The organism is Gilliamella sp. wkB308, from assembly GCF_001690185.1.
GTDB classification, from domain to species: domain Bacteria; phylum Pseudomonadota; class Gammaproteobacteria; order Enterobacterales; family Orbaceae; genus Gilliamella; species Gilliamella apicola_I.
In genome coordinates, this window is sequence record NZ_LZGN01000034.1 from 226,189 (window position 1) to 283,859 (window position 57,671).

Here is a 57,671-nt window from a genome sequence, read left to right on the forward strand (position 1 = left end):
TTAATGGCTCCTGCGCAATTGAATGGAATATGCAAATGACCTTGGTTTTTACTAATCCGGTTGAACGTGATCCTTTGCTATTTTTTAAAGATAAAGATTCACTCACGGCAATTGTTGATTCTGAACATCCAGAAACATTATTAAAACCCATTCGTGAGGCATTAAACGTTAACAAAACCTCGTCGAAAGTGATAGCTCAAGAGCCGGCGGAATTTGTTGATTTTAAAAATAACTTCTATTTATTGCCTATTTTACAAGGTGAAGAAGTCATGAACGGACAAGGGTTTTATGAGCGTATATTAGAAGTCGCCTCTGTCAGTAAACAAGATAAATTAGTGGCAACAACTCAGAACGTTAAGTCATCCACTACCACTCAAAAAACAGATGATAGCACTAATCAAGTTGCCCCTTTTAAAGCGGCAATTGTGTTTGTAATCGACTCAACCATTTCTATGGATCCGTATATTTCAAGAACCAAAGAGGCTGTTGAACGCGTTTATCAGCATATTGAAAAAGAGAATTTACAAGATCAAGTTAAATTTGGCTTGGTGTCATTTCGATCAAGTTTAACAGCATCAGATAAACTTGAATTTGTCACAAAAGTTTTTGCCGATCCAAACCAAGTGAAAAATCGTGAAGATTTTAAAAAACTCAGTGCATCACTTAAACAAGCTTCGGTATCGACGGCTTATTTTGCCGAAGATTCATTTGCAGGAGTAGCGCAAGCTTTAAATGATATTAATTGGAACAGTTTTGGTGCGCGTTATATGATTCTTATTACCGATGCAAGTGCAATTCCAGGGGATGATAAACTTTCAAGCACTGGTATGGATGCCCCCCAATTAAGGCTCGAAGCACAGCATAAAGGGGTTGCGATTTATGCATTACATTTAAAAACGGCAAGTGGCGAAAAAGATCACCAAATTGCTGCGACGCAGTATTCTGATTTAACTTACAATGATTTTATTCATAAATCACTTTACTACCCTGTTAATGCCGGTAATGTGAATGAGTTTGGTCAAAAAGTTGATTCGTTAGCCAAAGCCTTAGCCGAGCAAGTGAAACTCGCTTATAAAGGTGAAGCGTCAATAGGTAATGCGATTAATGCTAAAGATAGTAATGCTGATATGTTAAATGATGCATTATTATTGGGTAAAGCAATGCAGTTGGCTTATTTAGGTGAAACGAATGGGTCTAAAGCGCCTTCGGTCTTCAAAGCGTGGATTGCTGATAAAGATTTTATTAAACCGACTATTCCAACAGCTGAACCTCGAATTTTATTAACTAAATCTCAATTAAGTGATTTAAGCGATATTGTTAGTAAAATCGCCAATGCAGCAAATGACGGATTAATTTCTGCCGATGATATGTTTTCACAGTTGCGATCGGTTGCTGCTGCTATGGGGCAAGATCCAAGTAAATTAAAATCGAACGCAGTCACAAAAATTGCCGATTTGGGGTTACTTGGGGAATATTTGGATAATATCCCTTATAAAAGTGATGTAACCGGGTTGGATCAAGAGACGTGGAAAAGTATGAGTGGTCTTGAGCAGGAAAAATTTATTCGTAATTTAAATAGTAAAATTCGTTATTATCAGAAATGTAATGCGGATGTTGATCGTTGGATTTCATTAGCGGAAGGTAGTGATCCTCGTGAAAATGTTTATCCTATTCCTTTAGAGATGTTACCGTAAAACAGATGTTAACGATAAAAAAACTTGCCATCACGCGCTCAACCGGTAAATCTTTTTTTAGTGTTAACCTACCTGCGCTGACCGTTAAAGCGGGTGAGGTGGTTATTATTCGAGGTGATAGCGGATCAGGTAAAAGCACGTTACTTGAAATGATAGGTATGATCCTAAAGCCTGACCATATAGGTTGCTACAATCTTACTTTGGGTAATGATGACGTTGATATTGCTCAACTAATCCAACACGATAAACTGGATAAGTTAGCAGATATGCGTGCAAATTATTTAGGTTTTATGTTGCAAACCGGCGGATTATTACCTTTTTTAACGGTGCGTGATAATATCTTACTTTCACTCAATGTGTTACAAAAAAAACTTGATAAACATCGACTTGATTATTTAGTACAAAAGTTGAGTATTTCACACTTGCTAAGTAAATATCCTAAACAACTCTCGATTGGTGAAAGACAGCGAGCTTCTTTTATTCGTTCAATTATTCATAAACCTGCACTATTACTAGCTGATGAACCGACTTCAGCACTTGATCCTTATAATGCTAGTTTATTATTTGATTTGATTATTGAGCAAGCTCAGCAGGATAATATTGCTGCCTTGATTGTGACCCATGATTGGCAACGTATTGCTGATAAAGGAATATTTACTTTAACATCTCAAATTACCTCTTCCCATTCATCCGAATTTTTACCCTTACAAGATGAGGTATAAGCGATGATCAGATTATTATCTAAATGGCGGCTTATTACTCGGTTATCTTTGTCGGATTTATGGTACGACAAGAAGGTCTCATTTTGTATTATCGCATCGGTGATCTCGGTAATTACCCCACTTTTGCTACTCTTTAGCTTAAAATATGGTGTTGTTTCACAGCTTCGCCAGCAGTTACTTAATGATCCGCAAAATTTAGAAGTTAAAATTGTGGGTAATTTACAGTTAGATCAGTCAATGTTTGAATGGATTGCCCAGCAACCTGAAACCGCGTTTGTAATTCCGTTGACACGTTCTCTTAATACTCAAGCTGATTTAATGAAAGATAATCGTCATTTTGTTAATAATGCTGAAATTATTCCGACAGCTAAAGGGGATCCGATAACCCAAAGTTTACCGCTCCTGCATCATAAACAACAGATTTTAATATCTGCTTTAGCCGCAGAAAAAATGCAGGCAAATGTTGGTGATAAAGTAAAAATGGTCGTGACAAGGCAACTTGATGGCAAACTGGAAAAAGGTATAGTCGAGTTAGAGATCATCGGAGTGATTCCCGAAATTTATTATAGTCGAGCTGCTGCATTTGTGTCTTTAGCGCTTCTAATTGATATGGAACATTTTTATGACGGTTATCAAATAAATATTTTTCAATTAACCACAGGGCTTGTTAATCCACCAGAACATAACTCATTTGCCAGAGCACGTATTTATGCAAGGTCACTTGATGATGTAGCGCCTTTGTCTTATAAACTACGTCAACAAAATATTGAAACACGTACTCAAGCTAATGCTATAGAAAATATGCAAGCGATAGATCGGGTTCTCAATTTTATATTTAGTGTCATCGCAATAACGGCTGTATTAGGGTGTATTTTATCTTTTACAGGATCATTTTTATCTAATATTGAACGTAAACGTAAAGATATCGCTTTGATGCGATTACTTGGATTTAAATCTAAAGGAATTATGCTGTATTTAATGACTCAAGCCATGATGCTAAGTTGTTTGGCATTTATCATTTCTTGCCTACTTTTTTTATTTGGCAATTATGCCTTTAATTTTGTGTTAGGTAAAAATTTAGTTTCACATCCAGTAGTTAGCCAATTACAATTTTATCATTTTATAATCGCATTTTTACTTACTTTATTGATATCAGCTATTGTAGTAACGGTAGGAGGTCGACGTGCTGTTAAGATTCAGCCAGCAGAAAGCTTGCGCGAAGTATAATTATAAAAAATGGCATTATTGGGGACTAATCTTAAGTTTTATCCCTTTATGCAGTTATGCTGAGCCTTGGGATAATAAGTTTTATAATCCTAAACCTGCAAGTGATGATGTGATTTTGCCGATGCCTTGTGATGGGCGTCTGGTGATGAAAAAGGTATTTACGCCTACCAATAAACCACTTGAGGATGTAAAAGTGATTTTAGGCAGTAACCAAAAAGAGTTGGGCTTTGCTGAATACGCAACACCTAATTATATTTCTGGTAGCTTTTCAAATGAAAACGAAGAAAGGTATTATTTAATCGGTAAATATGAAATTACAGCTCTACAATATCAAGCGGTGATGAATGGTACTTGTCCAACGGCTAAAGTAAATTTGCTTTTCCCTGTTACCAATATTAGTTGGTTTGATGCTATAGCATTTAGTAATAAATATAACCAATGGTTACTGGAAAACCAATCTCAATTAAAAGCGATGCCAAAAGGCTATGTACGTTTGCCAACGAATACCGAATGGGAGTACGCGGCAAGGGGTGGCATGAAAGTCACTGAATCTGAATTTCGTGAAACAGTTTTTCCTATTACGGGTGGTTTGGAAAATTATGCTTGGTTTTCAGGGGCAAAGTCTGCCAATGGAAAATTACAACTTATTGGTCGGTTAGCACCTAATCCACTGGATCTTTATGATATTTTAGGTAATGCCAGTGAAATGATGTTTGATTCGTTTAGAATGAATAAATTAGATCGTTATCATGGTCAACAAGGAGGCATGATTATTCGTGGCGGTAGTTATTTAACGCCTGAATCTTCAATATCAACTGCCTTTCGTAGTGAAAAGCCTTACTATGATAATAAAGGTGCTTATCAAAGCAAAGATGTTGGATTTCGTTTAGTGTATACCACCGAAGTTATGCACTCTAAAGATTCGATTAAAGAATTAGAAAAACAGTGGAACGAACTAGGTAATGAAGTCGAATCGTCAAATGATAACAATGTGGTGAATGAACTGGAAAAAATTACTAAACAAGTTGAAGACGAAAAAACTAAAAAGGAGTTAAATCAACTTAATCTGCTGTTACGAAGTGCGAACCAGTCACGGGATGAGCAGCGAGATCGTTCCATTCAATCCGCCTTACAATTGGGGGCTTTTTTATGTGCAAATGTCTCTGATCTCAACGATAAATATGAATATAATAATAATTTATATAATACGATGATCAATGAAATTTGTGATGCTAGTGACTCAAGTGAGTTAGAGAGTACAGATATGTGTTCTAAAACAAAGCTAAATAATTTAAATCAAGTTGTCATTGATTCAAGAAATGCACGCAATTTTATATTAAAATATTATGCAGATACCATTGTTAGCACTGCATCAAATTACGAAAAAAATACAATTAATGAACAAGCTAAAGCAACACAATTTATTTTACAAAGTAGTGGAAAGGCAAATATGAGCGATTATTTAAAGCTCTATTTAAAACATATCAATCAATACATTGTATCGGGTAAAATAGAACAATCAGTTTGGTTACAAACCTGCAATGAAATAAAAGGAAGGAAATAATGAAAAAAATAGTCGTTATAATCACATTATGTTTATCTGTTGTCTTATCTGGATGTCAATCATCAGGGTGGAGAACTAAAGACGTTGATCCGGCATTAACCAATAGTAATACATCTCAATTTTTTAGTAAATCAGCTTGGCAATCGTGTGTCGTTGGTGCTGGATTTTCTGGACTTAGTTGTATTTTGGTTGGTGGAAAACCAGGTGTTTGTCTGGCTACGGCAGCAGTAGGGTGTGGTGTATTAATGGGTGCTAATTACTATCTTGATTCTAAGCGTGCTGAGTATGCAGATGAAGAAATGCGCATTGATGCTTATATTTATGATATTCAGCAAAATAATATGGAAGTACAAGCTGTTACTCAAAATGCGCAAGCTGTGTTGGATAAAAATTTAGCAACATTAAAAGTGTTAAATAATCAGATTGAAAATAAAACGTTGAGTAAAAGACAGGTTAAAAATGAGTTGAAGCAAATCGATGCAAATATTGCTTACTTAACTGACAAATTAGATCGTATGAAAGGCATTGAAAGTGATTGGGTTATGCTTTCTGCAAGGGAAAAACAATCAGGGATTAATATGTCAAAATTAGATAAACAAATTAATCAGCTTCATAAACAGATAGCGTTACTTGAAAAACAAATTAATGTGGTGAGTCAACAACGTTCAGCAGTACAGGTGAGTTAATGATGAAAAAAAGATACTTTATATTATTCAGCCCTATTTTGTTGTTAATGGGCTGTTCAACCACATCCGAACAGTGTGATCCAACGAATACGGATATCGGTTTTTTTGATAAGATAAGTTGTCATTATTCTGGCAACTATCAAGCCCGAATTGATCAAAAACAGCAAATTTTAGAAGATGAAAAAAAGGCAAATCAACAATTTAAAGCGATCTATGCCAATATAGAAAGACAGAAAAATGACACCGCCTTAAGTATTAAGCAAAAGCAAGCACAACAACAAAAATTGAAAGATGATTTAACGAGTTTGACCAACGAAATTAAAGAAAAAGCGAAAGATCGAGCAGACTTGCAAGCACAAGTCGATGATATTGAAAAACAACTTAAGCAAGTGAATAATTCAAATTCATCAGAAATTGAAAAGAAAGTTGAGTTAGATAAATTAAATAAAAAACTTCAACAATTACAGAAAGCTTTGAATATCTAAATTTGCGTATTCATTAAATCAATAGTTAGCAAAAGCGATGTTTAACATAAGGAAACAAATTAGCAATGCAACGTATAACCAGAATGTTATTTGATCCTAATGATTTAGATAAAATCTCGTTATTCGATCAATATAATTCAGTTTTACAATTGTTAAAGCCTAATGTTAGCGAACGTAGTTTTTCGATTTTAGCAATACCGAGATTAATTGAAGGCGATCATTATCTTGGTTGGTATACGCATCTTGAAGGTCAACCCGTTGCCATTGAAGATATTATTAATGAAGCAGATAAAAAGCAGATTGAAAAAACACTTCAAACACGTTTAAATGATATTGAAAATACTACCAAAATCAAATCATTAACGGAAGAACAACAAACGCTTCTTTCTGCTTGGTTACCGAGAATGAGAAGTTTAGGTAATGTGATTTATGTCATTAATAATGAACCTGTGATCGTTCATGATTTTGATGAGCCAATCCTTACTAATGAAGTGGCTCCAGCCCTTCCTGTCAAGACAACAAAATCATTTTGGCGTAGGTGGTGGTTTTTGACCTTAGCACTTGCTTTTGTCGGGTTACTTGGATATCTATATTATTTATATACAAAAGATAAAGCCCCCGTACCTATTGCTGAACTATTACCACCAACGACCTCGAACAATTCCACTTCTGAAGTAATTAGCTGTATTTCACAGGAAGAAATACAAAAAAACGAGCAAACCTCTAAAATGGTGATGATATTTGATAACTCCGCTTCGATGTACTTAACGCTTACTGAACCTCAAGCAGAAATTGAAAAATATTTGTCAAATGGGATTGATCGTCTTACTTTCGAAGAAGCCAAGCAATATGAAGAAAGAATGACCCGATTACCGAATCGACTATCGAGTAGTAAGCAGGTTGCGTTATCCAGTATTGATAAAATACAACCTAATATCAATATTGCTCTTGTCACGTTAAATAGTTGTCCTGTCGCAAAGGCATCTGCATTTTATCATTTTGATAATAGAGAAAAATTGAAGAATGAAATTAATCGTTTAACGCCATTAGAATACGATAGTGCGACTCCGTTATATAGTGGTGTAAAGCAAGCCAGTTCAATGCTTGATGGCGTAAATCATGATGATTATATTTTAATTATCAGTGATGGTGACGATAATTGTTCGGAAGATAATATTTGTACTTTAGCCAATGAAATTGCCAACCAACAACCACGTTTAAAAATAAATATAGTGGACATTGTGGGACAGCATAAGATTGATTGTTTAGCGGATAAAACGGGTGGAAAGGTTTATATTGCTAACAATGTCACCGAGCTTGTTGAACAGATGAATAAAGCGGTTTCTGATATGAATATCAGTAAACCTTTGTGTGAATAAGTAGCATTCGAATAGGATATTATTCAGTGATGATCTTTACTATTTGGATGTTCATGTTGAAGCTGAGGTAAAATTAGAATGATCAGTAAGGAAGTTAATTTATCATGCAGCGAATAACACGGCATTGTTTTGATAGCAGTGATTCACAAAAAATCAATTTATTAGAACAATATAATTCATTACTATCGTTATTAAAATCACATCTGACTGAGCGGACTTTTTCTGTCTTCGCCATTCCAAAATTGATAGAAGATGATCATTACATTGCATGGTCTACCAATCTGGAAGGACAACCCATATTATTAAGCGATATTAATAATGAACTATATCGACAAACGGTAACGACAACGTTACAAACACGTATTATAGATATTGAAAATACCGTTAAATTGATGTCGTTAACCCCTGAACAACAAACACTGATTTCATCTTGGATACCAAGAATTAAAAGTTTAGGTAATTCGATTTTTGTCATTAATGATGAGCCTGTTATTGTTCATACGTTTGACGATCCTGTTTTACCGCCTAAAGTACCCGAACCCAAGCTTCCAACCAAATCGACTTGGCGTTGGTGGTCTATATTCCTTTTAGCATTGCTATTACTGGCATTAATTGGTGGGCTTTGGTATATCTTTTATCCATTTAATAAAGATAGTGTGGATGAAGCAAGTCATGTTTCAGCACCAGTAATAACACCTGCTGATGAAGAGAAAAAACCTCAATTAGAGCCAGTTGATGTTCCTGTCCAACCTGAACCAGAAATCAAGCGAGATCCTAAACCTGTTGAGCACACAGAAACAATGGTTGAAGAGAAAAAACCGGAACCTGAAGAAAAGCCTAAACCAAAAGTTAAAAATCCTGCTAACTGTATTACTAAAGAAGAGTTGGTCAGTAATCCTAATCCTTCTAAAATGGTAATGGTATTTGATAATTCATTGTCAATGATAGTGACATTAGCAGAGTCACCTGCTGAGGTTGAGCAGTATTTTCAATATATGGGTTATGGTTTTCCACGTTATATGTCGGAACAAGACAAGCTAAACTACGAAAAACGGATGACTCGATTACCAAGCCGTTTATCAAGTAGCAAAAAGGTTGCTTTAACTAGCATTGATAAAATACAACAAAATATCAATATTTCACTAGTGACCCTAACGGGCTGTCCATCGGCCGAAGCTTCACCTTTTTATAGTTATAAAAATCGTGGAACATTGAAAAATAAAATTAATAAACTGACGCCAACCGCTGCCGGTGGTGGGGGAACACCACTTTATAATGGATTAGAAAAAGCCAGTAAGATGCTTGATGGGGTAAAACGAGATGATTATATTTTAATTATCAGTGATGGTGAAGATACCTGTACCCATAAAAATATCTGTACATTAGCTCATCATATTTCAGTTTCAAAACCGCGTTTAAAAATCAATATTGTCGATATTGCTGGTGAACATAAGATTGATTGTGTTGCAAATGCGACAGGGGGCAAGGTATATATAGCTCAGACACCAAAAGATATGATTAAACAGATGAATAAAGCCGTTTCAGATATGAAAATTAATCGCCCTGTATGCCAATAAAGAATAAGACAGATAAATATTTATCGTAGACTATTAGCGAGTATTAATAAAAAAAAACCAGACTATTTTAAGTCTGGTTTTTTATTCCAATTTGAGATAATTAAAAATCTAAGTTAGCTGCTTTAAGGGCATTTTCTTCGATAAATAATCGACGAGGTTCAACTTCATCACCCATTAGTGTGGTGAATAGTTGATCCGCTTCAATGGCATCTTTAATTGTCACTTGTAACATACGACGACTGGTTGGATCCATTGTGGTTTCCCATAATTGTTCTGGATTCATTTCTCCCAACCCTTTATAACGTTGAATAGTCAGACCACGGCGTGATTCTTTAATTAACCAATCAACGGCTTCTTCAAAAGAACTAACCGGTTGTTTTCGTTCTCCTCTTTGGATATAAGCACTCTCTTCTAAGAGTTCTCTTAACTGTTTACCCAAATGACAAATGTTACGATACTCATTACTGTGCATAAACACCTGATCTAATGCATAGTTATTATCTACCCCATGCGTTCTTACTTTAATGACAGGTACATAAAGTTGTGTTTTTTCATTATATTCAGCTGAATAACGGTAACTACTTCCATGTTGTTCTTTATTCGATAAATTGTCGACAATGGTTTTTGCCCAATTTTCGACTAATTGCTTATCTTTAAGTATATTTTCATCTAGTACATCATGGTAAACCAGTTCAGATAGTAAAGCTTTAGGGTAACGGCGTTCCATTTTCGCGATGAGTTTTTCAACTTTTTGATACTCAGCAATCAATCTTTCTAAGGCTTCGCCAGCCAGTGCAGGCGCATGATCGTTAACATGCAATGAGGCATCTTCAAGCGCTAATGCTATTTGGAATTGCGTCATCGCTTCATCATCTTTGATGTATTGTTCTTGTTTACCTTTTTTCACTTTATAGAGTGGTGGTTGCGCAATATAAACATAACCACGTTCGATAATTTCGGGCATTTGACGATAGAAAAAGGTTAATAGCAATGTTCGAATATGTGAACCGTCGACATCGGCATCGGTCATGATAATAATGCTGTGATATCGCATTTTATCTGGGTTATATTCATCACGACCAATTCCACAACCTAATGCAGTAATCAGTGTAGCGACTTCTTGTGAAGAAAGCATTTTATCAAAACGAGCTTTTTCAACATTCAAGATTTTACCTTTAAGCGGTAAAATAGCTTGGTTTTTGCGGTTTCGTCCCTGTTTTGCAGAACCGCCCGCAGAGTCCCCTTCCACTAAGTAAAGTTCAGATAAAGCAGGGTCTTTTTCCTGGCAATCAGCCAGTTTACCCGGCAAGCCACCTAAATCTAATGCACCTTTGCGCCGTGTCATTTCACGCGCTTTACGAGCGGCTTCACGTGCTCTTGCTGCATCAATAATTTTACCTACCACAATTTTTGCATCAGATGGATTTTCAAGCAGATATTCCGCTAATTTTTCACCCATTACTGATTCAACAGCCGATTTTACTTCTGACGAAACTAGCTTATCTTTAGTTTGAGATGAGAATTTTGGATCAGGTACTTTGACCGATACAACCGCGATGAGTCCTTCACGAGCATCATCACCGGTCGCACTAATCTTCGCTTTTTTGCTGTATCCTTCCGCTTCCATATAATTATTTAGGGTACGGGTCATGGCTCCACGAAAACCAGCTAAATGGGTACCGCCGTCTCGTTGAGGAATATTATTGGTGAAACAATAAATATTTTCTTGGTAACCGTCATTCCACTGTAAAGCGATTTCAACACCTATACCGTCTTTTTCCGTACTGAAATAAAAGATTTTTGGATGAATCGGGTTTTTATTTTTATTCAAGTATTCAACGAAAGCTTGTATCCCACCTTCGTAGTGGTAATGTTCGCTTTTACCGGTACGTTCATCAAGCAATCTGATTGAAACACCTGAATTTAAGAATGATAGCTCACGTAAGCGTTTAGCTAAAACTTCATAAACAAATTCAATATTAGTAAAGGTTTCTGGGCTTGGCCAAAAACGCACATAAGTACCCGACTCGCTAGTCTCGCCAATGATTTTTAACGGCTCTTGAGGGACACCTAAATGGTAAACTTGTTGGTGAATTTTTCCTTCACGATAAATGACCAATTCTAATTTATCAGATAGGGCATTAACGACGGAAACTCCCACACCGTGTAAACCACCAGATACTTTATATGAATTATCATCAAATTTTCCGCCAGCATGTAATACCGTCATAATGACTTCAGCTGCTGAAACTCCTTCTTCTTCATGGATACCGGTTGGAATACCACGACCATCGTCTCGTACTGAGACTGAATTATCAGGGTGAATGGTCACTTCAATGTGATGACAATAGCCGGCTAATGCTTCGTCAATGGCATTATCAACTACTTCAAAAACCATATGGTGAAGTCCTGTTCCATCATCAGTGTCACCAATATACATACCTGGACGTTTTCGGACAGCATCAAGTCCTTTAAGTACTTTAATGCTAGAAGAATCATAAGAATTTGACATGGATCTCTCGACTTGTTTGATTTATTTATATCATTCTGTATATTTAGGAAATTATACCAGATTTTATGTGAAAAATCTTATCATTTTCGTCAATCATATGGGTTACTTGGTCTTGGCTAACCGCCGTGATAAACACTTGTGAATTCGCCATTTTTAAGCGTTTAGCTAATAATGCTCGTTTATGATGATCTAATTCTGACGCAAAATCATCAATTAAATAGACACAAGGTTGTGTGCTTTGTTTTGAATAGTATTCACCTTGTGCAAGGCGTAGTGCACACATCAATAATTTTAATTGTCCCCGTGATAAGAAATCTTCAACAGGTATATTGTCAATACGCAAACGGATATCGGCTTTATGTGGGCCTAACGAAGTATAGTTGAGTAATCTATCTCGTTCATACTGTTTGTGTAATATGTCGCTATAATTAATGTTTTGTTCCCACCCTTGATAATATTGACAATTAAGCAGATATTCTGGCAAAAAGTCATGGCAGGTTTGTATGATTTCGGGAAAAATATGCTGTGAATACTCCGAGCGAATTTGACTTATTTTTTCAGCAATGGGAGCCAGCTCTTTATCCCAAGGCAACAATTGATTATAACTCGTGGATTGTTTTAATAAAGCATTACGTTGCTTAAATAACCGCTTTAAATTGTTCCATAAATGGATAAATTCAGGATAATGATGAAAACACCCCCAATCAATAAAAGCACGTCGATATTTAGGCCCACCAATAAGTAAATCAAATCCTTCTGGTGTAATTAATTGAATGGGTAAGAGTTTAGCAAGATCGGTTAGTCGAAATCCCTCATCACCATCAATTTTAATTCTATTATCATTATTACGTGCTTTGACTAATCCAATGGTTCGGGTTTGTTGATTAGATGATTCAATTTGGCTAAATAATGTCAATTCAGATTGTTCATGCTGAATAATACGATTGGATTGTATATGCCTAAATGCTCGTCCATGACCAAGCATATAAATAGCCTCAAGTAAGCTAGTTTTACCACTACCATTATCACCAACAATAAAGTTGAAATGGGGAGATAAACACAGCTCGGTATAAGATATATTACGAAAATGATGGATTTTGATCTGTGAAAGAATCATATAAGCTAAGTTATTCCGGCCTAAGCCGGAAAGGTTAAATTTGATTATAAGCGCATTGGCATGACAACATAAATGGCTGATTGATCATTAATATCTTCAATTTGTACACTTGATGTGGCATCAGTTAAAAGTAGTTGTACGCTATCGCACTTCAATGTATTTAATATATCTAATAAATAGGTCACATTAAAGCCAATTTCAAGTTCTGCTGAAGAATATTTTACATCAACCACTTCTTCTGCTTCTTCTTGTTCTGGGTTATTTGCTGTAATTTTTAATTGGTTGTTTTGAACATGAAGCCGGATACCGCGAAATTTTTCATTAGATAAAATGGCAACACGTGATAGTGAATTTCTAAACTCTTCACACGAAACTTCTAAAGGTTTATCAGGATTACGTGGCAATACTCGTTTGTAATCAGGGAATCTGCCGTCAATCAGTTTTGAGGTGAAGGTAAAATCGCCGAGATTCACTCGTAAGTTATTATTACCAATTTGTATATTGATAATATCGTCATTATCACTCACCAATTTTGCCAGTTCAATAACGCCTTTTCTTGGTAAAATCACCGAACAAGATGTTGCAATATTTTGACCAATCGGTTGCGAACAAAGAGCAAGTCGATGTCCATCGGTTGCAACAGATTTTAAAAGCCCATCTTCGATTTCGAATAACATACCATTAAGGTAGTATCTTACATCTTGGTTAGCCATCGAAAACTGGACGGCATCAATAAGACGTTTAATTGTTTTTTGTGGCACAGAAAGCTCGACATCGCTTTGCCAATTTTCTAAGTTAGGAAAATCACCGGCAGGTAGTGTAGATAAGGAAAATTTACTTCGACCAGATTGAATCATCAATCGATTATCATCAACAGTTATAGAGATCTGAGCATTGTTGGGTAAATTTCGACAAATATCAAGAAACTTTCTCGCTGGTACTGTGGTTGCACCGGGTTCGTTTGCTTCTGTAAGCGGGATATGAGCAATCATCTCTATTTCAAGATCGGTTCCCGTCATGGATAATGTACTATCACTTACTTGTAACAATAAATTGCCTAAAATTGGTAGTGTTGGACGACTACTTAAAGGCGCACTAACAAGTTGCAATGGTTTGATAAGTTTTTCTCGATCAATAATAAATTTCATAATGTTGATTCTTTTATTAAGTTGATAATGTTCGAATTAAATTGGAATAATCCTCTTTAATATCATTGCTTTCTTCTTTTAATTCAGCGATCTTTCTGCATGCATGTAAAACAGTCGTATGATCTCTTCCGCCAAAGCCATCACCAATTTCAGGAAGGCTTTTATTTGTTAATTCTTTTGCTAATGCCATGGCAACTTGCCGCGGTCTTGCAACAGAACGGGAACGACGTTTAGAAAGTAGATCCGATACTTTAATTTTATAATACTCTGCAACCGTTTTTTGGATATTATCAATAGTAATTAATTTTTCTTGTAAGGCAAGTAAATCTTTTAGCGCATCTTTAACAAAATCAATGGTGATTGCTTTACCTGTGAAATTTGCATTAGCAATTACCCGATTTAATGCGCCTTCTAGTTCTCGCACATTAGAACGTAATCGTTTAGCAATAAAAAAAGCGACCTCTTCAGGTAATTTTATATTATTTTCTTCGGCTTTTTTCATCAAAATTGCGACTCGTGTTTCAAGTTCTGGTGGTTCAATAGCAATCGTTAAGCCCCAGCCAAAACGTGATTTTAAGCGATCTTCAACGCCATCAATTTCTTTGGGATAGCGGTCTGAAGTTAAAATAATTTGTTGGTTACCTTCTAATAATGAATTAAAGGTATGAAAGAATTCTTCTTGTGATCGCTCTTTATTGGCAAAGAATTGGATATCATCAATAAGTAATGCATCAACAGAACGATAGTAAATTTTGAACTCTTCTATCGCATTATTTTGCAGTGCCTTTACCATATCTTGAACAAATCGTTCTGAATGCATATAAACCACTTTGGCATTACTTTTGACTTCCATGATTTGATTGCCTACAGCATGTAATAAATGGGTCTTACCTAAACCTGTTGAGCCGTACAAAAATAGTGGGTTATAAGCTTTTCCTGGATTTTGAGCAACTTGTTTGGCAGCAGCAACGGCGAGTTGGTTAGATTTACCTTCAACAAAGCTATTGAATGTATGTTTATGGTTAATCCCCGAGTGATAGGTATGATTATTATTACTTTCTTTGGTTGTTTTCCAAGCCGGCATTACATCCGTTTTAGGCTGATTATTTTTAGTTTTTTTTTCCATTGACAATGTTGATCCCACCTCAAGGTATAGCTTTAGGGAATCATCATTGAAAAGTGTATTGATCAATTGAGATATATTGTTAAGGTATTTATTTTTTACCCAATCTAATACAAATCTGTTTGGTGCATAAATATAGAGTTTGTTATCAATCATTTCCGCTTGCAATGGGCGAATCCATAAATTGAATTCCGTTGTAGGAAGTTCTTCTTGTAGTTGAGAAAGACATTCTTGCCAGATAGCGGTAGGCACAAATCACTCCTTTAATTTTTATTATTAACAGCACATCGTTAATTATAATCTTTTTTGTGGATAATTTATAGAGTTTTAATGTTTATTCACTAACTTATTAGCAATAAAAAACCCGGATTAACCGGGTTTTTATTGTTTTGAAAATCGAAAATTAGTGAGTTGTTTCTCTAACTTGTTGAAGGTTAGTTGCTTTCACTTCGATTTGTACACGACGATCTGGTGCTAAACATGCTTTTAATGTAGCGCCACGTTTGCCATTACATTCACTGCCAGTTACTGGTTGAGATTTACCTACACCACGAGCACTGATGATATCAGATGGAACACCTTTAGATACTAAGTATTTCATCACAGATTGAGCGCGTTGTTCTGAAAGTTTTTGGTTGTAGTTTTCTGAACCGATACGGTCAGTATGACCAATTACTACGATTGCAGTTTGAGTAGGGCTAAGTTTGATAAGATCTTGTAATAATCTATCTAACTCTTCACGACCTTTTTCTTTTAAGTCAGCTTTTGCATATGCAAATAGAACGTCAGCGTTTAAATCGTAAACTCGTTCAGAAGTTTTAACAACAACTGGAGCTTCAACAGCTGGAGAACCTAAACGGTAAGTGATACCTAAGCTTAAAGTTCCTGCATCTGGAGATGCGTCAGTTTTAGTATGGATGTGGTTAACATATTGATACTCTAAACGAGTAGAGAAGTCTTCTGCAAAACGGTAGTCTAAACCTAATGCATAAACTGGAGAAACGTCAGTTTTTGTTCCGCCTTTGCCATAACTTTCTTTAACGTATCCACCGTTTTTCCATTTAGCGATAGTGATCATTGCACCTGCACGACCATAAACATCTAAATCATCAGAGATGAAAGATAACGGATAGCTTAATTTACCAGTTAAAGAAACACCTTGAGCAGAAACTTTACTATGACCTACGTCATAAGTTTTACCTGCATTGTGGTAAGATCTTTTATATTTAGCAGAACCTAACCAATCATAACCTAATTCAAATGCTAAATATGGGTTAGCTTGGAAGCCAAGGAATGCACCACCAGCAACGTTACTTTTGTCAGTTGTGCTGATTTTAACATCACGACTAAATGCACGTACTTTACTTTGATCTAAACTATAAAGTTCTGACCAGCCTAATTTACCACCAACGTAAAAAGTGTTGTCTTCATATGCTGCATTTGCCGCAGTAGCTGTTAAGCTAGCAACTGCGATTGCTAGAGCTAAAGTTGTTTTTTTCATTTTGTTGCCTCAACTTGAATGTTGTTATAGACGTTGTTTGCTTTCCTTTTAATTAAATTTTACTTTAAATAAAGGATCGATTACTTATTGTTTTTAATTATGATGCACATAATTTGATTTCAATTATAGCATATATTATACGCAGATCTATAATTAATGACACTTTATGTAAAAAAAGTTTACACAATCTTTTAAGTAATTTTATTGATGACGATATAAAAGTCATTGATTGTTGTTGATAATAAGTTCGCCATGATGAAAAAATCGGCTTCTAATTTTTTATCAAATTCATCAGCGCCAATATCCTCATTTTCATCTAAAACACTCGAATCAAATTTAATTCGCTTCAATGTTAAATCATTATTGACGATAAAATTCACACCTCTTTCGTCGATAATTTTCACTTTTGTTATCCATTTTCCCGAATCAAAATGTATCATCATTTCATCACTAGTGATATCTTGGTTTTTGCAGCTAATAATCCCGTTTCCTTCAAGTGGGTCTTTTAATTCGGCTTGATCGCCTAATATAAAAGGTGCAAAGTTTAGTTTTTCTTTGACCCAAGTTGTCATGATTTGCTCAAGTGGTTTTTCAATGGAGAGCGGAGTTAATGCGAGTGCTCCTAATTCCTTACGTAAAATAGCCAGAATATCTTCTGCTTGCTTAAAGCTGCTGGTATCAAGAATAATACGTTTATTTATGGTGTCTATCCATAACCAGTAATGATTGTATTTACTAAATGCTCTAGGCATAAGGTCGATCATGACTTCATCTTTTAACGTTGCCTTTTCATTTTTAGTTAACTTTCTACTGAGTGCTTGTTCTTGTTTATCAATTTTTTCAAGTAGAGCTTGTTTGATAACAGGAGCCGGTAAAATTTTTGTTTCTTTTTTTATACGTAATAAAAGGTGACCTTGCATATCAACAATAAAATTATCGTGATAATTATCATTATAAGGTGAAACCCAACCCATTTTCATGGTATCTATATTTCCACATGGGGTAAAAGGTACCGATTTGATAGCTTTTTCAATAGCGTTTTTGTCAAGCAAAGTGTCATTATTAAGTTGGTAAATAATGGCATTTTTAAACCAAAGCATAATTTTGATTTCCTAAATTTATTTTAATGATATCCAAACTGTATCAGGATTAATTTGATTAAATCGTTTATCTATATTGTATGGGGTAAATATAAAAGTATTGAAATTAAAATTTATAAGAGACTCCCATATAAAGTGAGGTTACAGTGCTTTTGTTAACCATTGGGCTATCAGCTACATCACCGGTTAATTTGTCGACATGCATACCACCGAACAGATTAAGATGATCGGTTAATGCATATTGTGCGCCTATTTCGATATAGGGTGTGAAAGATCCGTTAGCATGATAATAGCGTAAACCAGAACGAGAAGATTCTTTATGTGATATCCCATAGTAATAATTATTGTGCTTGTTATTTGCCCAGTTGATACCTATTGTTGGAACAATAATTAAATTACCTAGCATAAATGGTACGCTGTAATCGGCATTGACTAAAATGCTATTACTTTTATTTAGCATGTCTGCTCCAATGCTGCTTGAGAAACTGCCCCAATTGGTATCAATAGAGTATTCAATTTCTGCTAATAATGTTGCATGACGGCTATCAAGCCGTTTTAATTGGCGATTATTTGAGTCGTGTGGTTTGAATTCATTATCAAGATAACGAGCACCAATAGATAAACTTTGATTATCGTTGTTAAAAATATACACACCAGCCGATAAATCATCAATAAAAAATGTATTATTATCGTAATCGATATGGGGAACTGGATAGTAACTGGAACGATAACCTTTGTAAGGTGAATTTGACCAACCCCCACCAACACCGATAAAAGTAGGATCTGCTAATGCGGTTTCACTCAATGCTAATGCAGATAACGCTAATATAGAAAGTATGCAGTGTGATTTTTTCATAGGGTTTATATCCATTTGGGTAACAATGCTATCCTCTAGCAGAAAATTATTTCGCTGAGTTTGATACTATCGTCACACAATCTATACAGTAATTGTACATTGTAACAAACAATTTTCTTGAATAATAATGCCACATTTTATCGTGTTTGAATATGGATTAGTGAGATAATTATGAGTAAACCAACTTTAGAAATGATTAATAGTCGTCCTGACGATGCAACATTATTAGCTGATGAAGCTAAATATTGCTCATTTGGTGATACTGTTCATTATGTTGAACCACCAAAGATTTTTGATGGTTGCGAAGGTAGCTACATGTATGATAAAGAAGGTAAAGCTTTCCTTGATTTACAAATGTGGTATTCAGCATGTAACTTTGGTTATGCCAATGAACGATTAAACAATGTACTTAAAAAGCAAATTGATACCTTACCACAATGTGCTAGCCAATATTTGCATCCTACCAAAATTGAATTAGCTAAAACCATTGCACAAGGTATGGAACAGCGTTTTGGTTACCAAGGACGAGTTCATTTTAACGTTGGTGGATCACAATGTATTGAAGATTCTTTAAAAGTAGTTCGTAATGCTACTGGTGGTAAGTCATTAATGTTTGCGTTCCAAGGTGGTTACCATGGTCGTACACTTGGTGCATCTTCAATTACTTCTAGTTATCGTTACCGTCGTCGTTATGGTCATTTTGGTGATCGTGCTATGTTTGTTCCTTTCCCATATCCGTTCCGTCGTCCAAAAGGTATGACTGCAGAAGAGTATGGTGAACACTTAGTTGCTGAGTTTGCACGTCTATTTGAAACAGAATATCACGGTGTATGGGATCCAAAAGTAGGACAAGCTGAATATGCTGCATTCTATGCAGAACCGTTACAAGCAACAGGTGGTTATATTGTTCCGCCTCGTAACTACTTTAAAGGTTTGAAAAAAGTATTAGATCAATATGGTATTTTATTGGTTGTTGATGAAATCCAAATGGGCTTTTATCGTACAGGTAAACTTTGGTCAATTGAACATTTTGATGTTAAGCCTGATGTGGTTGTATTTGCTAAAGCGTTAACCAATGGTCTTAATCCACTAGGTGGTTTATGGGCACGTGAAGAGTTGATTAATCCTGAGGTGTTCCCTGTCGGCTCAACGCATTCAACGTTTGCTTCCAACCCATTAGGTACAGCAGTTGGTCTTGAAGTGTTAAAAATGACGTCAGAAACTGATTACGAAACCATGGTTATGGAAAGTGGTGCTTACTTCCTTGAAGGATTAAAAACACTTGAGAAGAAACATAAAGAGATTGGTGAAGTCGATGGTTTAGGTCTTGCACTTCGTGCCGAAATCTGTACCGAAGATGGTTTTACCGCTAACAAAGCGTTAGTAGATAAAATGGTGGATATCGGTATGTCAGGTGATCTTGATTGGAAAGGTAATAAAATGGGCTTGGTGCTTGATATCGGTGGTTATTATAAAAACGTGATCACTTTTGCTCCATCGCTACATATTACTCGTCAAGAGATTGATCAAGGTATCGAATTACTTGATCAGTTAATTACCCGAGCGAAAAAAGAACTTTAATTATTAAATTCTAACCTTCCCGTCAACTCATGTTGGCGGGACTGCACATGATAGCCAATCGTTTAAATATATTTATGAAATACATCAATCAGCTAGAACCTAATGAATTAGTCGATAATTTTTTGACTTATCCACCGCAAGATTTTTCGGCGTGGCTGAGTGAAAATGGTGTGCCTGCTTTTGCTGCAAAGTTTGATTTATTAACTACTGCTGATGATGATTTTAAGCATAAGATCCAAAAACTCCCTTTTTTTAAAAATTGGCGACATTGGTTACAGCCGAAAACTTGTTTTATAGGAACAACCGTTTCTGAATATGGTCTATTGACCGATCAAGTAGAAGCAGGACAGTTAGCGGATAACATTAAAACCGCATATACAAAAAAGTATCCTTTTGTTATTGTCAAAGATTTGCCTTTATCTTCGCCGTTACTCAGTGAACAAGACAATCATTATTCAGACCAGCTTATTTCGGCATTAAAAACAAGAGGGTTTATTGAAGTTGAAGGACAAGCATTAGCTTGGCTACCAATTGATTTTAGTGATTTAAATGAAGTGTTTTCACGATTTTCTTCCAGCCGTCGCAAGAATTTTAGACGTAAATTAAAAGCTCGCGAAAAATTAGAGATTAAAGTTTTGCATAGTGGTGATGAATGCTTTTTTAATGATGAAGTGTTAGATCATTATTACCAACTTTACCTCAATGTTTATCAACAAAGCGAGGTTCATTTTGATCTACTGACTAAACCGTTTTTTATTCAATTGCTGCAAAGTAAATCTATCCAAGCACGCATTTTTACCTATTATCATGATAATGAACTCATTGGCTACAATATCTGTTTTGTCGTAAATAATATGCTGGTCGATAAATATATTGGTTTGGTTTATCCTCAAGCTCGTGACCTTAATCTTTATTTTGTTAGTTGGTTTTTCAATCTGGAGTATGCCATTGAGCAAGGATTTAGTCACTATATTGCGGGTTGGACAGATCCTGAGGTTAAACGATCGTTAGGTGCGCAATTTACTTTAACCAAACATTTGGTTTACATCCGTAATCCATTATTAAGATTTATTTTAAGCAAATTGATTGGTCATTTTGAAAGTGACAAGGAGAAAATAGCATGACACATCCTATTATACTCAATTTCGATCAGAGTGTAGGCGAGATTAATAATGCTAAAATAATTGATGTAACCCAGTGGCAAGATACAATTCGCTTTGGTTGCTCTGAAAAAAAATTCTGTCAATTTAAAGCAGAATTACAACAATCCTTACCTGAACATTATGGTACAGTCTTAATGGGAAGTGGTGATTATCACCATATTTCATTACTGCTTATTGAACGGTTGGCTAAACAGTATTCAGCCGAAAATCCAATCCAAGTGATTGTATTTGACAATCATCCTGACAATATGCGCTATTTATTTGGTATTCATTGTGGTTCATGGGTTAGCTATGTGGCAAGTTTACCTTTTGTGAGCCATGTTCATGTGTTAGGTATTACATCTCATGATATTGGACTTTCCCATTTTTGGGAAAATAGATGGAAACCACTTTTTCAGAAAAAACTGACGTATTGGAGTTTAGATGTCAATGTATCGTGGGCCAATAAAATAGGTTTGGGGCAAGCTTTTCGCCATTTTTCTACTCCAGATGATCTGATTGCTAATTTCTTATCCGAACAATACCATAGCGCCGAACCTGTGTATTTATCGATAGATAAAGATGTATTAAGTGAAAAGGTCATTCACACTAATTGGGATCAAGGTCAATTACAAACTTATCATCTGCTTGATACCATTACTTCGTTAAAGCAACGTATTGTGGCAAGTGATATCACTGGTGAATTGTCAATATGGCAACCCTCTAATTGGTTCAAACGGTTGCTGAGTTCATTAGATAAACAACCCGCTATTGATGCAGATAACTTACTTAATTGGCAACAAGCACAACATCAGCTTAATTTAACATTATTAAAAGCTTTATCAGTATAACGACAAGTTTAGAAGCTGTAGCTGATTATTTAAGAAATCAACTACAGTTTGAATTAACTTTTATTGATGATTATCAGCGTTTTGCTTAGCCAATTGGCTTTCCGCTAAAGCCAAAAACAAGATACCTGATACAATAAGAATGGTGCCAATTAACTTATATAATGTGATTGGTTCATGAAACAGCCATATCGAAGCTATCATGACCGTGACAACTTCAAAGTGAGAGGCAGCAAAAGCCGGCCCAACTGGGGCTTTTTTTAATAAAGTCATCCAAGTAAAAAAGGTTAAAATATAACCAGCGATAGAGATGTATATCCATGGATTAGTAAATACCCTGACTAACCAATCAACACTCATTGCTAGTGGTTCGGCATGGATCGCAGTTAATTTAAAGCTACATTGTGCAATAGTATCGAAAAAAAGTAATACCGTAAAACCGATTAAGTAGAATCTAGCCATATTAAGACATCCCTACAAAAATTACACCAGCAGTGATAAGTAACATACCAATGAGTCGGTAAACCGTTAATAGTTCTTTGAAAAGCACTCGACCAACTAACATAATAGTGATGATATTAAATGATGCCAGCAACACTCCTTGAGAAAGCGGAACCAATGTTAAAAATGCTAACCATAACAAAAATTCTGCAACGTAAGAAATTATACCAATCCAGATCCAATGGTTTTTAGCCAAATCAACCCAGTAATACCAACCGTCACGATTATTAGGGGCGGTTGCAGCGTATTTAAAAGCAACTTGCCCTAATGTATCAAAACAGATATTACTAACCCAAAGTATAATCACTAATAGTGACATTATGTATTGGTTCCTTCTGCTATGTCATTGAAAAATGATGCGCACTCTTTAATGACTTCACGACGTTGACTATCAATTGTAATTAAATGATAACTATCATTAAGTACCACTAATTTTTTTGATCCTGAAACGTGTTTTTCAACTAATTTGGCGTTGGTTTCAATATTAGCTATGTCATCATGACCGGAATGCATAATCAAACACGGTGAAGTCACCTTAGGTAGTGCTTGGCGAACGTTTTTAGCTAACAATTGCATTTCGGCCAGTGCAGGAAAAGGATTTCCAGCAAGTCCGGCAGATGCCGCATCACCACTCAGCATACTTTCCGATACAACGGCTCGAATCCGCTCATCTTTGAGCCCATAAGGTGGCTTTTCGATGAAAGAAACCTTTTGAAAAAGCCCCAGTTTTTTCAAATAAACCAGTAAGAAAAAGAATTTTTTAGCCCAAAATGGCATACTCCAACCATCATAATAAAAAGTTGGTGCTAATACACCTACACCTTTAATTTGTTCTGGCCTATCTGATGCAAGTTTAAGCGCAAGGAGTGCGCCCATGGATAAACCTGCAACAAAAACATTATCAACATGTTTTGCTAAAAAATCAGCACCGTCTTTTACACTTTGATACCAATCTTGCCAGGTAGTTTTACAAAGATCTTCTTCAGTACCACAGTGACCCGCTAATTGTATAGCATATACGGTAAATCCAGCTTTATGTAAACCATTAGCTAAAATACGCATTTCGTTGGGTGTACCCGTTAAGCCATGTATCAAAAGTACACCATTTTTGTTACCCGGTAAAAAATAAGATAAATCTTCAATTGTACTCATTATTATTCCTAATTATTTTACCATCATGACAGGGATAAGAGCATCTTGAGTCTTTTTCAGCGCTGTCGTGACATCGGCAAAACGTTGAATAGCACAGTGTTCAATCTTGTTGGTTTCACAATATTGAATCAATTTGTCTTTTGCAAATACAAAATCCACATTATGAGATACACAATAATCGGATGTGCCATCACCTACATACAGTATCTGTGGAAAGAATTGTTGTTTTTTAACATGATTACATTTGCAATTTCCACTTTGTTTAATACAGTTTTTATTCGCATAAGGAAATTCAAGACGCCAACTACGCCCATTATCATGCATTAATTTATTGGCATATATCGGGATATGCGTAATACCGTGTCGTTTTAAAACAAATTGAATGGCGTAATCTAACCCATCACTCACAATATGAACAGGGATATTATTCTGCTCAGTATAATCAATGAATGATTTAAACGTTGAATCAATTTCGATTTGTGATAAAACGTGATTGAGTTCATCCAAACTGGCATCCATTAAGGCAATTTGTTTACTCATGCACTCTTGGGAGCCAATTTTACCGTTAACCCATAACTCTTCAAGCTCATCACAACCATCTTGACCAAAATGACTCAGTAATGTATCGGTCACATCTTTGACACTTATAGTGCCATCGAAGTCACACAAGACAATAGGAGTTTGATGTTGTGTATAAGATGGTGTATATAGATGACTGGTAATTGATGAAAAAGTATTCATATTTGAAATAAAAATAGTCTATTTATATATATTGGCGCAAATTTTCTCACAGAGTGACTTCGAACATTGTAGGCTCTTTGTATATATTTTGTAACGAAGTTAAAATTGTCTGTATAATAAGGATTCTTTTAGCACAAGTTACGGTAATGAGAACCTAAGATGAGTGAACGTATTTTAATCATTGAAGATGATCAAAGGTTAGCTAATTTAATAAAAGTTTATCTGGTTCGCCAGGGATATCTTGTTGATTGGCATAATAGTGGTGAAGGTGCAGAAGAAAAAATTCAAGAAATAAATCCCGATTTGGTTATTTTAGATGTGATGCTTCCTGAAAAGTCCGGTTTTGATATCTGCCGAGATATACGGACATGGTTTACAAACTATATTCTTATCATGACGGCGAGTGAAGATAATATTGACGAAATTGTGGGTTTGGAATTGGGAGCAGATGATTATCTGGCAAAACCAGTCGAGCCAAGGTTATTATTGGCACGAATTCGAGCTTTATTAAGACGAAAGCAAATCGAATCCGATAAAGAAGTAAATAAAGATCCCGTCACGGCAACGAATAATAAAACATTGATTTTTGATAATCTGATTATCGATGATGAAAATCGAAAAGTATTACTCGAAGGTCAAGAAATAGATCTTACTACAGCAGAGTTCGATCTTCTTTGGTTGTTGGCGAATAATGCAGGTAAAATTTTATCTCGTGATGATATTTTTTCTCAAGTTCGTGGTATAGATTTTGATGGAACAGATCGTTCTATCGATGCTCGTATTTCTCGATTACGACGCAAGTTACTTGATGATCCTGATAACCCTTCACGTATTAAAACGGTTCGAGGGAAAGGTTATCTATTTATGAGAGAAGGGGATAATCATTGAGACAATTATTAGCAAAACCGCTGTTTTTTAATCGTCGGATTATTTTTTATCTTGTTATCTTACTTTCGTTACAATGTATTATTGCCTATGGTGCATTACTCGTCTTTGATTCTTTGCCTTCTTCATTAACGGATATTCCTGATGACCACATTGTCTTTCGTGAATCACAACGAGGTACGGTTAATCTGATTCGAATGCAGATTAATGAGAATAAAGATCGCCCTTTACAAGAAGTGGTTGATGAACTGCAACCCTATTTTGGGTATCCGATTGAAGTTTTACCGAGTCATACTTCGTTACCCCATTCCATCAATAAAGAGCTAGCAGAACTTGGATTTGCCTATGATGGTGATAAAGAAGTGGTCTATATTGATTTAAAAGAGGGACATCTTCTTCAGTTAGGCCCGATTATGATGCGGGATATTCTAGAATCAAACACGATGTCTTTAAGTGTTTTTCTCGTTATTTGGGCGCTTTTTAGTGCAATTGTCTTTTTTATTCTAATCTATTTTGCGTTTAGTGCTGTTTGGAAGGATTTGGTTAGTATCAGACAGACTGCTGAACAGCTTGGTCAAGGAAACCTTAAAGCGCGCACTGAAAATGTTAAAGGCTGGTTATTTAAACCGTTAGCAAATGTGTTAAATAATATGGGAACACACATTGAGCATTTAGTTAGCACCAATCAGACCATTTCACATGCAATGGCGCATGAACTTCGTACGCCATTGGCTCGTATGCGATTTGAGCTCAGTATGCTTGAAGAATGTGATGATGAACAAGAAAAGTTATTGCTGCAAAAAGGAATGAGCGATGATATTAATGAACTTGAAACGCTTATTAATGCCAGTTTAAGTTATTTTAAAATGCAGCAAAGTAATATTGAGTTAAATTTAACGTCGGTATCACTTAAACAGTGGGCTGAAAAGGTTTGTCAGTCACTTGAATTATTCAAACCTAAAGGATTTGAATTAGTTTGCCACAGTCAAGACGTAAAAGCGCTTATTGATACTAATCTGGTTGAAACCATTGTTAAGAATTTATTACTTAATGCGTTCAAATATGCAACGCATAAAGCGGTATTAAATCTTACGAAACAGGATAATCGGGTAATTATAGAGATTGATGATGATGGTCCCGGTATCCCGTTTGATGCACGTGAAAAAATTTTTATGCCCTTTGCAAGGCTTGATACCAGTCGAACCCGATCAACAGGTGGATATGGTCTTGGATTAGCTTATGTAAAATTAATGGCAGAGTTTCATAATGGTAAAGCATTTGTTGTCACTAGCCCGTTAGGCGGTGCAAGATTTGTTGTTTCAATAAAGTCTGGTGAAGAATAATTTTATTGGGAATTCGTTTTTAGAAAACAGAAAAGCATATCAATTCAAATCATGCTGTTTTTTCATTTCAGAAAAACAAAAAATTTGTTATATTCTCAAATCAAATGAGATAAGTAACCAAACTAATAGTTAAAATTTTATATTAGTTAACAATAATCAGAGGTTTTTATGAGCGGTTCATTACCGACCGAGACAGAGACACGTCCAACTAACTTTATACGTCAAATTATCGATGCTGATCTTGCAGCAGGAAAATATAAAACGACTCATACACGTTTTCCACCAGAACCAAATGGTTATTTGCATATTGGTCATGCCAAATCAATTTGCCTAAATTTTGGGATTGCTCAGGATTATCAAGGTAAATGTAATTTACGTTTTGATGATACTAATCCAGTTAAAGAAGATGTCGAATATGTTGAATCGATAAAAGAAGATGTTCGATGGTTAGGTTTTGAGTGGGATGGTGAAATTTGTTACTCATCTGATTATTTTGACCGATTATATGAATATGCGATTGAGTTAATTAATAAAGGATTAGCCTATGTTGATGAGCTTTCGCCTGATGAAATTCGTGAATATCGTGGCACATTGAAAGAGCCGGGTAAAAATAGTCCTTATCGTGATCGTAGCATTGATGAGAATTTAGCGTTATTTATTCAAATGAAAGAAGGTAAATTTGCTGAAGGTAAAGCATGTTTAAGAGCAAAAATTGATATGGCTTCACCTTTCATTGTTATGCGTGATCCAGTGTTATATCGTATTAAATTTGCAGAACATCACCAAACAGGTAATAAATGGTGTATTTATCCGATGTACGATTTTACCCACTGTATATCTGATGCGATTGAAAATATTACTCACTCACTCTGTACACTTGAATTTCAAGACAATCGCCGTTTATATGACTGGGTTTTAGATAACATAACGATTGAAGCTCGCCCACATCAATATGAGTTTTCTCGATTAAATTTAGAGTATGCTATTACCTCTAAACGGAAATTAAATTTACTCGTATCAGAAAAAATTGTTGATGGCTGGAATGATCCTCGTATGCCAACTATTTCGGGTCTCCGTCGTCGAGGTTATACGCCTGCTTCAATTCGAGAATTTTGCCGTCGAATTGGTGTGACGAAACAAGAAAACACGGTAGAGATGAGTACGCTTGAATTTTGTATCCGTGAAGATCTTAACGAAAACGCGCCGCGAGCGATGGCTGTTCTTGATCCTGTTAAAGTGGTAATTGAAAACTATTCTGAAACAGTTGATGAAGTTCTCAACGTGCCTAATCACCCAAATCGTCCTGAACTTGGTCATCGTGAAGTGCCGTTCACTCGTGAGATCTATATTGATCGTGCCGATTTTAGAGAAGAAGCCAACAAAAACTACAAACGATTAGTTTTGGGTAAAGAAGTGCGCTTACGAAATGCTTATGTTATTCGTGCAGATCGGGTTGAAAAGGATTCACAAGGCAATATTCAAACGATTTATTGTAGTTATGATCCTGCCACTTTAAATAAAAATCCGGAAGATGGACGTAAAATTAAAGGCGTTATTCATTGGGTTTCAGCCAAATTTGCTAAACCAGCAGAAATTCGCCTTTATGATCGTTTATTTAATACCCCTAATCCTGGGGCAGCAGACGACTTTTTATCAACCATTAACCCAAGCTCTTTAATCGTTAAACAGGGTTTTGTTGAGCCAAGTTTACAAAATGCTGAAGTTGGACATGCTTATCAATTTGAACGTGAAGGATACTTCTGTTTAGACAGTAAATATGCAACCGATGACAATTTAGTATTCAACCGAACGGTTGGGTTAAGAGATAGTTGGAACGAAGCTTAATTTAACTAGATTTGCCGACATTAGGTCGGCAAATCACTTTTGAATGGATTACTCCTCGATTTTAAACAATTTTGTTTGTTGATCTAAATAACTAAGAATATCCGGCATTCGGTATTTACCTGCCATTGATAGTATGTTTTTAGCGGCATTCGCTAAAGGTACACCGACTGAAGTTACATAAAGCGGATGTTTACTATGACCACGGGTAACTTCCATTAAATAGTCACTATTTCCCGCAAAAGGTTTTTTAGCAACGCCGATAATAGGTACTTTTTTATTTAAAGCATTATATAAATGTCCACCCAAACCTATTTTACCTTCATTTAAATGCACATAACCATCAATGACAATTGTTGAAATTTTATTAAGATCAACTTTATTGAGCAGGGATAAAATGCAAGGTAATTCACGTTGATAAAATTGACCAGATTGATAAGGAGCAACATTATCTTGATAGTCAGTAATTAAGCTTTGAATATCAGATTTTGAATCGCACCAATGATTAAATAACACACCAACTGTTTTTGCTCGAGTATCGATATAGTAAACATCAATTGCAAGTATCATATTAAATTCCGTTTCGATAAAACTGATTAATCATTAAATCAATATACTGAGATTAATTTATTAAACAAATCAGTATTTTTAATAATTGAAGCGATTAATTTGATTAAATTTTGTTTTTTAATCATTATAAATAACTTAATTTTTATACTTTATTTTATATTCATAATGAGAAATAGCCATAAATAAAAATAATAATCTAACACATAGGGTTAGTTAACCCTATGTGAAATATGTAATTTACTATTTATTAGCCTCATTATTTTCAACCTTTATTTTTGGCGGTAATGGTGCTAAATAACCGATGATTAGCATCAGTATTGCTATAGCAATAAATGCAAATGCTTTCAATAATCCCTCAAGTTCAACGCTATCAATCAAAATTAACTTGATTACGACAATAGTTTGGAGTGTTACTCCTGTAAACCATGTAATATGTTGTTGATAACGATGACCAATAGTGACTAAGACAACGGCAACAAGCGTCCATATAAGTGAAATTGTTGCTTGAATGATTTTGGAATTCCATAATTGATAAAACGACCAAGGTATATCAAGCCATTGACTTAAGCATCTCAAAATCATACTGTTAGTCCATAAACAAGCCATGACAATTAATAGTATAGAAGCAAAATTAGGCAATTTTTGATTAATGTTAGACAGACTAATTTTCTGATCATCAAATTGTATGAAATAAGCGCTGAATTTTATCCAAATTCGAATCATGAGTAAGGCAAAAATTGCACTCAATTCAAGCGGATTGAATATTGGTATATAAGGCCAATTGATTATTTGACCACTATAAAAGATAAATATGAATAATTTCACAAATAAATAAATTATGATAGGGGCTAAACCTATTAACCAATAAGTTTTAATAATCGCAAAATGAGTTAATAATCTTTTTTTAACAAGAAGATAAAATAATAATACAATACTGCTATCCAGGAAGAATAATGTACAGTATTCAATAGTCTCTAAGCCTAGTGGTAATAAACTTAAACTATTCTTAATTTCAAAGAATAACCAATCTAAAGTCATCAAAAACAAACTAATATGCAGGATTAAATAAAAATAATTTTGAGCCTTAATTAATCTGTCTTTGATGATATACAAATAAAAATAGCAACTCAAAAAGGCGATTGCCCAAACCATGTTCCAGTTAGTCGTCAATAAATTAGTATCAAATAAGAAGTTCTCATTGATTAATCGTAAAAATAACATGATCGGCCAGAGCAGTAAAACAGCAAATTTGAGCATAGTCCATTTTAGTTTTTGACCGATGTAATACCAGACCCATATAGCAATTAGGAAAGCTAAAAGTAAAATTGGTATTTTATGTGTTATTTGGTCAATTCTTATAATGCTATATAGAATCCAGATTACCCAAGCGTGGCTAGCCAATACAAAAAATACGATTTTGAAAATGTTACCCCAATTATTTTGATTACAGTAATAGTGCCAAATAAGAGCATTAATCAGTAAAATCAGGCTAATCAATCCTAAAAAGAATATATTTTCTGTGACGGTAAAGACTAAATTAGGCAAATTATAACAAAAGTATAGCAAACTAAATGTATTAATGAATGCCCCTAGCATGGCAAATTTGAACTGTCTGTTATTGAGCATTACCCAACTTAATGCAGTGCCTTCAAACAACCAAATTAATACTGTCCATTCAAGATTAAACCAAAGAGCAATCGCTAATGTAATAAAAGAGAGTCCTATTGCAATACCAAACAATGAACTTGTTCTTGATGTAAATCGATTGTAATGTAACGTGATAAAAAATATTGTTAAATAGAATATTCCAAATCCTAACGAAGAAAATGTTGGACCAAGCGACCATTGTCGCGTAATAGCATATTGCAACATAAAGGCAGTTATAGGGGTGCCAAAAAATAAAATAATATCAATAATATGTGGATGACTTTTTTTATTAGTTTTATGACCTGCTAATGAGGTAGCTAAAATGCCATAGATTATCATATTAACGATGATAAAAAACTGGCATTCAGTATAAAACTCGGGGCGAAAATTAATTATTCCCCATGATGAGGTAATTACAAAAGTAAATACAAATCCTATTAAGTTAAGTATTCGCCATGATTGCCAAATACTAATTACTAAAATTGCACTCGAAATGATGGAATAATAACTGAATAATGTAATGTGATTATCTGAATTTGTTGATAACAATATCGGGGCTAGATAGCCACCAATACTGGCAATAATTGCCAAACTCATTGCGCGTTGTAAAACAGCGAATAAAACGCTCACTGAACAGAGGGTGATTAATAAAATAATAGCAACTAAGAATGGAATAAGTGCATAAAGTTTACAGGCTGCAAATATAGTTAAATATAAAATACCTACAGAACCGCCTTGTAATATGAGGGCATATATCCGTTTTTTTGTGCGTAAATACCAACCAAACACAAATAATACTAAACCTAAGATCAGTGCACCAACGATACGAACATTAGGTAAGATTAATTGATTTTCAATACTATGCTTAAATAAATATGAAAGACCAAAAAATAGGATAATAATGCCAACCTTAGCTATCAAATTGCCTTGAAAAAGCCAGGTAAAAAACGAATTGAAAACACTGGGGTTTTTGCCTTGTTTGGTTGATTGATTTCTTGATGGCGAGCTTTCCCATGGTTGATGTTGTGATGTTTGGATTGACGTTACAGGTTGAATATTCGTTAGTTTTTGTTGCGAATCATTGGTGTTTTCTGATTGCTCAACATATTCAGGTTTTTTTTCAGCGATTTTTACATCCTGTTCAATAGTGGCTTTGAGGTTAGAATGAACAAGATCAGATTCTACCGACTTAGTATGGTTTTCTGTTAATTCATAACGTTGAATTTTCTTTGTTAGTTCATTAATTTGAGATTGTAAATTGTCTAAGGTTGAATTTAAACATAAACTGATTATTATCACTATTGAGATCAGTACAATGAAAATCAATAGTATTGTAAATGTGCTTATCATATTTCTTATATTTCTGAGATATTATTTTATTAGTTACGGTATATTATATGTAATCGATAACAAATAACAAGGTGAATTACAACACAATAAATGTTTTAAAGATAGCCACATTGTTTACTTTCTTTTATACTATTAGTCTATTTTTTACCTGTTTTTGGCTTAAAAAGAGTAATTAGCATGAAAATTTTAGCTGGTTCTTCTGCTGTATCTGCATTTCGTATTCATAAACTTCTCTCTGCTTGTTCTGAACAATCTATCCCTATTATGAGTGTTGAAGCACAATATTTGCATTTTATTGATTTGAAAGGTGAATTATCTTCTGCCCAGCAGCTAACACTTGAGAAATTATTACAATACGGGCCTAAATCGGCTCAAATCACTGTTTCGAACAAATCAAACAAAACGCTTTTTTTAGTTATACCAAGAATAGGGACAATTTCACCATGGTCATCAAAAGCAACCGATATAGCGCATAATTGTGGTTTACGACAAATTCAACGCATTGAGCGAGGCATTGCTTATTATATTCAAACGAGTTCACCGTTGACTGATATACAAAAAAACGAGTTTTTGGCATTCATTCATGATCGAATGATGGAAACAGTTTTGACTTGTCTGGAACAAGCAGAACAGTTATTCAAAGTCGATCAACCTGTTCCTGTGACTACTATTGATTTGTTAGGTCAGGGGCGTAAGGCATTAGAAGCGGCAAATATTAAATTAGGCTTAGCGTTAGCATCAGATGAGATGGATTATTTAGTTGAAAACTTCCAAAAACTCAATCGTAATCCAACGGATGTCGAGCTTTATATGTTTGCGCAAGCAAATTCAGAACATTGTCGACACAAAATTTTTAATGCCGATTGGGTTATAGATGGTGAAAAACAGCCTAAATCACTGTTTAAAATGATTAAAAATACTTATGAAAAGACCCCCGATTATGTTTCTTCTGCATATAAAGATAATGCGGCGGTGATGGATGGCTCTCAAGTTGGACGTTTTTTTGCTGATAGCGATAATCAAACTTACGGTTATCATCAGGAATATGCTGATATTTTGATGAAGGTGGAAACACATAATCATCCCACAGCGATATCACCTTGGCCAGGCGCAGCAACGGGTAGTGGGGGTGAAATTCGTGATGAAGGCGCAACCGGACGAGGCGCAAAACCGAAAGCGGGTTTAGTCGGGTTTTCGGTCTCCAATTTGCGTATCCCCCATTTTGAACAACCATGGGAACACGATTTTGGTAAGCCTGACCGAATTGTCAGTGCGTTAGATATTATGCTCGATGGTCCATTAGGTGGCGCTGCATTTAATAATGAATTTGGTCGCCCTGCACTTTTGGGGTATTTTCGTACCTATGAAGAATACGTTAATAGCCACAATGGTTATGAGCTTCGTGGTTATCATAAACCCATAATGCTTGCTGGTGGCATGGGCAATATTCGTCGAGAACATATTCAAAAAGGTGAGTTTCCTGCTGGCTCTAAGTTAATTGTGTTAGGTGGGCCGGCAATGAATATTGGTTTAGGCGGAGGCGCTGCATCATCAATGACATCGGGACAATCTGATGCAGATTTAGATTTTGCATCAGTGCAGCGAGATAATCCCGAAATGGAGCGTCGTTGTCAGGAAGTAATCGATCGGTGTTGGCAACTTGGCAAAAATAATCCTATCTTATTTATTCATGATGTTGGGGCTGGTGGTCTATCAAATGCGATGCCAGAGCTGGTCAGTGATGGTGGCTGTGGTGGTCAATTTGAATTACGGAAAATTTTAAGCGATGAACCCGGAATGTCACCGCTTGAGATTTGGTGTAATGAATCACAAGAACGTTATGTTCTTGCTATCCACCCGGATAGTCTTGATGTATTTGATGAACTTTGTCAACGTGAACGCGCACCGTATGCGGTAATTGGTGAAGCTACGTTTAATAAAACGGTGACTTTACATGATGACTATTTTAATAATAATCCGATCGATTTACCTTTAGATGTTTTATTGGGTAAAACACCTAAAATGTTAAGAGAAGTCAAGACACAACAAGCACATGGCGATAATTTTTCAACGGCTGATATCAATTTATATGATGCGGTTAAACGGGTTTTACATTTACCGACCGTTGCTGAAAAAACGTTTTTAATTACTATCGGTGATCGCACTGTTACCAGTATGGTTGCACGAGACCAAATGATTGGGCCATGGCAAGTACCGGTCGCTGATTGTGCTGTGACAACGGCGAGTTTAGATAGTTATTATGGTGAAGCCATGTCAATGGGGGAACGGGCACCGGTTGCTTTACTTAACTTTGCTGCCTCGGCAAGACTTGCCGTGGGTGAAGCCATTACCAATATAGCGGCAACCAACATTGGCGATATCAAGCGAATTAAGCTTTCAGCTAACTGGATGGCAGCAGCAGGCCACCCAGGTGAAGATGCGGGACTTTATCATGCCGTAAAAGCAATTGGAGAAGAGTTATGCCCAATATTAGGGTTGGCTATTCCGGTTGGTAAAGACTCAATGTCGATGAAAACCACATGGCAACAAAATGGTGAACAACAATCGGTAACCTCACCATTATCGTTAGTCATTTCGGCTTTTGCTCGTGTTGAAGATGTTCGTAAAACAGTGACCCCCCAATTAAAAGTTGATGTTGATAATTCTTTATTACTTATTGACCTTTCCAAAGGTCATCAAGCACTGGGTGCGACTGCATTGGCACAGGTTTATCGTCACTTAGGGCAAAAAACAGCGGATGTACATGATGCTAAAGAGCTTTTAGCTTTTTATCAGGCTATCCAAACGCTTATCAATCAAGATGCTTTACTTGCTTACCATGATCGCTCAGATGGCGGATTAATTATCACATTAGCTGAAATGGCTTTTGCCGGTCATTGTGGGATTGATATTGATATTGCAGCATTAGGTCACGATATGATTGCCACCCTGTTTAATGAAGAACTGGGTGCCGTCATTCAGGTGGCAAACGAGCATCTGGACAGTGTTATGGCATGTTTTAATCAATATGGATTGTCACATACCGTTCATGTGCTTGGTGAAGCAAAGACGGGGCAACAATTTATTATTCGCAACAACTCAGCTGTAGTCTACAGTGAATCACGTACCACGTTACGAACATGGTGGGCTGAAACCACCTGGCAGATGCAACGTCTACGTGATAATCCACAATGTGCAGATCAAGAACATCAAGCAAAACAAAACGAAAGTGATCCTGGTTTAAATGTAAAACTTACCTTTGATCCTCAGAATGATATTGCTGCTCCTTATATAGTTAAAGGCGTTAAACCAAAAGTCGCCATTTTACGTGAACAGGGCGTTAATTCGCATGTTGAGATGGCTGCTGCGTTTGACAGAGCGGGGTTTGATGCCATTGATGTACATATGACGGATTTATTAAAAGGTCGTGTATCATTGAGTCAATTTAGTACATTGGTTGCTTGTGGTGGTTTTTCTTATGGTGATGTTTTAGGTGCAGGTGAAGGTTGGGCGAAATCAATATTGTTTAACGAAAAAGTTCGACAAGAGTTTGAAACATTTTTTCAACGTGATAACACTTTATCATTAGGTGTTTGTAATGGTTGTCAAATGATGTCAAATTTAAAGGATTTGATTCCCGGTGCAGAATTATGGCCTCGTTTTGTTCGTAATGTATCGGAACGTTTTGAAGCTCGCTTTAGCTTGGTACAAATTCAACAAAGCCCTTCTTTACTATTAAGTGATATGGCTGGTTCGCATATGCCAATCGCAGTTTCACATGGTGAAGGACAAGTCGAAACGCATGATCAAGCACATCTAAATGCGTTAGAAGCATCAGGTTTAATTGCTGTTCGTTATATCGATCATTTTGGACAAGTGACCGAGCAATATCCGGCTAATCCTAACGGTTCACCAAATGGAATAACTGCTGTCACATCACAAGATGGTCGAGCAACGATTATGATGCCACACCCTGAACGAGTGTTTCGAACGGTAACAAATTCATGGCATCCCGAAAATTGGGGCGAAGATAGTCCTTGGATGCGTATTTTCCGTAATGCACGTAAGCAACTTGGCTAAAAAAATCGCCGGCAAATTGTCGGCGATAGCATTTCATCTAAACTAACATAGTTATGATTGCGGTGACTGTTTTTGTCGATTAAGTAATGGTTTCCCTAACAGGGTATTCATTTTTCGTAACAGCTGCTCGGTTGTTTCCCAATTAATACAAGCATCCGTCACCGATACACCATATTTAAAGTTTTCTTTTGGTTGCTCGGAAGATTGATTGCCTTCGTTTAAATTACTTTCAATCATCACACCAATAATAGCATTATTACCTTGTTCAATTTGGTCAATGATTGAGTTAGCAACAATGGGTTGATTTCGATAATCTTTATTAGAATTAGCATGGCTGCAATCAATCATAAGATTAGGTAGTAACCCTGCTTTTTGCATTTGGATCTCACAGAGTGCAACATTTTCAGCATCAAAATTAGGTGCTTTACCACCTCGTAAAATGACATGTCCATTTGGATTGCCCAGTGTTTGAAGTACGGTAACTTGTCCTTGCTGATTAATCCCGACAAAACGGTGTGCCATTGAAGCGGATTTCATCGCATTTATAGCGACATCTAAGCTACCATCAGTACCATTTTTAAAACCAACAGGCATTGAAAGACCGGATGCCATTTCACGATGAGTTTGTGATTCTGTTGTTCTTGCTCCAATTGCAGCCCAACTAATTAAATCACCAATATATTGTGGTGTATTGGGATCGAGTGCTTCGGTAGCAATTGGTAACCCAATTTTGACGATATCAAGCAATAATTTACGGGCTTTTTTTAGACCAGATTCAATGTCAAATGAACTATCCATATGGGGATCATTGATCATACCTTTCCAACCAACAGTGGTTCGCGGTTTTTCAAAGTAGACACGCATAACAATAAAGAGATTATCTTTAACTTCGTCAGCTAGTTTTTTTAACTTATGTGCATATTCAATAGCAGCATCAGTATCATGAATAGAGCAGGGGCCGCATACAATTAATAAACGGTGATCTCGGCGTTCTAAAATATCAACTATGGTTTGACGTGATGATGCAATTTGCGTTTCAAATTCATGGGATAAAGGGTAAAGCGCTTTTATTTCTTCAGGGGTAATTAACATGTGCTCATCTCGAATTCGGACATTATTGAGTGTATCTTTTAACATTTTGCATTCCTTATGAGAGTCATTTAAATATTTCATATGTAAAATATTTATTACATAAACGGATAATATGTAAACACAAAAATACAATGTAGTAAACTAAATTTTTTAAATCTTAGATAATAAAGATTGTTTTATACGTTATATCTATAAATTATGTGTTTTTTATAGATTACAATGAATAGATTGATAATGTTATCTCAACTGTAATAAATGTTTTACAATTTATATTGATTAATTGATATAGGTGTAATTGCACACGCTTTAAAACCTGTTGTTAATGGGTTGAATACTTGCAAGAGGGGAGTGATATTCCATTTGTATTAATAAATTTTAAGGGGGGGAACAAATTCCGCATTAATTCTCATGTTTATAAATAAACGCTAATAAAACCTGATAATGACTTAACCACTCAATAATATTCGTGCATGGATTGATAACGATAAAAACGTCGCTATGAGTTAATTAGTTTAATTTAAGTTCGGGTTATCGATTCAATGACCACGTTTTTATTAATTCCATCAATCACTTCAGCATGTCCAATCTGGGTTGGAATCACTAATCTCAGTTTGCCTGATAGGACTTTTTTGTCACGGAGCATGTGTGGTATATAAGATTCAATCGACATTTGTGTTGGTCTAACAACTGGTAGTTTGGCTTTTATGAGTAAATTTTTAATGCGATCGATTTCTGTCACTGAAAGTTTACCCAATATGGATGCAGTATGTGCAGCCATGATCATTCCCACACTGACTGCTTCACCATGTAGCCAATTGCCATAGCCAAGTTCGGCTTCGATTGCATGTCCATAAGTATGACCAAGGTTTAGTATTGCTCGCATATCTTGTTCGGTTTCATCTGCGGCTACCACTTGGGCTTTAAGTTCACAGCAGCGATAAATACAGTAACTTAACGCATCTACATCTAAATTTAGTAAATCATTAATATGCAGTTCTAACCAATTAAAAAAATCACTATCTAAAATAATGCCATACTTAATCACTTCTGCTAAACCTGCCGAAAGTTCACGCTGGGGTAGCGTTTTTAGACAATGAAGATCAATGACAACTGCTTGTGGCTGATAAAATGCGCCAATCATATTTTTGCCCAATGGGTGGTTAATCGCAGTTTTACCGCCTACCGATGAGTCAACTTGGGAAAGTAATGTCGTGGGTACTTGGATGAATTTAATACCACGTTGATAAGCTGACGCTGCAAATCCTGCTACATCACCAATCACGCCACCACCTAATGCAATCAGGATTGAATTACGGGTATGGTTATTGGCAAGTAACGCCGTTAACATCTTATTCCATGTTTCCATCGTTTTGTATTGTTCACCGTCAGGAACAATAATACAATCCGTTTCAATGCCATGCGTTTCAAGCATGTCGATTAGATTTTGTAAATAAAGTGGTGCAATGGTTTCATTTGTTGCAATCATTACCCGTTGACCTGCTTGAAGTTTAAAATGTTCAAATTCATTAAGAAGGTTTTCACCAATAGTGATGGGATAGCTACGTTTTGCTAGTGCCACATTTAGAATTTTTTGCATAATCATTTCCAAACAAGTTCAAGTCGAGTTAATGTTGCATGTTAGCGATAAAAATGTGGCAGTGCAACATAGAATCATTTAAACTTATCGGCAATTTTGTTTTATGAAATTAAATTTTATATGGCTATATCTATTGTTTTAGCACAAAAAAATTGGCGTGTGGGCGATATAGAAGGCAATACTGAGCAGATTATTGAACTGATCAAGCACCATTCATGCCACGACCTGATTATATTCTCAGAACTAGCTTTATGTGGTTATCCCCCAGAGGATCTTATTTTCCGATCCGATTTTAAAGCGCGTTGCCAAAAAGCGTTATTGTCTATTCAAGATGCAAGCAAGCAGTGTGCTGTTATAGTTGGTCATCCATCTTGGCAAAATGGAGAAATCTATAATTCACTTTCATTTTTTTCTGAAGGAAAACAGTTGGCTTGTTATCATAAGCAGCTATTGCCAAACTATGATGTTTTTGATGAAAAGCGCTATTTTACAGCCGGAAATCAAAGCGGTGTTGTCTCTTTCAAAGGAAAGAAAATAGGTTTATTGATTTGTGAAGATCTTTGGCAAAATGATCCTATCGATCAGCTTAGTGAACAAAAAGTTGATTTGGTGATCACAATAAATGCTTCTCCTTATGATTATCAAAAACAGAAAAATCGTCAAGCATTGATCCAAGATCATGCTATCCGAACACAACTACCGATTGTTTATGTTAATCAAATTGGAGGGCAAGATGAGTTAATCTTTGATGGCGGCTCGTTTGTTTGCAATGAAAAAGGTGAGATTGTTTGTCAACTTAATCAGTTTGAAGAACAAATTACTCATTTTGAATTTGGTCTCGATCATCCAGCACTGGAAATTTGTCAGAATCATGATTTAGCTTCTGTCTATGATGCGTTAGTGCTTGCAACACGTGATTATATTACGAAAAATGGTTTTCAAGGCGCAGTATTAGGGCTTTCAGGAGGGATTGATTCTGCTTTAACACTCGCCATTGCGGTTGATGCGTTAGGTAAAGATAAAGTACAAGCGGTAATGATGCCATTTCGATATACTGCTGATATCAGTATCGCCGATGCTAAAGAAGAAGCCGAAATTTTAGGTGTAGAATTTGATATTGTATCAATAGAACCAATGTTTGATGCATTTATGTCGTCTTTAAGTCCCATGTTTGCCGGAACACAAAAAGATACCACTGAAGAGAATTTACAAGCCCGTTGTCGGGGTGTCATTTTAATGGCACTGTCCAATAAACGTCGCAGACTGGTGTTAACAACCGGTAATAAAAGTGAAATGTCGGTCGGTTATGCCACTCTATATGGTGACATGGCAGGCGGATTTGATGTACTTAAAGATGTACCTAAAACCTTGGTTTTTGCATTATCCAAATACCGAAATACACGATCTTATGTTATTCCAGAACGCGTCATTACTCGTCCGCCTTCAGCCGAACTTGCACCTGATCAGAAAGACGAAGATAGTTTACCTCCTTATGATATTTTAGATGGTATTTTAAAAGGCTATGTTGAGCAGGATCTTTCCGTTGCAGAACTGGTTGAGCAAGGCTATGATGAATCAACAATAAGACGAGTCATAAAATTAGTTGATATTAATGAATATAAACGTCGCCAATCAGCAGTAGGGCCTAAAATTACGGCACGTAACTTTGGTAAAGGCAGACGTTATCCGATTACTTCTGCTTTTGGATTTAAGAATTGGTAATATCGAATAAAAGGCAAATAGAGATGAAAAAAATTGAAGCGATTATCAAACCCTTTAAATTAGATGATATTAGAGAGGCGCTTGCTGATCAAGGTATTACTGGTATGACGGTGACCGAAGTTAAAGGTTTTGGTCGCCAAAAAGGACATACAGAGCTGTATCGTGGTGCTGAATATATGGTAGATTTTTTACCCAAAGTAAAAATTGAACTGATTGTTCCTGATGATATTTTAGAAATGTGTATTGAAACAATTATGAAAACAGCACAAACAGGAAAAATTGGGGACGGTAAGATTTTTGTGTATAACGTAGAACAGGTAATACGTATTCGAACGGGTGAAATGGACGAGTTAGCAATTTAATTTATCAAATGTTACTGAATATCAGGGCGTTCTCGCCTAAGCAGTTCAGATGTGACGGCGCCTTGAATCGAACACATAAGTAAAGTCATACTGCCATTTTTCTCAAGTAATAGCAATTTTTCAATCGTATTAGGTGCAGGAATCGTTTTTACACCAACAACAGTACCAGTATTAGTATGCCAAACTTGATTATCATCATTGAGGCTCCGAATTTTAGGATTGGCAATATAAAGCTGGTTATCTTCCATGTTTTTCCAGTTTAGGTAATTTAATGTATTTTTGATTTGATTAATATCATTATCAATAATGAATCCCCAAAAATAATATTTACCAATTTTGCCTAAATCCATTGCACTGTCATAGTAACCTTTTATCGTTAAATTTTTGTATTTGATAGGCAGCGAAAAATACATAAAATTTTTACCCGTATCAAATCGATTAGTGACAGGAATATAAGCCAGATTACCGTCAAAAATTTGGATATTGGTAAAACGTTTTAGCTCATCTTTATTGCTATAAACAGTATTGAAAAAATTTGGATTACATAGGACGAACGAATCTATTAGTGGTTGTCGATCAGCAGATGCCACAAACGAAAAAAATAGAGAAAATAAACCAAAAATTTTTTTAATCATGATAATGGATAAAGACAAAATGAATTTAATAAAATCTACTGGAAGAGATTGTATAATTATTAAGTCAGAATAACAATCTTTAACCTACTTTTCTTTTGGAATTCTGGGTCGAAAAACACCTAAAATTTACAATTGCAACACTTTTTTTGATATTTGTCATTAATAACAATAAATATTTCGATAATTAATAACTTTTGTCTAATTATGGAAGGTAGATCGCAATAATGATTAATAGATACTAAAATTAGTTGGAGTATTGAATAAAATACGATAATTTTGATTTGATAATTAAGTTGGTTAAGTGATTTAGTATAGAATTAAGTAAAAAAATGGAAATAAAATATGAGTTCAACCTTTGCAAATCAAATATTAACAAAATTCTCTGGCTTTAATGGCATTTCAATTAAAACCTTTTTTGGTGGGTTCAGCATTAGTAGCGATACAACAATGTTTGGATGGATAAGTCAAACGGATTTCTATTTAAGAGGTCATACATCATACCGTTCATTCTTTATAGAACAAGGTATGCAACCGCTAACGTTATCATCAGGTGTTTTAACCAAATTACTTGATTATTATAAAGTTAAGGATGAGTGGCTCAATGATCTGCCAAAATTGCATTCATTGGCTAAAATGGCGATTGAATATGCTAAACAAGAAAAACATGAAAAAAACGAAATAAAAACGAATCGAATAAAAGAGCTACCCAATATGACATTATCATTAGAGCGATTATTGTGTAGTGTTGGAATAAAAGATGTCGAAACTTATCGTAAAATAGGGTATTTAGAAACCTATCATAAAATTAAGTCTAAAAAAGCTGAAATCTCTAAAAATATTCTCTTTGTCTTATATGGTTCATTACACCGATGCCATGTTGCATCATTATCAAAAACGACTAAAAATGCAATAGAGACTGCATATCAAGATTTTTTAAAGCAACGAAAAAAAGACTAACATTATAATCGTCATTTTGGGGTGTTAATCACACAAATAAAATGGTCACTATAGTTATCTAAAAAACATTACTGTTTGATGATAATTTTAGATAACTATATTTAGGGTGATCAAACGATCAGTTATGAAGATGATCTTCTTCTAGGTGGACGTCTAAACGCTTTTGGCGCTGGTAAGTCCGTTAACAATGCCGAAGGATCATATTGACTAACAGGGATTGCATGCGCAATAGCTTTTTCAATGGCTGGCAAATTTTGTGAGTATCGTTCACAAGCCAAAGAAATTGAATTACCTTCAGCTCCTGCTCGACCAGTACGACCAATACGGTGACGGTAATCATCACAATCATCAGGAAGATCATAGTTAAAAACATGTGTTACATTCGGGATATGTAAACCACGTGCTGCAACATCTGTTGCAACGAGAATATCAATATCACCTCGCGTGAATTGTTCCAAAATTGATAAACGTTTTTTCTGAGCAATATCACCCGTTAATAATCCTACTCGGTGACCATCAGCAACTAAATGACGCCAGATTTTTTCACATGCAATTTTAGTATTTGCAAAAATGATACAACGGTCTGGCCATTCTTCTTCGATAAGTGTCTGTAATAAAGCTAATTTATCTTCATTTGATGGAAAAAATAATTCTTCTTTAATGCGGTGACCAATTTTTTGTTCTGGTTCTACTTCAACATATTGAGGATTGTTCATATGCTCAAATGCAAGTTCGCGTACATTATGCGTTAACGTAGCAGAAAATAACATCGTTAAGCGTTTTTCTGGCGGTGTCATATGTTTAAATATCCAACGTACATCTCGAATAAAACCTAAATCAAACATTCGATCAGCTTCATCTAAAACTACAACTTGAATTGATTCTAAATTGATATATTTTTGTTTAGCATAATCTATTAAGCGACCAGTTGTTGCAATTAAAATATCTACACCTGCGGATAACATTTTTAATTGTTTATCATAGCCATCACCACCATAGGCTAATCCTAATTTTAATCCGGTTTCGTTAGATAATAACTCTGCATCATGATAAATTTGCACAACTAATTCACGCGTTGGGGCAATAATGATAGCTCGAGGTTGATTTGCTTTATGATCTGGCAAGGGTTGATGATTCAACAAATAGTTAAATGTTGATGCCAAAAACGCCATTGTTTTGCCTGTTCCAGTTTGTCCTTGACCGGCGATATCAATTCCTTTTGTTGTAAAGGGTAAAGCTTGTTCTTGAATTGGTGTACAATAAACAAACCCTTTTTTCTCAAGTGCTTTAATCACTAATGGATGAAGCGGAAATTGATTAAATGTTGTTTTTGTTAGATAAGATTGAATCATTGTGGTTTTAAGTTTAATTATCGGAATAGTGAGATTATAACATATTAAACTTGCGGTCATCACTAATAATTATACCCTATTATAATAATTACTAGCGAAGAAAACGAAAATATCCTAATATAAAACCATGTAATTCTATATTTGGAGAAAATAAATGAGCAATAATATTGTTTCTCTTACTGAAACGACTTTTGATAATGCAATCAAAGAAGCAACAAAGCCTGTATTGGTTGATTTCTGGGCTGAATGGTGTGGGCCGTGTAAAATGTTAGCCCCAATTTTAGAAGAAGTTGCCCAAGAATATAGTGATAAAATTGTGATTGCAAAATTAGATGTGCAAGAAAACCCAAATATTGCACCGAAATTTGGTATTAGAGGCATTCCAACACTATTGATTTTTAAAAATGGTCAAGTGGTTGCAACTCAAGTCGGTGTATTGTCTAAAGCTCAACTTAAAAGTTTCATTGATGAACAACTTTAATGTTGTTTTAGATTTTTCGAATAAATTGATTTTAGTACCTAAAGCATAAAAAGAGTAATTAAATTGCGTATTACTCTTTTACTCATTTACTTATTGTAATAATAATATTTACAAATTTATTAAAACAAACTGAATTTATTATAGACATATTACTGTTTTTAGTGTAAATTGCTAGCTCTTACGAAGACCCCTTTCTACAATTCATTGTTTTTCTTGATAAAGTGGTGAAAATTCTATATTCAGATATTAAATTATCATTAAAAGCTTCATAACAAATTGAATTTGTGTATTGTCAGAGAGAGAATTTTTTTATAAGTAAATGAAACGATTATACAAAAATAACATTAATTGCAAACATATCAATTTTATCCTCAAGAATTTTTAAAATTATGAATTTAACTGAATTAAAAAACACATCTGTTTCCGAGCTAGTAGCGCTCGGTGAAAAAACAATGGGGCTAGAAAATCTTGCCCGTCTTAGAAAACAAGACATTATCTTTGCAATCCTTAAACAACATGCCAAAAGTGGTGAAGATATTTTTGGTGATGGTGTGCTTGAAATTTTGCAAGATGGATTCGGATTTTTACGTTCAGCTGATAGCTCTTATTTAGCAGGACCTGATGATATTTATGTCTCACCAAGTCAAATTAGACGATTCAATTTAAGAACTGGTGATACCATTGCAGGTAAAATCAGACCGCCTAAGGAAGGCGAGCGTTATTTTGCTTTGTTAAAAGTGAATGAAGTCAATCATGACAAGCCTGAAGATGCCCGCAATAAAATTCTTTTCGAAAACTTAACTCCACTTCATCCTAATTCCCGTTTACGTATGGAACGTGGGAATGGATCAACTGAAGATATCACCGCCAGAGTACTTGATTTAGCTTCGCCAATTGGTAAAGGTCAACGTGGTTTAATCGTTGCTCCGCCGAAAGCGGGTAAAACAATGTTGTTGCAAAATATTGCTCAAAGCTTAGCGGTTAATCATCCTGAATGTGAACTGGTCGTATTGATGATTGATGAACGTCCAGAAGAAGTTACCGAAATGCAACGTTTAGTTAAAGGTGAAGTGGTAGCATCAACCTTTGACGAACCAGCAGCAAGACATGTTCAAGTTGCTGAAATGGTTATTGAGCGAGCAAAACGCTTAGTTGAACATAAAAAAGATGTCATTATTTTGTTAGACTCTATTACGCGTTTAGCTCGAGCTTATAACACAGTGGTTCCGTCATCGGGTAAAGTATTAACCGGTGGTGTAGATGCCAATGCGTTACATCGTCCAAAACGCTTTTTTGGTGCTGCTCGTAATGTCGAAGAGGGTGGTAGTTTAACGATTATTGCTACTGCGTTGATTGACACAGGTTCAAAAATGGACGAAGTCATTTACGAAGAGTTTAAAGGTACGGGTAATATGGAAGTGCATTTATCTCGTAAAATCGCTGAGCGTCGTGTATTCCCGGCTATTGATTTTAACCGTTCAGGTACGCGTAAAGAAGATTTAATGACTTCACCGGATGAACTACAAAAAATGTGGATCTTACGCAAGATTCTTAACCCTATGGGTGAAATCGATGCAATGGAGTTTTTAATTGATAAACTTGCCATGACTAAAACGAATGACGAGTTTTTTGAAATGATGAAACGCTCATGATTTTTAGGGTAGGGATGTTAAACCAGTAAAGTTATAAAAATGCCGTATTCTATGCTGATACGGCATTTTTTGTGGCAAATATAGCATAATTTTATTTTATAAAACTTATTTAAAGTTTTGGATGTTGTTAAAAACCTTATTAGAAAGGTTGTATAAGATTAAATAAAGGAGCCAAATCATGTCTAAACAACAAATCGGTGTTATTGGAATGGCGGTCATGGGGCGTAACCTTGCGCTCAATATTGAAAGTCGTGGGTTTTCTGTTGCTATTTACAACCGTTCTAAAGATAAAACAGAGCAAGTTGTCGCTGAGAATTCCGATAAACAATTGGTTCCTTACTTTACGATTGAAGATTTTGTCAATGCTCTGGAAAAGCCGCGTCGTATATTAATAATGGTTCAAGCAGGTAAAGGGACTGATGCGGTAATTGATGAATTACGTCCTTTACTTGATAAAGGCGATATAATCATTGATGGTGGTAATGCTTATTTTGAAGATACGATTCGCCGTAATAAAACACTTTCTGAAGAAGGATTTAACTTTATTGGTGCCGGTGTTTCAGGTGGTGAAGAAGGGGCATTAAAAGGTCCTTCAATTATGCCTGGCGGTCAAAAAGAAGCTTACGAATTAGTCGCTCCAATCTTGGAAAAAATTGCCGCTAAAGTAAATGGTGAACCTTGCGTGACTTATATCGGACCAGATGGGGCTGGTCATTACGTCAAAATGGCTCATAACGGTATTGAATATGGCGATATGCAATTAATTGCTGAAAGTTATTCTTTATTAAAACACGCAGCAGGTCTAAATAATGATGAGCTTGCTCAAGTATTTACTGAATGGAACAAAGGTGAATTAGATAGTTATCTTATCGAAATTACGGCCGATATCTTTAAACATAAAGATAAAGACGGTAATTATTTAGTGGATGTGATTCTTGATGCAGCAGGTAATAAAGGAACGGGTAAATGGACTAGCCAAAGTGCTTTAGATTTAGGTGAACCTTTATCATTAATTACTGAGTCAGTATTTGCACGCTATCTTTCTGCAATTAAAGAACAACGTGTTGTGGCGTCCAAAGTTTTAAGCGGACCGAAACAGGTTGCTTATTCGGGTGATAAACAAGCGTTAATTGAAAAAATCCGTAAAGCGCTTTATATGGGTAAAATTATCTCTTATGCTCAAGGTTTCGCTCAATTAAAAGCCGCTTCTCATCAATATCAATGGAATTTGAATTATGGTGAAATTGCGAAAATCTTCAGAGCAGGTTGTATTATTCGTGCTCAGTTCTTACAAAAAATCACTGATGCCTATGCGGCGAATAACGACATTGATAATTTATTACTCGCTCCATACTTCACGCAAACCGTTGAAGCTTACCAACAATCACTGCGTGATGTTGTGTCTTTAGCTGTACAACAAGGGATTGCTGTACCGACATTATCGGCAGCAATTGCATACTATGATAGCTATCGTTCAGCGGTATTACCAGCAAATCTAATTCAAGCACAACGAGATTATTTTGGTGCTCATACTTATAAGCGTATCGACAAAGAAGGTGTTTTCCACACTGATTGGTTGAATAATGAGTCTTAAAATATAAAAACTTACTCCTGTTTGACAACATAAAGTGCAAGTGAGTCTTGCACTTTTTTTGTGCTTGATATTTCTTTGCAAAATAACCTTTCTTGTTTTCGAGCTTTACATATCAAAAGACTTGTCGTACTTGGCTTAAAGCTTGTCAAGTAATTTAATTTAGTAAAATATCTAGAAAAACACAATATATGGTGTATAATCTTAATATATCTACTATATATAGTATTGTTTAAGCTATGTGATAATCTCTGTCTATCTCAAAAAACACTTAATATTCTTACGAGAAACGAATAATTCTTAATAATTACAATGAATATTAATATGTGTACTTAACCTTGTCCAAGCGCTAATTATTAATGAATATTGAGGAGTATATATGCCTGTAGTTATCAAACGTGATGGTTGTCAAACTGCGTTCAATGAGATTCGCATTAAAGATGCTATAGTCAAAGCTGCTGTTGCAGCGAATGTTAATGATCCAGATTATTGTGCTGAAGTTGCTCGTATTGTTACTAATCAGATGAGCGAACGTGAAAGCGTTGATATCAATGAAATCCAAAATGCCGTTGAAAACCAATTAATGTCAGGCCCTTATAAAAAATTAGCGAGAACTTATATCGAATATCGTCACGACCGTGATCGTGCTCGTGAAGAGCGTAGTCGTTTAAATCAAGATATTCGTGGGCTAATCGAACAAAGTAATGTGGCTATTTTGAATGAAAATGCTAATAAAGATAGTAAAGTGATTCCAACTCAGCGTGATCTACTGGCAGGTATTGTGGCAAAGCATTATGCCAAACAGTATTTGTTACCAAAAGATGTTTCTCGTGCTCATGATGTTGGAGAAATCCATTATCATGACTTGGATTATGCGCCTTTTTTCCCAATGTTTAACTGTATGTTAATTGATTTAGATGGAATGTTAACCAATGGTTTTAAAATGGGTAACGCCGAAATTGAACCGCCAAAATCTATTGCAACTGCCACTGCGGTTACCGCACAAATAATCGCTCAAGTCGCAAGTCATATCTATGGTGGAACAACAATCAATCGCATTGATGAAATATTAGCAAAATTTGTAACCATTAGTTATCAAAAACATAAACAAATTGCTGAAGAATGGCATATTCCAAATCCTGAAGCTTATGCAGAAAGTCGAACGCAAAAAGAGTGTTATGATGCGTTTCAATCGCTTGAATACGAAGTTAATACCTTACACACCGCTAATGGTCAAACACCATTTGTAACGTTTGGTTTTGGTTTAGGTACCAGTTGGGAATCACGTTTAATCCAAGAATCCATTTTAAAAGTTCGCATTAAAGGTTTAGGTAAAAATCACAAAACTGCTGTGTTTCCTAAACTTGTTTTTGCTATTAAAGATGGTATTAATCGTCAGCCTGATGACAAAAATTACGATATTAAACAACTTGCATTAGAGTGTGCAAGTAAACGCATGTATCCTGATATTTTAAACTACGATAAAGTTGTTGAAGTGACTGGTTCATTCAAAACACCTATGGGATGTCGAAGCTTTTTAGGTGTTTATGAAGAAGACGGTGAACAACTTCATGACGGACGTAATAATCTAGGTGTGATTAGTTTAAACTTGCCACGTATTGCCATTGAAGCAAAAGGTAATGAAGCAAGTTTCTGGGAAATTTTAGATAAACGTTTAGCACTTTGTAAAAAAGCATTGATGACACGCATTGCCCGTCTGGATGGTGTTAAAGCACGTGTTGCACCAATTTTATATATGGAAGGGGCATGTGGCGTAAGACTAAAAGAAGATGATAGTGTATCTGAAATTTTCAAAAATGGTCGAGCTTCAATTTCGCTTGGTTATATTGGGCTTCATGAAACATTAAATGCATTATACGGTAATCAAACACATCCTTTTGATAGCGAAATTTTACGTGAAAAAGGCGTAGCTATTGTTGAACATTTACGTAAAGCAGTTGAACAATGGAAAGAGGAAACTGGTTACGGATTTAGTCTATACAGTACACCAAGTGAAAACTTATGCGATCGCTTCTGCCGTCTTGATACAGCTGAATTTGGTGTTATACCAGGAGTGACAGATAAAGGTTACTATACCAATAGTTTCCATTTAGACGTTGAGAAAAAAGTGAATCCGTACGAAAAAATTGAGTTTGAAAAAGCATATCCTGCGGTGGCAAATGGTGGGTTTATCTGTTACGGTGAATATCCAAATATGATTAACAATGTTAAAGCGTTAGAAGATGTTTGGGATTATAGCTATTCTCGAGTACCTTACTATGGTACCAATACGCCAATTGATGAATGTTATGAATGTGGTTATACCGGTGAATTTTCATGTACCAGTAAAGGGTTTGTCTGCCCAAGTTGTGGTAATCATGATTCGGCTAAAGTCTCGGTAACTCGCCGTGTTTGTGGGTATTTAGGTAGTCCCGATGCACGTCCATTCAATGCAGGTAAACAAGAAGAAGTTAAACGTCGTGTTAAACATTTAGATAATGGGCAAATTGGTTAAAAAATTATTACCTATTTATGAACTATCATCGTTACTATCCTGTTGATGTTGTAAATGGTGAAGGTACTCGATGTACGCTTTTTGTCGCTGGCTGCGTTCATCAATGTCGTGGCTGCTACAATAAAAGTACATGGTCATTAGATTCGGGTTTACCATTTACACAGTCAGTAGAAGATCAAATCATCAAAGATTTACAAGATACAGAAATAAAACGTCAAGGATTATCGCTTTCAGGCGGTGATCCTTTGCACCCTCAAAATGTGCCGACAATTTTAAAATTGGTAAAACGTGTAAAAACAGAATGTGAAAACAAAGATATCTGGCTTTGGACTGGCTATAAACTTGATGAGTTAACAGCGGAACAACAGGCTGTCATTCCTTATATTGATGTCTTAATTGATGGCAAATTTATTCAAGAACAAGCCGATCCAAAGCTATTATGGCGAGGAAGCAGTAATCAAATTATCTACCGCTTCAAATAAATTTAAACCAATAATTATTGATCTTTGTGTAAATTTAAAAGATAAGAAATCGCTTCTCTATAATTAATCTCAAGATTTTCGCTACTTGATGAAGTAATATGCAAATCGGTAATCTTACCATTATCAATGCCATACACCCATCCATGTAAATTGACTTTTTGACCGCGTTGCCAAGCTGACTGAATAATGGTTGAATGTCCTAAATTATAAACTTGTTCAATAACATTTAATTCGCATAATATATCCATGCGAAGTTCTGGCGCAAATTTTCCAAGTAGTGAACTATTTCGAAACCATAGGTCACGAATATGTAACAACCAATTATTGATTAAACCGAGATCTGGATTTTCGACTGCAGCTCGAATTCCTCCACAGTCTAAATGACCACAAACGATAATATCTTCAATTTTTAGCACATCAACAGCATATTGCACGACCGATAAACAGTTAAGATCTGTGTGAATTACTTGATTACCGACATTTCTATGGACAAACATCTCTCCGGGTTTGAGTTTGATCAGTTTTTCTGCTGGAACACGGCTATCCGAACAGCCGATCCATAAAAATTTAGGGTTTTGTTTAACCGCAAGTTGTTTAAAAAATTCAGGGTCTTCCTGCTCAATCTTTTCTGACCATTCGTGATTAAAACGAATTAAATCGTTTACGTCAAACATAATAATTATTTCCTAATTTATTTCATCAATATTATTAAACTAATTTATTATTTAATTAACAGTATGCAGTCTAATATAATTTATTCCATATTTATATGCTGAAATTTACTTTTCATGATTAATTTACGCCAAAAAGGGGTGGTTAATATTTTGGCTTTGACTATTTTACTGTACAGCTTTAATCGTAACGGCAAAGTTTTAAAATAGTATCGTTTATTCGGATCGGGATCAGCGCTATTTAAAATTTTACTTAAAATCTCGGCGCTATCAAGTGCATAACTAATGCCTTCTAAAGAACTGGCACTAATAAATCCTGCTGCTTCACCGATTAAAAAAATGTTCTCGTTTCCTGTATAAAAATCACGAAAGCGGTTTGGATAAATCACTAAGCATTTTTCGGTCTTATGGGGTTCCCCGAAAATAAATCCTTGCTGAGTTAATTTTTCTTTCAGATTTTCAAACTGTTGATTGGCGGTTTTTTTAGGAAAGGCGCCACCAAAAATAAATGACCCGTCTTTTGAAATGCTCCAAGCATAACAATTGGTTGATTGATTATCAAAAATACAAGAATAAAAAGGATGGGGATGCTTTTCTGAAAACCATTGTTGTATAGCAACATACTGTCTTATTGAATGGGAAGGATAACGCATTCGTCTCACTAAAGAATTTGCCCCATCTGCGCCAACAACATAACGAGTTGTGATTTTATGTTCTATGTTATTTTCATCAAGATAAGTAATTTGATAACCTTCTATAATACGCATAACCTCTTTGCATAATGTATTGTGATGCACTTCAACAGAGGATGGAATTAGTGATTTCAACCATAAATCGAATTTATGCCGATTGAAACTAACATAAGTACGTTGATAATTACGAACAAGATTTGTTTGTAGATCATAAGTTTTTACGCTGAAAATTTGCGGATTAGATAAAATATCAGTAGGTAAATTAAGTTTTTGCCGAATAAATGATTTTTGTGCATCATTAGCGAGTAATCCACCACAAGGCTTATGAAAACCTGCATCACCGGATTGATGTTTTTTATCCAATGCAATAATTTTAAATGATGGGCTAAGTAAACGAGCTAAGGTACTGCCTGCAGGTCCAAGACCTACAATTGCGATATCATAATCCATACTATTAAGTCAGTTATCCTATAAATATTAAATAGGGTCTATGTTATCATATTTGGATTTGATATTACTATTATGTATGCGGTTTGGGATATATGATTTATCTTCAAATGATCGGTAAATAGACCTTTTGGCAAAAAAGTAAGTCCAGTTCAGAAAATCTAAAAATTTATGTTGAAAACAAGTTATATTTTTTGTTTTGATTAGAGGGAACAAATAAATTAAAAAAAGTACCCGATTAATTGAAAAAATGGATTTTGTATTACATAAAAGAAAATGAAAATTTAACCGTTATTAAATGCCAATAAAGAAGCGTGAATACCATATAATTTTTTAATAACGGAATAAATTGATGTAATAAACCATTGATGCAAGTTGACGATTAAATTTCCATAGTTTTTAAAAACGCCTGATTCAACTCGTCAAAAGGTAAGGGGCGACTGATAACAATTAATTTCGACACTTTCTCTTGTTCATTTTGCCAAGGCGAACCATAATCAAATCCGACGACTTTATGAACGCCTTGCACTACTAAACGTTGTGCATTACCTTGTATAGCCAGTACACCTTTATAACGTAACATGTCATTACCATAGTGTTCAACAAGTTGTTCCATAAATGACCCTATCTTTTTTAAATTAAGTTCTTTTGCTTCGAAAAGATAGGTACAGATTTCATCATTTTTGAGTGAATGAGATTTTTTTAATGGAATGAGTTTAAAGCCTGGTGATTGGTGTTTTTGGCTCGTGTCAATAACAAACAAGCCTCGATTAATGTTGAGCTCATCACTCAAATCAAATGCGTGAATATCTAGCCATGCGGATTTTGGAAGTTGACCATTAACCGCTTCAATTATCATGGCTTTATGATTAATATGGTGAAGTCGATTTATAACGTGATTTTTTTGTTCATCATCAACACAATCTGTTTTTGTTAAAATAATGCGATCTGCAAAACCGATCTGTGAAAGGGCGACTCGATGCTCATCAAGATGTGTTAGTATGTGTTTAGCATCGACTAAAGTGACTATTGCATCTAATTGAATCGTTTCCCGAATCAATTCATCAATAAAAAAAGTTTGTATGATTGGCGCAGGATCAGCAAGCCCTGTCGTTTCAATAATAAGACGATCGAAATGTAATTCACCTGCGATTCGTTTAGCATGCAGTTGATGTAGTGCTTCAGTTAGTTCGCCTTGAATGGTACAACAAATACAACCATTAGTAATTTCGACAATTTGAATATCCGTGCTGACATTAAGTAAATTACTGTCAATATTTACTGGCCCGTATTCATTTTCGATAATAATTGTTTTTTCGTTATGGTTATTTTCTAATAAATAATTAATTAGTGTTGTTTTTCCTGCACCAAGAAAACCTGTTAATATCGTGACAGGAAGTAAAGAAGAATTAATTTGCTCAGTCATAACATATTCTTAATTGTTAACAACATTTAAACCCACCTTTACCAGAATAACGTGCTTCTTGGCGTTCTTTAAAAAACTCTTCATAAGTCATTGGCGTTTGTTCTGGATGGGTCAACTTCATATGTTGAACATAAGTATCATAATCGGGAATACCAACCATTAACTTAGCGGCCTGTCCAAGGTACTTACCAGCTTTTGCGAGTGAATCAAACATTTGTTTTCTCTTAAATAAAATTGTTTTTTGTTAAGTAATAATATCACGATAAACATGACAAATTTAACGGTGATTACTCTAAATAACAGTGTTTAACTATAAGGTGCTTGTTTATTTGAGTCAATCATTGTTTAGCTGAGATTTTATCAATTCATAAACAATATTGGAAAGTCTTTAACAAATCGCTTTTGAAAATAATGATAAGGTTGGTTTTTTTAGATATCTTATAAAATTCATTTATCTATTAGCAAATAACTTTTATAATATTTGCCAATTTATCAAACATAAGAGTTAACAATGGAAAAGTTTCACGTTACAGGTCCAACCTCACTTAATGGCGAAGTCGTTATTTCTGGTGCTAAAAATGCAGCGCTTCCAATTTTATTTGCAGCGATTTTAGCTGAAAAACCAGTTGAACTTCAAAATGTGCCTAAATTGAAAGATATTGATACGACTTTAGAATTATTAAGTCAGTTAGGTGTTAAATGTCAACGTAATGGTTCGATTCATCTTGATGCGAGTTGTCTCGATAACTATTGTGCTCCATATGAACTGGTTAAAACAATGCGTGCATCAATTTGGGCTTTAGGGCCGTTGGTTGCGCGTTTTGGACAAGGACAAGTTTCGTTACCGGGTGGCTGTGCTATTGGTGCCAGACCTGTTGATTTACATATCACTGGCCTACAACAATTAGGCGCAACAATTACCTTAGATGAAGGCTATGTTAAGGCTTCAGTTGAAGGACGATTAAAAGGTGCGCATATCGTAATGGACAAGGTCAGTGTTGGTGCTACCGTCACTATTATGTCTGCTGCCACCTTAGCAGAGGGTAAAACGATTATCGAGAATGCCGCTTGTGAACCAGAAATAGTTGATACAGCCAAATTTTTAAATATGCTAGGGGCAAAAATTACGGGTGCAGGAACTGTTCGTATCGAGATTGAAGGTGTTGAGCGTTTAGGCGGTGGCGTACACGAGATTGTCTCAGACCGAATTGAAACTGGTACTTTCCTTGTTGCAGCGGCAATCTCTAAAGGTAAAATTACATGTCGTAAAACCGATCCAACGCTACTTGATGCCGTCATTGCTAAATTGAAAGAAGCGGGTGCAAAAATTGAAACCGGCAAAGATTGGATATGTTTGGATATGGAAGGTAAACGTGCTAAGGCGGTCAATATACATACTGCACCACATCCAGGCTTTCCAACAGATATGCAAGCCCAATTTTCTCTCTTAAATATGGTTGCACAAGGAACGGGAATTATTAAAGAAACGATTTTCGAAAATCGATTTATGCATGTACCTGAGCTTGTACGTATGGGGGCCAGAGCTGAAATTGAAGGTAATACATTAATTACTCACGGTGTTGAAAAACTCAGTGGAACGCAAGTCATGGCAACTGATTTACGCGCTTCAGCAAGTTTAGTTCTTGCGGGCTGTATTGCTGAAGGTTCAACTATTGTTGATCGTATTTACCATATTGACCGTGGTTATGATAATATAGAAGATAAATTGAGAAAATTAGGCGCTAAAATTGAAAGGATTAAAGTAAATTAATCCTATCTAGTCTTTGTGATAACGGTTGATATGTTAAAAGGAGAACAATAATGACTAAACAAGCATTAGTATTCTTATCTCAAGGTTGTGAAGAAACTGAGGCCGTTACCACCATTGACTTATTGACCCGTGCAGGTATAAAAGTTATCACTGCAAGTATTTCTCAATCACGTGAAGTTGCGTGTTCTCGTGGGGTAACTATCCTTGCACAAAAAGTATTTTCCGAAATTAAACACACTGATTTTGATGTGGTTATTTTGCCGGGTGGTTTAAAAGGTGCGGAAAATTTTCGTGATTGTCCTGAGTTAATCGAAAAATTAAAACAAACACATCAGTCAGGTAATATTGTTGCGGCCATTTGTGCTTCACCTGCAATGGTTTTACAATATCATCATTTATTCCCGCATGCTTTTATGACCGGTTATCCAACAACTCAAGATGCATTTAAACATTGGAAAGCTGAAAGAGTATACTTTGACGAACAGTATAAAATCATTACTAGCCAAGGTCCTGCGACTTCAATTGATTTTGCTTTGAAAATTATTGATGCTTTATTAGGTAAAACTAAAGCGGCTGAAGTTGCTGAACAGTTAGTACTACCATCAGGAATTGAATCCTATCAATAAATAGGTATCAAATGTCAAATTCACATTTGTACGAAAAATTAGTTAAAAAAGCGACATTAAGTGCTGTCTTAATTTCTATTTTCTTAATTTCTATTAAGTTAATTACTTGTTGGTTCACGGGCTCAATCAGTTTATTTGCTTCACTGCTTGATTCAAGTATAGATTTAATCGCATCCGGTCTAAATTTCTTTCTTGTGAGATATGCACTAAAACCTGCTGATGATGATCATACTTTTGGTCATGGTAAAGCAGAATCGCTTGCTGCTTTAGCTCAAAGTACATTTATTATTGGATCTGCGACAATTTTGCTTCTTTCCAGCATTAAATCAATTGTTCATCCAACAGCACTTGATGTTCCGTTGTTTGGTATCATCGTGTCTGTCATTTCGACAGTCATTACTTGTGTCTTAGTGTTATATCAACGATATGTGATAAAAATTACGCAAAGCAAAGCGGTGAAAGCGGACATGCTGCATTACTCTTCGGATATGTTTATGAATGTCGCAGTAGTAATTGCACTATGTTTAAGTTGGTATGGCATTACTTATGCAGATGCTGTATTTGCATTTTTTATCGCTTTAGTCATTTGTTATAATGCTTATCAAATTGCCTACAACGCTATTCAAGATCTGCTTGATCGCGCATTGCCTGATAATGACAATCAAAAAATAGCTGAAATTGTGGCTTCATTTCCACAAGTACATGGTTTTCATGATTTAAAAACCAGACAAGCAGGACCTGTAAAATTTATTCAATTACACATTGAACTTGATGATAACATGCCATTAGTAAAAGCGCATGCCATAACCGATGCGGTTGAAAAACATCTTTCTAATGAATTTGCACCTGCCACAGTTATTATTCATCAAGATCCTATATCGGTTGTTCCTGCTGAAAAAATAAGCGATAAATTATAACCAAAAATAGCTTTTATATTTATTGTTAGATATCTGTTAAAACTCTATAATAGTTAAAAGTTAATTATTATTTGGAGTTATGTTGTATGATAAAAAAAATTGGTATCTTAACCAGTGGTGGTGATGCGCCAGGGATGAATGCTGCGATTCGTGGTGTGGTTAGAACGGCATTAACGGAAGGATTAGATGTTTTTGGTATTCACGATGGTTATTTAGGACTTTGTGAAGATCGAATTACTCAATTAGATCGTTCTAGTGTGTCCGATATTATTACACGAGGCGGTACATTTTTAGGTTCAGCAAGATTTCC

Annotated in this window: 48 protein-coding genes (2 of these 48 only partly in view); 27 read left to right on the plus strand and 21 right to left on the minus strand. The window is 35.3% G+C overall.

The window, feature by feature from the left end; genetic code table 11:
• The 8 genes from A9G10_RS05745 to A9G10_RS05780 form a co-directional block, all read left to right on the plus strand.
• Positions 1-1,694 carry the 3' portion of a vWA domain-containing protein gene (locus A9G10_RS05745; RefSeq protein ID WP_065558638.1) on the plus strand. 280 nt of this gene lie to the left of the window's left edge, so 1,694 of the gene's 1,974 nt are visible here — the last part of the coding sequence; its start codon lies beyond the left edge, outside the window; the stop codon is at positions 1,692-1,694.
• A gap of 5 nt (positions 1,695-1,699) precedes the next feature.
• Entirely contained in the window at positions 1,700-2,416 is a 717-nt protein-coding gene (locus A9G10_RS05750) for an ABC transporter ATP-binding protein (RefSeq protein WP_065558639.1), read from the plus strand.
• 3 nt (positions 2,417-2,419) lie between these two features.
• Positions 2,420-3,643 carry an ABC transporter permease gene (locus tag A9G10_RS05755; RefSeq protein ID WP_218837346.1) on the plus strand — a complete coding sequence of 408 codons (1,224 nt, stop codon included), beginning with the start codon at positions 2,420-2,422 and terminating at the stop codon, positions 3,641-3,643.
• Entirely contained in the window at positions 3,600-5,207 is a 1,608-nt protein-coding gene (locus A9G10_RS05760) for an SUMF1/EgtB/PvdO family nonheme iron enzyme (RefSeq protein WP_218837347.1), read from the plus strand. Before A9G10_RS05755 ends, A9G10_RS05760 begins: the two co-directional genes overlap by 44 nt.
• A complete protein-coding gene (locus tag A9G10_RS05765) occupies positions 5,207-5,893 on the plus strand; it encodes a hypothetical protein (RefSeq protein WP_065558640.1) in 687 nt (228 codons plus the stop codon). Before A9G10_RS05760 ends, A9G10_RS05765 begins: the two co-directional genes overlap by 1 nt.
• Entirely contained in the window at positions 5,893-6,378 is a 486-nt protein-coding gene (locus A9G10_RS05770; protein WP_081299077.1) for a hypothetical protein, read from the plus strand. The genes A9G10_RS05765 and A9G10_RS05770 overlap by 1 nt, the downstream gene beginning before the upstream one ends.
• Positions 6,379-6,443: 65 nt before the next feature.
• Positions 6,444-7,757, plus strand: a complete 1,314-nt coding sequence (locus A9G10_RS05775) for a vWA domain-containing protein (protein WP_065558641.1) — start codon at positions 6,444-6,446, stop codon at positions 7,755-7,757.
• A 104-nt stretch (positions 7,758-7,861) separates the two neighbouring features.
• Positions 7,862-9,334: a VWA domain-containing protein gene (locus A9G10_RS05780; RefSeq protein ID WP_065558642.1), complete on the plus strand. Its 1,473-nt coding sequence runs from the start codon at positions 7,862-7,864 to the stop codon at positions 9,332-9,334.
• Positions 9,335-9,434: 100 nt separating this feature from the next.
• On the opposite strand, the gene gyrB is transcribed toward A9G10_RS05780, so the two are convergent.
• From gyrB to A9G10_RS05815, 7 genes are all read right to left on the minus strand, one after another.
• On the minus strand, positions 9,435-11,846 hold the full coding sequence (gene gyrB / locus A9G10_RS05785; RefSeq protein WP_065558643.1) for a DNA topoisomerase (ATP-hydrolyzing) subunit B: 2,412 nt from the start codon (positions 11,844-11,846) through the stop codon (positions 9,435-9,437).
• A 43-nt stretch (positions 11,847-11,889) separates the two neighbouring features.
• Positions 11,890-12,963, minus strand: a complete 1,074-nt coding sequence (recF, locus tag A9G10_RS05790) for a DNA replication/repair protein RecF (RefSeq protein WP_065558644.1) — start codon at positions 12,961-12,963, stop codon at positions 11,890-11,892.
• 44 nt (positions 12,964-13,007) lie between these two features.
• Positions 13,008-14,111, minus strand: a complete 1,104-nt coding sequence (dnaN, locus tag A9G10_RS05795; protein ID WP_065558645.1) for a DNA polymerase III subunit beta — start codon at positions 14,109-14,111, stop codon at positions 13,008-13,010.
• 16 nt (positions 14,112-14,127) lie between these two features.
• Entirely contained in the window at positions 14,128-15,486 is a 1,359-nt protein-coding gene (dnaA, locus tag A9G10_RS05800; RefSeq protein ID WP_065558646.1) for a chromosomal replication initiator protein DnaA, read from the minus strand.
• A gap of 151 nt (positions 15,487-15,637) precedes the next feature.
• Entirely contained in the window at positions 15,638-16,735 is a 1,098-nt protein-coding gene (gene ompA / locus A9G10_RS05805; RefSeq protein WP_065558647.1) for a porin OmpA, read from the minus strand.
• 191 nt (positions 16,736-16,926) lie between these two features.
• A complete protein-coding gene (locus tag A9G10_RS05810; RefSeq protein ID WP_065558648.1) occupies positions 16,927-17,835 on the minus strand; it encodes a recombination-associated protein RdgC in 909 nt (302 codons plus the stop codon).
• 106 nt (positions 17,836-17,941) lie between these two features.
• Complete coding sequence (locus tag A9G10_RS05815) at positions 17,942-18,691, minus strand: MipA/OmpV family protein (RefSeq protein WP_065558649.1); 750 nt, start codon at positions 18,689-18,691, stop codon at positions 17,942-17,944.
• A gap of 171 nt (positions 18,692-18,862) precedes the next feature.
• Between A9G10_RS05815 and A9G10_RS05820 the strand changes: the two genes are divergently transcribed.
• The 3 genes from A9G10_RS05820 to A9G10_RS05830 are packed head-to-tail and all read left to right on the plus strand — an operon-like array spanning position 18,863 to position 22,265.
• Positions 18,863-20,272 carry an aspartate aminotransferase family protein gene (locus tag A9G10_RS05820; protein WP_143425959.1) on the plus strand — a complete coding sequence of 470 codons (1,410 nt, stop codon included), beginning with the start codon at positions 18,863-18,865 and terminating at the stop codon, positions 20,270-20,272.
• Between the two features lie 47 nt (positions 20,273-20,319).
• Positions 20,320-21,396 carry a GNAT family N-acetyltransferase gene (locus tag A9G10_RS05825; protein WP_218837348.1) on the plus strand — a complete coding sequence of 359 codons (1,077 nt, stop codon included), beginning with the start codon at positions 20,320-20,322 and terminating at the stop codon, positions 21,394-21,396.
• Positions 21,393-22,265, plus strand: a complete 873-nt coding sequence (locus tag A9G10_RS05830) for an arginase family protein (RefSeq protein ID WP_065558650.1) — start codon at positions 21,393-21,395, stop codon at positions 22,263-22,265. The genes A9G10_RS05825 and A9G10_RS05830 overlap by 4 nt, the downstream gene beginning before the upstream one ends.
• A gap of 60 nt (positions 22,266-22,325) precedes the next feature.
• Here A9G10_RS05830 and A9G10_RS05835 read toward each other — a convergent pair whose 3' ends face one another.
• From A9G10_RS05835 to A9G10_RS05850, 4 genes are read right to left on the minus strand one after another with little or no spacing between them, the layout of a single operon-like run.
• The gene (locus A9G10_RS05835) at positions 22,326-22,724 is read right to left on the minus strand and encodes a DMT family transporter (RefSeq protein ID WP_065558651.1); all 399 of its coding nucleotides are present in this window, start codon (positions 22,722-22,724) and stop codon (positions 22,326-22,328) included.
• Position 22,725: 1 nt separating this feature from the next.
• Positions 22,726-23,082: an EamA family transporter gene (locus A9G10_RS05840; protein WP_065558652.1), complete on the minus strand. Its 357-nt coding sequence runs from the start codon at positions 23,080-23,082 to the stop codon at positions 22,726-22,728.
• On the minus strand, positions 23,082-23,915 hold the full coding sequence (locus A9G10_RS05845; protein WP_065558653.1) for an alpha/beta hydrolase: 834 nt from the start codon (positions 23,913-23,915) through the stop codon (positions 23,082-23,084). The genes A9G10_RS05840 and A9G10_RS05845 overlap by 1 nt, the downstream gene beginning before the upstream one ends.
• A gap of 12 nt (positions 23,916-23,927) precedes the next feature.
• The gene (locus A9G10_RS05850; protein WP_081299083.1) at positions 23,928-24,656 is read right to left on the minus strand and encodes an MtnX-like HAD-IB family phosphatase; all 729 of its coding nucleotides are present in this window, start codon (positions 24,654-24,656) and stop codon (positions 23,928-23,930) included.
• Between the two features lie 159 nt (positions 24,657-24,815).
• Between A9G10_RS05850 and A9G10_RS05855 the strand changes: the two genes are divergently transcribed.
• From A9G10_RS05855 to glnS, 3 genes are all read left to right on the plus strand, one after another.
• Positions 24,816-25,544: a winged helix-turn-helix domain-containing protein gene (locus A9G10_RS05855; protein WP_065558654.1), complete on the plus strand. Its 729-nt coding sequence runs from the start codon at positions 24,816-24,818 to the stop codon at positions 25,542-25,544.
• Positions 25,541-26,884, plus strand: a complete 1,344-nt coding sequence (locus tag A9G10_RS05860) for an ATP-binding protein (protein ID WP_065558655.1) — start codon at positions 25,541-25,543, stop codon at positions 26,882-26,884. Before A9G10_RS05855 ends, A9G10_RS05860 begins: the two co-directional genes overlap by 4 nt.
• Before the next feature lie 168 nt (positions 26,885-27,052).
• Entirely contained in the window at positions 27,053-28,729 is a 1,677-nt protein-coding gene (glnS, locus tag A9G10_RS05865) for a glutamine--tRNA ligase (RefSeq protein WP_065558656.1), read from the plus strand.
• A gap of 48 nt (positions 28,730-28,777) precedes the next feature.
• On the opposite strand, the gene A9G10_RS05870 is transcribed toward glnS, so the two are convergent.
• Positions 28,778-29,296 carry an endonuclease V gene (locus A9G10_RS05870; protein WP_065558657.1) on the minus strand — a complete coding sequence of 173 codons (519 nt, stop codon included), beginning with the start codon at positions 29,294-29,296 and terminating at the stop codon, positions 28,778-28,780.
• A 240-nt stretch (positions 29,297-29,536) separates the two neighbouring features.
• A complete protein-coding gene (locus tag A9G10_RS05875; protein ID WP_065558658.1) occupies positions 29,537-32,242 on the minus strand; it encodes a DUF2339 domain-containing protein in 2,706 nt (901 codons plus the stop codon).
• 228 nt (positions 32,243-32,470) lie between these two features.
• On the opposite strand from A9G10_RS05875, the gene purL reads away from it, so the two are divergent.
• Positions 32,471-36,373 carry a phosphoribosylformylglycinamidine synthase gene (gene purL, locus A9G10_RS05880; RefSeq protein WP_065558659.1) on the plus strand — a complete coding sequence of 1,301 codons (3,903 nt, stop codon included), beginning with the start codon at positions 32,471-32,473 and terminating at the stop codon, positions 36,371-36,373.
• Positions 36,374-36,424: 51 nt separating this feature from the next.
• Here the strand turns inward: purL and A9G10_RS05885 are convergent, their stop codons facing one another.
• Both A9G10_RS05885 and aroB read right to left on the minus strand, forming a co-directional pair.
• Positions 36,425-37,510, minus strand: coding sequence for a 3-deoxy-7-phosphoheptulonate synthase (locus A9G10_RS05885; protein WP_065558660.1), 1,086 nt, complete (start codon positions 37,508-37,510; stop codon positions 36,425-36,427).
• 472 nt (positions 37,511-37,982) lie between these two features.
• Positions 37,983-39,062, minus strand: a complete 1,080-nt coding sequence (aroB, locus tag A9G10_RS05890; protein ID WP_065558661.1) for a 3-dehydroquinate synthase — start codon at positions 39,060-39,062, stop codon at positions 37,983-37,985.
• 120 nt (positions 39,063-39,182) lie between these two features.
• On the opposite strand from aroB, the gene A9G10_RS05895 reads away from it, so the two are divergent.
• Both A9G10_RS05895 and glnB read left to right on the plus strand, forming a co-directional pair.
• Positions 39,183-40,784, plus strand: a complete 1,602-nt coding sequence (locus A9G10_RS05895; RefSeq protein WP_065558662.1) for an NAD+ synthase — start codon at positions 39,183-39,185, stop codon at positions 40,782-40,784.
• A gap of 23 nt (positions 40,785-40,807) precedes the next feature.
• Positions 40,808-41,146: a nitrogen regulatory protein P-II gene (gene glnB / locus A9G10_RS05900; protein ID WP_065558663.1), complete on the plus strand. Its 339-nt coding sequence runs from the start codon at positions 40,808-40,810 to the stop codon at positions 41,144-41,146.
• 11 nt (positions 41,147-41,157) lie between these two features.
• Here glnB and A9G10_RS05905 read toward each other — a convergent pair whose 3' ends face one another.
• On the minus strand, positions 41,158-41,781 hold the full coding sequence (locus tag A9G10_RS05905; RefSeq protein ID WP_065558664.1) for a hypothetical protein: 624 nt from the start codon (positions 41,779-41,781) through the stop codon (positions 41,158-41,160).
• 342 nt (positions 41,782-42,123) lie between these two features.
• On the opposite strand from A9G10_RS05905, the gene A9G10_RS05910 reads away from it, so the two are divergent.
• Positions 42,124-42,738, plus strand: a complete 615-nt coding sequence (locus tag A9G10_RS05910; RefSeq protein WP_065558665.1) for a TfoX/Sxy family protein — start codon at positions 42,124-42,126, stop codon at positions 42,736-42,738.
• 122 nt (positions 42,739-42,860) lie between these two features.
• Here A9G10_RS05910 and rhlB read toward each other — a convergent pair whose 3' ends face one another.
• Positions 42,861-44,090, minus strand: a complete 1,230-nt coding sequence (gene rhlB, locus A9G10_RS05915; RefSeq protein ID WP_065558703.1) for an ATP-dependent RNA helicase RhlB — start codon at positions 44,088-44,090, stop codon at positions 42,861-42,863.
• A gap of 154 nt (positions 44,091-44,244) precedes the next feature.
• On the opposite strand from rhlB, the gene trxA reads away from it, so the two are divergent.
• The 5 genes from trxA to nrdG all read left to right on the plus strand — a co-directional run bounded on the left by trxA (position 44,245) and on the right by nrdG (position 50,811).
• A complete protein-coding gene (trxA, locus tag A9G10_RS05920) occupies positions 44,245-44,571 on the plus strand; it encodes a thioredoxin TrxA (protein ID WP_065558666.1) in 327 nt (108 codons plus the stop codon).
• Between the two features lie 389 nt (positions 44,572-44,960).
• The gene (gene rho, locus A9G10_RS05925; RefSeq protein WP_025314498.1) at positions 44,961-46,223 is read left to right on the plus strand and encodes a transcription termination factor Rho; all 1,263 of its coding nucleotides are present in this window, start codon (positions 44,961-44,963) and stop codon (positions 46,221-46,223) included.
• Between the two features lie 178 nt (positions 46,224-46,401).
• Positions 46,402-47,817, plus strand: coding sequence for an NADP-dependent phosphogluconate dehydrogenase (gene gndA / locus A9G10_RS05930; protein WP_065558667.1), 1,416 nt, complete (start codon positions 46,402-46,404; stop codon positions 47,815-47,817).
• A 376-nt stretch (positions 47,818-48,193) separates the two neighbouring features.
• A complete protein-coding gene (gene nrdD, locus A9G10_RS05935) occupies positions 48,194-50,329 on the plus strand; it encodes an anaerobic ribonucleoside-triphosphate reductase (protein WP_065558668.1) in 2,136 nt (711 codons plus the stop codon).
• A gap of 17 nt (positions 50,330-50,346) precedes the next feature.
• On the plus strand, positions 50,347-50,811 hold the full coding sequence (nrdG, locus tag A9G10_RS05940) for an anaerobic ribonucleoside-triphosphate reductase-activating protein (protein WP_065558669.1): 465 nt from the start codon (positions 50,347-50,349) through the stop codon (positions 50,809-50,811).
• Between the two features lie 14 nt (positions 50,812-50,825).
• Here nrdG and can read toward each other — a convergent pair whose 3' ends face one another.
• The 4 genes from can to A9G10_RS05960 all read right to left on the minus strand — a co-directional run bounded on the left by can (position 50,826) and on the right by A9G10_RS05960 (position 54,261).
• Positions 50,826-51,485 carry a carbonate dehydratase gene (gene can / locus A9G10_RS05945; RefSeq protein WP_065558670.1) on the minus strand — a complete coding sequence of 220 codons (660 nt, stop codon included), beginning with the start codon at positions 51,483-51,485 and terminating at the stop codon, positions 50,826-50,828.
• A gap of 80 nt (positions 51,486-51,565) precedes the next feature.
• Entirely contained in the window at positions 51,566-52,624 is a 1,059-nt protein-coding gene (locus A9G10_RS05950) for an FAD-binding protein (RefSeq protein ID WP_065558671.1), read from the minus strand.
• A 379-nt stretch (positions 52,625-53,003) separates the two neighbouring features.
• Positions 53,004-54,047, minus strand: a complete 1,044-nt coding sequence (locus A9G10_RS05955; protein WP_065558672.1) for a CobW family GTP-binding protein — start codon at positions 54,045-54,047, stop codon at positions 53,004-53,006.
• A gap of 16 nt (positions 54,048-54,063) precedes the next feature.
• Positions 54,064-54,261 carry a YbdD/YjiX family protein gene (locus tag A9G10_RS05960; RefSeq protein WP_065558673.1) on the minus strand — a complete coding sequence of 66 codons (198 nt, stop codon included), beginning with the start codon at positions 54,259-54,261 and terminating at the stop codon, positions 54,064-54,066.
• A 297-nt stretch (positions 54,262-54,558) separates the two neighbouring features.
• Between A9G10_RS05960 and murA the strand changes: the two genes are divergently transcribed.
• From murA to pfkA, 4 genes are all read left to right on the plus strand, one after another.
• Positions 54,559-55,818 carry a UDP-N-acetylglucosamine 1-carboxyvinyltransferase gene (murA, locus tag A9G10_RS05965; protein WP_065558674.1) on the plus strand — a complete coding sequence of 420 codons (1,260 nt, stop codon included), beginning with the start codon at positions 54,559-54,561 and terminating at the stop codon, positions 55,816-55,818.
• 50 nt (positions 55,819-55,868) lie between these two features.
• Positions 55,869-56,444 carry a DJ-1 family glyoxalase III gene (locus A9G10_RS05970; RefSeq protein ID WP_065558675.1) on the plus strand — a complete coding sequence of 192 codons (576 nt, stop codon included), beginning with the start codon at positions 55,869-55,871 and terminating at the stop codon, positions 56,442-56,444.
• Between the two features lie 11 nt (positions 56,445-56,455).
• A complete protein-coding gene (locus tag A9G10_RS05975) occupies positions 56,456-57,361 on the plus strand; it encodes a cation diffusion facilitator family transporter (RefSeq protein WP_065558676.1) in 906 nt (301 codons plus the stop codon).
• 86 nt (positions 57,362-57,447) lie between these two features.
• Positions 57,448-57,671 carry the start of a 6-phosphofructokinase gene (gene pfkA, locus A9G10_RS05980; RefSeq protein ID WP_065558677.1) on the plus strand. The gene runs 739 nt beyond the window's last position, so 224 of the gene's 963 nt are visible here — the first part of the coding sequence; its start codon is at positions 57,448-57,450; the stop codon falls past the right edge of the window.

Coding starts and splice junctions, on each gene's coding strand:
- rho (WP_025314498.1), top strand. CDS start 44,961: ATGAATTTAACTGAATTAAAAAACACATCTGTTTCCGAGCTAGTAGCG.
- A9G10_RS05960 (WP_065558673.1), bottom strand. CDS start 54,261: ATGTTTGATTCACTCGCAAAAGCTGGTAAGTACCTTGGACAGGCCGCT.
- A9G10_RS05755 (WP_218837346.1), top strand. CDS start 2,420: ATGATCAGATTATTATCTAAATGGCGGCTTATTACTCGGTTATCTTTG.
- A9G10_RS05970 (WP_065558675.1), top strand. CDS start 55,869: ATGACTAAACAAGCATTAGTATTCTTATCTCAAGGTTGTGAAGAAACT.
- murA (WP_065558674.1), top strand. CDS start 54,559: ATGGAAAAGTTTCACGTTACAGGTCCAACCTCACTTAATGGCGAAGTC.
- aroB (WP_065558661.1), bottom strand. CDS start 39,062: ATGCAAAAAATTCTAAATGTGGCACTAGCAAAACGTAGCTATCCCATC.
- can (WP_065558670.1), bottom strand. CDS start 51,485: ATGTTTGACGTAAACGATTTAATTCGTTTTAATCACGAATGGTCAGAA.
- A9G10_RS05840 (WP_065558652.1), bottom strand. CDS start 23,082: ATGTCACTATTAGTGATTATACTTTGGGTTAGTAATATCTGTTTTGAT.
- dnaN (WP_065558645.1), bottom strand. CDS start 14,111: ATGAAATTTATTATTGATCGAGAAAAACTTATCAAACCATTGCAACTT.
- A9G10_RS05910 (WP_065558665.1), top strand. CDS start 42,124: ATGAGTTCAACCTTTGCAAATCAAATATTAACAAAATTCTCTGGCTTT.
- purL (WP_065558659.1), top strand. CDS start 32,471: ATGAAAATTTTAGCTGGTTCTTCTGCTGTATCTGCATTTCGTATTCAT.
- recF (WP_065558644.1), bottom strand. CDS start 12,963: ATGATTCTTTCACAGATCAAAATCCATCATTTTCGTAATATATCTTAT.
- A9G10_RS05845 (WP_065558653.1), bottom strand. CDS start 23,915: ATGAGTACAATTGAAGATTTATCTTATTTTTTACCGGGTAACAAAAAT.
- A9G10_RS05950 (WP_065558671.1), bottom strand. CDS start 52,624: ATGGATTATGATATCGCAATTGTAGGTCTTGGACCTGCAGGCAGTACC.
- A9G10_RS05825 (WP_218837348.1), top strand. CDS start 20,320: ATGATAGCCAATCGTTTAAATATATTTATGAAATACATCAATCAGCTA.
- A9G10_RS05765 (WP_065558640.1), top strand. CDS start 5,207: ATGAAAAAAATAGTCGTTATAATCACATTATGTTTATCTGTTGTCTTA.
- A9G10_RS05955 (WP_065558672.1), bottom strand. CDS start 54,047: ATGACTGAGCAAATTAATTCTTCTTTACTTCCTGTCACGATATTAACA.
- ompA (WP_065558647.1), bottom strand. CDS start 16,735: ATGAAAAAAACAACTTTAGCTCTAGCAATCGCAGTTGCTAGCTTAACA.
- rhlB (WP_065558703.1), bottom strand. CDS start 44,090: ATGATTCAATCTTATCTAACAAAAACAACATTTAATCAATTTCCGCTT.
- nrdG (WP_065558669.1), top strand. CDS start 50,347: ATGAACTATCATCGTTACTATCCTGTTGATGTTGTAAATGGTGAAGGT.
- A9G10_RS05815 (WP_065558649.1), bottom strand. CDS start 18,691: ATGAAAAAATCACACTGCATACTTTCTATATTAGCGTTATCTGCATTA.
- glnB (WP_065558663.1), top strand. CDS start 40,808: ATGAAAAAAATTGAAGCGATTATCAAACCCTTTAAATTAGATGATATT.
- A9G10_RS05850 (WP_081299083.1), bottom strand. CDS start 24,656: ATGAATACTTTTTCATCAATTACCAGTCATCTATATACACCATCTTAT.
- glnS (WP_065558656.1), top strand. CDS start 27,053: ATGAGCGGTTCATTACCGACCGAGACAGAGACACGTCCAACTAACTTT.
- A9G10_RS05750 (WP_065558639.1), top strand. CDS start 1,700: ATGTTAACGATAAAAAAACTTGCCATCACGCGCTCAACCGGTAAATCT.
- A9G10_RS05775 (WP_065558641.1), top strand. CDS start 6,444: ATGCAACGTATAACCAGAATGTTATTTGATCCTAATGATTTAGATAAA.
- gyrB (WP_065558643.1), bottom strand. CDS start 11,846: ATGTCAAATTCTTATGATTCTTCTAGCATTAAAGTACTTAAAGGACTT.
- A9G10_RS05870 (WP_065558657.1), bottom strand. CDS start 29,296: ATGATACTTGCAATTGATGTTTACTATATCGATACTCGAGCAAAAACA.
- A9G10_RS05975 (WP_065558676.1), top strand. CDS start 56,456: ATGTCAAATTCACATTTGTACGAAAAATTAGTTAAAAAAGCGACATTA.
- A9G10_RS05810 (WP_065558648.1), bottom strand. CDS start 17,835: ATGCTTTGGTTTAAAAATGCCATTATTTACCAACTTAATAATGACACT.
- A9G10_RS05780 (WP_065558642.1), top strand. CDS start 7,862: ATGCAGCGAATAACACGGCATTGTTTTGATAGCAGTGATTCACAAAAA.
- A9G10_RS05820 (WP_143425959.1), top strand. CDS start 18,863: ATGAGTAAACCAACTTTAGAAATGATTAATAGTCGTCCTGACGATGCA.
- A9G10_RS05885 (WP_065558660.1), bottom strand. CDS start 37,510: ATGTTAAAAGATACACTCAATAATGTCCGAATTCGAGATGAGCACATG.
- A9G10_RS05830 (WP_065558650.1), top strand. CDS start 21,393: ATGACACATCCTATTATACTCAATTTCGATCAGAGTGTAGGCGAGATT.
- A9G10_RS05895 (WP_065558662.1), top strand. CDS start 39,183: ATGGCTATATCTATTGTTTTAGCACAAAAAAATTGGCGTGTGGGCGAT.
- A9G10_RS05770 (WP_081299077.1), top strand. CDS start 5,893: ATGATGAAAAAAAGATACTTTATATTATTCAGCCCTATTTTGTTGTTA.
- A9G10_RS05855 (WP_065558654.1), top strand. CDS start 24,816: ATGAGTGAACGTATTTTAATCATTGAAGATGATCAAAGGTTAGCTAAT.
- A9G10_RS05905 (WP_065558664.1), bottom strand. CDS start 41,781: ATGATTAAAAAAATTTTTGGTTTATTTTCTCTATTTTTTTCGTTTGTG.
- trxA (WP_065558666.1), top strand. CDS start 44,245: ATGAGCAATAATATTGTTTCTCTTACTGAAACGACTTTTGATAATGCA.
- gndA (WP_065558667.1), top strand. CDS start 46,402: ATGTCTAAACAACAAATCGGTGTTATTGGAATGGCGGTCATGGGGCGT.
- A9G10_RS05835 (WP_065558651.1), bottom strand. CDS start 22,724: ATGGCTAGATTCTACTTAATCGGTTTTACGGTATTACTTTTTTTCGAT.
- nrdD (WP_065558668.1), top strand. CDS start 48,194: ATGCCTGTAGTTATCAAACGTGATGGTTGTCAAACTGCGTTCAATGAG.